This is a genomic window from Acidiphilium sp. (assembly GCF_049977125.1).
Lineage (GTDB): Bacteria > Pseudomonadota > Alphaproteobacteria > Acetobacterales > Acetobacteraceae > Acidiphilium.
The window spans coordinates 1-56,200 of record NZ_JBMFGY010000004.1 but is presented as its reverse complement, the minus strand read 5'-3'; the positions used below and the strand labels follow the sequence as shown (position 1 = coordinate 56,200).

Sequence of the window (56,200 nt, the reverse complement as noted above, 5' to 3'; positions counted from 1 at the left end):
TGATCAGCATCGCCTCGGCATCGAGCGGATAGCCCGCATGCGCAAACGCCTCACACGCATGGATCGCCGGCCGGTCCATGAACTCCAACGCTACCGGGATAATCCCAGAAGCAATGATCGCATCAACGCACGCACCCGCAACCTCATTGCTATCGAACGCCGCCAGCATCGCCCGCGTGCCCTCCGGCGCGCGCAGAATCCGCACCGTGATCTCGGTCGCAATGCCCAACTGACCCTCGCTGCCGACCACGATGCCAAGCCAATCATACCCGGCCGTGTCGAGATGGGTGCCACCCAGCTCCAAAATCTCGCCCTCGATCGTCACCAGTCTGATGCCGAGCACGTTGTTCGCGGTCACACCATATTTCAGGCAATGCGCCCCGCCGGAATTCATCCCGATATTGCCGCCGATCATGCACGCCAACTGGCTGGACGGATCAGGCGCATAGAAAAACCCGTCCGCTTCCACGGCCTTGGTAATCCCCAAATTGGTTACGCCGGCCTGCACCACCGCATACCGATCGCGATAATTCACCTCGACGATTTGGTTCATCCGCATCATGCCGATCACCACGGCATCTTCGAGCGGCAAAGCCCCACCCGCCAGCGACGTCCCGGCCCCACGCGGTACCACCCGCACCCCATTTTCATGGCAGAACCGCAACACCGCAGCCACCTGCTCGGTGCTTTCCGGCAAGACTACCGCCAGAGGCATCTGCCGATACGCCGACAACCCATCGGTCTCATACGGTTTCAGCTTGGTCGGGTCCGTGATCACGCCACGACCCTGCATGATCGCACACAATCCTGCATGCACGGCATCGCGTCGCGCCAACACGTCGGTTTTCGGCTTCGGCAACTCGATCATGGCTCAGTTCCCTTGGACACAAAGGAATTTCTACCACCAGCACACGACATAGCAAAGCGCCGCTGCGGAAAATATCGGGTACGGGTGGGTCGAGCGCGTGAGTTAAGAGTTGGGGTGGGGTGTTTAAGGCGAAGCAAGTGCTTCTTTCGTGAAGAAAGAAGCAAAAAACATTTTACCCGTCTCTGCGGCTATGAGGCTGGCGGCGGATCAGATTAAAGAAACATCTCGGGCTTCCATTTTGAAGAAAGCCCCCGCTCTATCTAACAGAAAGCCGTTAGACCGGCCAACCACCTCAGCCCTGACGAGCTTTCATCCGCGGATTCTTCTTGTTGATCACATAAACGCGACCATGACGGCGCACCACACGACAATTCTTGTCGCGAGCCTTGGCGGAACGAAGTGAATTTCGAATTTTCATGATCTCTATCTCAGTCTTTACGTTCGAGTTGCGAGGCTTATGGAAACCCGACGTTGTTCTGTCAACCCGCACAGGATGCGAGAACGCAAGCCTGAGGCACTTTGTCGCCTTACCCAAGACTTGACGCCAATCATAAGCAGAGCCTTTAACGGCTTCCCGGGCAGTACCTCTGGCATCACTTGTTCTCGCTTCCGCCGGATTGACGTAATGCGCCTCGGGTCGCATGGATCAGGTGGCAGCAAAGAGATAGGTGGTATGGTGGCGCGTGAGCGAATTTCGGGTCAGCGGATCGGCATGATGTTGACGGCTTTTCTCATGATCACGTTGATCGGCGTGTTTGCGACCTATGCGTCACCGATCCCTGGCATGCGGGGTGTGATTGTTGAGGCTGAACTCGCGCAGGCCGCGGCGACCGGCGATACCGGGGCGATGAAGATGGCCCTTGCCCAAGCAAAACCGCTACTCGGCATCAACGGCCAAAAGACCCTTGCCACTCTCACGCCGGACCGGGCGGGCATGGCGCGCGCGGCCGTCGTGTTGAACCATGCGACATTGCGGGCCAGCGATCTGATCTCCTATCGGATCCGTCTTATGGTCATCGTGATCGGTGTCCTAGCTGCCATGTTCGGTGTCGCCCTCCTGGGTATTCGCGATAGTCAGCCGACCGGACCGATCATGATGGTTAAGGAACCATGAGCCGCTTTGCCTATGTAAATGGGCGTTACCGACCCCAACGCGATGCCTGCGTTAACATCGAAGATCGCGGGTACCAGTTCGCTGACGGCATCTACGAAGTTATCCATATTCACGACGGTCGCTTCGTCGACACCGATCTGCATCTCGCCCGCCTAGCCCGATCGCTGCGCGAGATCGCCATCCCCGCGCCCATGGACGACGCATCCCTCCTTGTCGTTCTGCGCGAGGTTGTGCGGCGCAATCGGGTGCATGAGGGAATCGTCTACATGCAGATTACACGCGGCGTCGCACGGCGCGACCATGCCTTTCCGAAATCCGTCCCACCGTCGCTGGTCGTCACCGCGCGCCACGGGCATCCCTTCCCGCGCGACATCGCATCATGGGCCGGCATCGCCATCACCGTGCCGGACATCCGCTGGGGCCGCTGCGACATCAAGACCATCAATCTCCTACCCAACTGCCTCGCCAAGCAAAGGGCACGCGAGGCCGGCGCCTATGAAGCCATCCTGATCGATCGGTCAGGTCACATCACCGAGGGGGCCTCCACCACTGTCTGGGCGGTTGATGCGAACGGCATCCTCCGCACCCGCCACCTTGACGATTACATCCTTCCCGGATGTACCCGCGCCGCGCTGACCGCTCTGCTGCGTGACTCTGCCATCCCTTTCGAGGAACGCGGCCTGACCGAGGCCGAATTCCGCGATGCCCGCGAGGTGTTCCTCACCAGCGCCACGTCATTCGTCAAACCGATCGTCGCGGTCGACGGCGTCCCGATCGCCAATGGTTTGCCCGGTCCGATCACCACCCGACTATTCACCCTTTTCACCCGTCATGCCGATGGGGTGGCCCATAACGCCGCTCCCCGCCTTGCATCCGCCACCGGAATCGGATGAAACCCCCCCATGATCCATCATGACGCCCAAGCCAGGCCGCTCTACCACCGCGTATTGCTGAAAATCTCAGGCGAGGCCCTGATGGGTCGGCGTGACTACGGGCTCGACACCGAAACAGTCGCAGCTATCGCACAGGACGTGGCTGATGTCGTCGCCACCCGCACCGAGGTTTGCCTGGTGATTGGCGGTGGCAATATCTTCCGCGGTATTTCCGGCGCTGCTGGCGGCATGGACCGCGCACAAGCAGATTACATCGGCATGCTCGCCACCGTGATGAACGCGCTCGCCATGCAATCCGCCCTCGAAAAATGCGGCGTACCAACGCGCGTGCAATCCGCTATCCCGATGGCTGCGGTCTGCGAACCCTACATCCGTCGCCGTGCCGAGCGCCACATGGAAAAGGGGCGCGTTGTGATATTCGCCGCCGGCACCGGCAACCCGTTTTTCACCACCGACACGGCCGCCGCGCTCCGCGCCACAGAAATGAAATGCGACGCGCTTCTGAAGGGCACCCAAGTCGACGGCGTCTATTCCGCCGATCCACGCAAAGTTGCGAATGCCGAGCGTTATCACGAACTCTCCTATCTCGATATCCTGTCCCGGGACCTCTCGGTGATGGATGCCGCCGCCATCAGCATCGCCCGCGAAAACGATCTGCCGATCATCGTCTTCAACATTCGCGCTCCGGGCGCCTTCGCCGCCGTCATGCGCGGCGAGGGCAAGTTCACCCGCATCGTCGAACAGCATTAGGATCTCGCCATGCCGACCGATCTCGAAAGTCTCTCCGCCGACCTATCCCGCCGGATGGATGGCGCGATGGACACGCTGAAACGCGAATTCTCCGGCCTACGTACCGGTCGCGCCAATCCCGCCCTGCTCGAACCGGTCAAGGTGGAAGCCTACGGCACCATGATGCCGCTTAACCAGGTTGCGACCATCGCCGTGCCTGAATCGCGCATGCTCACTGTTCAGGTCTGGGATCGCTCAATGGTCAACGCAACCGTCACTGCGATCCGTGACTGTGGCCTCGGCCTCAACCCCCAGCCCGACGGCCAGATGATCCGTGTGCCGCTGCCGATCCTGACCGAGGAACGCCGCAGTGAGCTTGCCAAAGCTGCCGGCAAATACGCCGAGGGTGCCCGCATCGCGGTACGCGGCGTGCGGCGCGACGGCATGGAAACCATCAAGGCGCTCGAAAAGAAGCACGAGATCGGCGAAGATCAGATGCGCGACTGGTCGGATGCCGTGCAAAAACTGACGGATGCGATGATTAGGAAAATCGACGAATTGTTGGTTGAAAAAGATAAGGATATCCGTCAGGTCTGATCCCGGACATGTCAAGCCAGCCTCCACCGCTGATCCCGCGCCACATTGCCATTATCATGGACGGCAATGGCCGATGGGCGGCACGCCGCAACCTTCCCCGCGCCGCCGGCCACCGCGAGGGTGTGCGCGCCGTCCGCCGTACCATCGAAGCGGCGATCGAGCACAACATCCGCTGGCTCACCCTATTCGCCTTCTCCTCGGAAAATTGGCGCCGTCCGGCCGATGAAGTCACTGATCTGACCTTCCTGCTTCGACATTACCTCCGCTCTGAACTCAACGAACTCGCCGAAGCCGGCGTGCGCCTTCACGTCATCGGCGAACGCGACCGGTTCGGCCCCGCACTCGAAGCCGAACTCGCTACCGCCGAAGCCCGCACCCGCACCAACGACCGACTCCACTTGGTCATTGCCCTATCGTATGGCGCCCGCGCTGAAATCGTCGCCGCCGCCCAGCGCATCGCTCGCGAAACCAAGTCCGGAACGCTCAACCCCGACGCGATCGACGAGGCCGGTTTCACCGCCCATCTTGCCACCGCCGCCATGCCCGACCCCGATCTGGTGATCCGCACCAGCGGCGAGCAGCGCCTATCGAATTTCCTGCTCTGGCAGGCCGCCTATGCCGAGCTCATATTCGACGATACTCTCTGGCCCGATTTTGGTGCCTCCAACCTCGCCGACGCCATCGCGGAATACGCCCGGCGCGATCGCCGGTTCGGCGCGCGCCCCAGCCCCGTCCCGGCGCAATGAGCGTTCATCTGGCAACCGCACCAACCAACCGGTCGAAATTTCAGGACCTCGGCATCCGCGCCGCCTCCGCCACCGTCCTGATCCCGGTCACCCTGTTGAGCCTGATCGCCGGCGGCTGGGTCTGGGATGGGCTGATCGCTGTCGTCTTTCTAGGTCTGCTTCACGAATGGCGCACCCTGAGCCATCACGTGGCGCAGCGCACCCGCACTCGCTTCCTGCTCGTCGGCGCGGCCTACGCTGGCTTGCCCGCCCTCGCCCTGCTCTGGCTCCGCAACCGGCCGGTCACCGGGCTTGACGATGTCCTCTTCCTCCTTCTCGTGGTCTGGCTGACCGACATCGGCGCCTATCTCGTCGGTCGCCTACTCGGCGGCCGCAAGCTTGCTCCAGCCATCTCCCCCGGCAAAACCGTTAGCGGTGCCCTCGGCGGCCTGATCATCGGCAGTCTCGCCGGGGCGATCTTCGCCGGCGGCCCACTCGGTCTGCTGCCTGCCGCGGCACTCTCCCTGATCTCCCAGGTGGGCGACCTTGCCGAAAGCGGACTAAAACGACGGCTTGGCGTCAAGGATTCCGGCAACACAATCCCCGGTCACGGCGGGCTGTTCGACCGACTGGACGGCATTCTCGCTGCCGCCCCGCTCGCCGCCCTTCTCGCCTGGCTCGCCCAAGGAGGGCTTCCGCTATGGCGGTGAAAACCATCACCATCCTCGGCTCGACCGGCAGCGTCGGTACCCAGACCGTAGACTTGCTTCTAGCCACCCCCGATGCCTACCACGTCAACGCTCTGATCGCCGGCAGCAACGCGACCCTGCTCGCCGAACAGGCGAAGTCCCTCCGCCCGGATGTGGTGGTCATCGCCGATGAAGCGGCCTACGGTGAATTGCGCAACGCGCTTGCCAGCACCGGCATCCGCATCGAGGTCGGTCGCGCCGCAGTAATCGCCGCTGCCGGCATCCCGACTGACTGGACCATGGCGGCTATCACCGGCACCGCCGGGCTCGAACCCACCCTCGCCGCCACCGCCAACGGCCACGCCATTGCTCTCGCCAATAAAGAGGCCTTGGTCTCCGCCGGCGAGGTGTTCCTCCGCGCCATCGCCAGCGCCGGAGCCACTCTCCTGCCGGTCGATTCCGAGCATAATGCTATCTTCCAGGCCCTTGCCGACGGCAACCGCGCCGCGCTCGAAAAAATCATCCTCACCGCCTCGGGTGGCCCATTCCGCGACTTCAGCCTCGCCGATATGCACGACATCTCACCCGAACGCGCGTTGAAGCATCCGGTCTGGTCGATGGGTGCCAAAATTTCCATCGACTCCGCGACCCTTTTCAACAAGGGCCTCGAAGTGATCGAGGCCGCCCGTCTCTTCACCCTCACCCCAGATGAGATCGAAATCCTGGTCCATCCGCAGTCGATCATCCACGGTATGGTCTGCTACCGTGATGGCTCAGTCCTCGCCCAAATGGGCGCGCCCGACATGCGCATCCCCATCGCCCACACTCTCGCCTGGCCCCACCGTATCGCCACCACCTCACCCCGTCTCGACCTCGCGGGCGCCGCAAGGCTCGAGTTCTTCCCGCCCGATCCCGTCCGCTTCCCCGCGCTACGCCTCGCACGCGAGGCCTTGGTCGCCGGCCACGGCGCCGCTACTGTGCTCAACGCCGCCAACGAGGTCGCGGTCGCCGCTTTCCTTGCCAAGCGTATCGGATTTCTCGACATAGCAGCGCTAGTGGAAGCTACGATGCAACGCTTCGGAGCGCCGCCCATCCCCGACCTCGCGTCTGTCCTCGCGCTTGATTTTGAAACCCGCGCGCTCACCGAGTCTTACATCCGTGCCAAATCAGCCTCCCGCGCGGCCTGAACTTCCTATTTCGCCCACGCGATCCATATAAGGTCATTATGTTCGATCTCCTTCGCGCCATCGCCGCCTTCATCGTTGTCCTCGGAATCCTTGTCACGGTGCATGAACTCGGCCATTATCTTATCGCCCGCTGGCGCGGCGTCGCGATCGAAGCTTTCTCACTCGGCTTTGGCCCCGCGCTCATCTCTCATACCGACAAGCGCGGCACAGTCTGGAAACTCTCAGCCATCCCGCTCGGCGGCTACGTCCGCATGAAGGGCTGGGCTGAACTCGGCGGTGAGACGAACGGCGAGGCTGCACCCGACAGTTTCCGCACCAAATCTCTCGGAACACGTGCGGCTATCGTCGCTGCTGGTCCCGTCGCCAACATGCTGCTCGCCATCGTCATATTCAGCGCCATCTTCGCCACCGCCGGTGCACCGACCGTCATGCCGGTGGTCAGCCAAGTCATGCCCCACACCCCCGCTGCCGCGATCGGCATCGTCAAGGGCGATCGCATCACCAGTATCGATGGTCACAAGGTCTCCAGCTTTAATGAAATCGCCGCCCTGATCGAACCCAGGCCGGACGACCGCATCGCGATTACCTATACCGATAACGGCATCGAGAAAGGCGCCAACCTCACTACCACCGCGCATATGGTCGATGGGCGCATCGTTGGGGAGCTCGGCATTGTCGGCGCCGACGTGAAATTCCGCCGCCTCGCTCCGCCTGCGGCGATCCGCGCCGGGGTACTTGAAACCTACGCCGCCACCGCCGCCACGCTCGACGGTCTCTGGAAACTCGTCGCCTACCAGAAAGGCGTGAAAAACCTCGGCGGCCCGATCCGTATCGCCCAAATCTCCGGCCAGGCCGCTGCCCTCGGCGTGGCCGATTTTGCCTCCTTCATCGCCCTTCTCTCGGTCAACCTCGGCCTGATTAATTTGATCCCGATCCCCATCCTCGACGGTGGCCACCTCTTGTTCTACGCCGCAGAAGCCCTCTACGGCCGCGCCATGCCCCGCAAGGCCCAGGAAATCGGCCTCCAGATCGGCGCCGCCATCCTCGCCTCCCTGATCATCTTCGTTACAGTCCACGACCTCGCCCATGTAGGGCTCTTCCACTTCGTCTACCACCTGCTAGGCTAGAGCATGACCAGGCCTAACAGAATCGGATCGGATTGAACTAACTCGCTGAGACGAAAGTTGCGTCCGAGGCGGCGGTTTTGCTATCAGGTTCGGGAGTTGGTCTGCCGGAATTTGGAGGCTTTCGCCGCAAGTCTGAACGGGCAGCCTCGATGACCGAGTTTCCCCCTCACCACCGCGTGATTAGCGGTATGACGGTCCGCAATGTGTCGTCTGCAACCCAATAATCGCATGAGCATGCAGTCGCCAAAATCGACCATTTTTTCCACCGCTCGCCGGAGAAGCTTAGCCGGGAAGAGATTCGCGCCTTTCAGGTCCACATTACCGCTGTTGGCAGGTCGTGGCCGACCTTGAACCAGACGGTCCGTGCTCTTCGTTTCTCGTATAGCGTCACCCTCGAGCAGGCTGACCTTCGGAGCTGATTCCATATGACTACAGACCACTCAGGTTGCCGGTTATAATGGACGCCGGCAAGTTCGTTCGATTCCTGGAGTCGGCGCGCCGGGCCTGTAGGCTCGAACGACTCTGACCACAGCGCATGAAACGGCATTGTGCGCCTCTCAAGCGGCCACCCATCAAGGTCATCGATATTGAGGACAGCCGCGCGCGGTGATCCGCGTCGAACAGGGCAAAGGCAAGCGTTGTGGGCAATATCGTCTTATCATAAATGTTCGACCAAATGCTGAATCACCATCTGTAGAGAATCGGGTCGTGTTCCCGCTGGTGGTGTAGGTGGCCGCTGAGCGCGCCAGCTGCGCGACATTCCGAAATAACTGTAGATGACCGCGTGGCACGCTGCAATACGAGCGATGCCGCTCAGCCACAGGTAGGCTACCCGGTGTAACGATATGACCCATTGCCCGGCGCGGTCGCGGCGTGATGAAGTGCTCAACGGCCGGAACGGCTGAAGAGCATCCGGTTCGGCAGCGGGCGGAAATCGTTGATGTTGCGAGCGGGTTTGCCGAACAGATAGCCCTGGACGTAGTTGCAGCCGCAGTCACGCACGAATTGCAGCGTTTCCGGCGTGTCGACCATTTCGGCGATGGTCTCGATTCCCATGCGGCGGCACAATTCGGTCAGCGCGGATAGAAAGGCGCGGCCCTTCTGGGCTTTCTGGGCGTTGCGGACCGCTGAACCGTCCAGCTTCACCACATCGACATCGAGCACCGAGAGATACTGGAACGACGCAGCTCCGGCACCGAAATCATCGAGGCTGACCTCGAAGCCACGTTGGCGTAGCGCCTGAATGAAATGATCGGCGCCTTCGAGATTGACGATGCGGGCACTTTCTGTGATCTCGAACATCAACCGTCCGCGCGTCCAATCGTTGTCGGCGAGGAGGTCGAGCAACGCCTCGGTATAGCTCGCTTGGCCGATCGAGTGACCCGAGACGTTGACCGCAATTTTATCACGCGCGCTGTTTAGCGGCCGGGTGAATAGCCAATCGATCACCTTGCGCACCATGGCGAGATCGAATTCGGGGATCAGGCCGAGTTCCTCGGCAACTAAAATAGTCTGGAACGGCGAGGCGTCGCCATGTCCCTCGAAGCGGCAAAGGGCTTCGAAATGATGAATATCGCCAGTGTTGATGTTCACGATCGGCTGGAACACGACGTGAAAGGACGATCCGGTGATTGCCTGGCGAATCCGCGTCACTTCCTGGATCGATTCTCTGAAGACCACACCCAAGTTGCGCACCATGTCACGCAGATCGGTGCCGGATGCGGCACCAAACCGGCGCAGTGTGTGCGTCAGACCGAGCGTGAGATCACCCTCGGCGATGGTGGAGACGTCTATAGCCAGTGTCGCGGTGTCGATTGTCAGCCCCACGCCGGTCGGGTCCGCTGCCCGAGTGACCGCTTCGAGCTGGCGCATCAGATCATCGATGGACACGTCGGGCGTGTGCAGCAAGGAAAACCGGTCTTCGCTGAGGCGGGCTGCTGTATCGCCGCCGAGTGAATGGGCTTTCAGCACGGTGCCGACCGCATCAAGCACGGTCTGCTCACCGCTCCCCAGACGCTCCTGCAGGCCTTGCAGATCGGGCATCGAGATCAGCGTTAGTTCGGCACCGCTGCCTGTGCTGTTCAGCTGTTGTAGCCGTTCGGCCACACGGTCTGCGAAATTGGTGCAATCGGCCAGGCCGGTGGCCGGGTCGGGGACCGCCGCCTGGACGACGTTTGGCCCGGACCGCCGCCGCTGCGCAGCAACATGGATGGTGCCGGCATCGCTGTCGAGACAATTCGCGGCCAGCGTGACCCAAAGCGGCGGTGCCCCGTGGCATCGGAGCCGAACCGTCTCGACCATGGCTCGACCGACCTGGGGCAGTCGCTTCAGCCACGGACCGATCAACGCCAAGTCGGCCGGTGCAACCAAATCGCGGAAATCCTGCCCAATGATTGTATCGCTATCGCAACCGAGCACCGCGAGGCAGGTGCCTGAGACGTAGCGGATCACAAAACTTCGATCCAGCTCGAACAGAACCTCGCCCCAGCAGAACGCCAGCGACACGTAACGATCACGCTGGGCGCGGAGATCGCGCAGAGAAGGCAGGCAATTGGTCATTACGCGTCGTCTTTCAGGACGAGTCCAGACGGGTCGTATTCATGCCACGTCATCGTGTTTATGGCAGTGATCGGTTCCTTAATCCTTGAATATTACGAAACGGTGAATCCCGGCGACCTATTTCCGGCACGACCGACGGTTCCGCTCAACCCGCCGACCGCACCATTGCTACCGCCTGTGCCAGAACCGCTGCCAGGGCCGCGCGCTGGGCGGCTACCAGATCAGGTGCCGTCGGGCCAGTCAGCGGGACATGCGCGTTCAGCCGCCGCTGGGCGAGCGGTCGTTCACCGACACCGACCGGTTTGGCAACCACGAGGGTCAGTGTGGCACGTGCCTCGTGATGGATAGGATCGGCGAGCAAGGTGTCGAGTGTGCCTTCGATAATCAGATTCGGCGTGAGCGTGCTGCCTTCACCGACCACGGCGGTGAACCCGCCGTCGGCTTGCAGCCATGAGATCAGCGCGGCGGTGGTGGCCTGGGCCGGTGGCGTTGCCCAGCGGTTGTAATAGCCCTGATGGATGCTGCCATCTGCCAGCAATGTGATCAGACCACGTTCGCTCAGGCTCGGGCCGGCGGTGATGCCCTGCACTTGAACGACGCCGCGCCGCACCTCCACCATGCGCGCCGCCGGCGGCGGCGGTGCCAGCGGCCAATCACTCCGGGGGACATAAGGTTGCTTGGCTAGGATGCCAGCGCAACCAGCCAAGACGAGCGGGGCGGCGAGCGGGATGGTGCGCAGCAGAACGCGGCGTTTGAGGGCCATTGTTGTTGTCACCGGGGGGTTTCGGGTGGGGGCGGGCCACCGCGCAGTACGATGGCTGGATTATGCTTGAGCGTTTCGGATAATTCATCGAGGTTCGCAGTGGCCTGATCGAGATTATGCAGAATCGGGATGATCTGGCGTGTCACTGTTGCTGTCGACCGATTGGCCTCGGCGATGGTCGCCTGGGTTTGCGCCAGAAGCTGCGGCATCGCGGCGGTCGCCAGGGCAAGGGCGCGGCTGGTGCGATCGAGCCGATCGAGGATTGCCCGTGTCTGCGTGCCGTCCGCAAGGGTGCGGATCGAGGCGGTGGTGGCCGGTAGATCGGCCTGGCGCATCTGGGTGTTCAGCGTCCCAAGCAGTGCGTTGGCATTGGCGATCGCCTGGTGCGCATCGCCGGTGGTTATTTCCTGATTGAACGTGTCGACCAGCGAAGTCAGTACTTTTACAGTCTGATCGAATTTCACGCCGCTCATGTTAGAGAGAAAAGTCTGTACCGCGTCCTGCACCTGCGTCAGTGTACTTGGCACAGAGGGAATCACTGTATTGTGCGGGTGCCATGGCACGGGCGGGATCGGATGGGTGGTTGGATTGACAAAGCTGAGTTCAAGATATGCAAGGCCCGTGATGCCCTGCGGCGCCACCTGCACCCGTAGCCCGTGCAGGATTGCCTGCGTGAGGCTGTTGACGCGGCCGAGCTTGTTGGGATCAACCCGGAACCGCACCACGACCTCGTGATACACCGGTTTGACCAGATCGGCGACGTTCTGCGGTGGATATTCGGCTGAGACCAGCCCGATGTCGGTCACTTTGCCGATGGTGACGCCGCGAAACTTCACCGACGAGCCGACATCGAGTCCCTGTACCGACTCGCGGAAATAGGATTCGTAGGTGACGCCCGCCCGGAACGCATTACCTGACAGGATAAAGATCATCGCGATCAGCGCGATTATTCCTCCCAGCACGAATAGGCCGGTGCGTAAGGCTGCCCCGCTTTGCTCCATCAATCGGCTCTCCCTGGCAAACTCATGATCCGGCATCCCGATTGAAGAACGCGCGCACCGTCGGGTTGTCACTCGTTCGTTGCAAATCCTGCGGCACACCGAGCGCAATCATGCCCCGCGCCGCGGCATCAAGCATGACACAGCGATCCGAGATCGCGAAAATTGACTGTAGTTCATGGGTCACCACGACGAAGGTACAACCCAGCGCCGCCCGCAACTCAAGGATCAACCGATCAAGCCCTGCGCCGGTGATCGGGTCCAGCCCGGCCGAGGGTTCATCGAGAAACAGGATCGGCGGATCGAGCGCGAGCGCGCGCGCAATGGCCGCCCGTTTGGCCATACCGCCGGAAATCTCGGACGGCAGCAGATTGATCGCGCCATCCAGACCGACCAGCGCGAGCTTGAGCCGCGCGACCTCCATCCGCGCGCGAACGGGAAGATCGGTGAACATCAGCAGGGGCAGCATCACGTTGTCGAGCAGCGTCATAGAGCCGAACAGCGCTCCCGATTGGAACATCACCCCAATCTCATGGCGCACAGCGTCAACATCGCTGACCACGTCATGCCCGCCGACGGTGATTCGCCCCCTTGTCGGCGGTAGCAGGCCGATCATCTGTTTCAAGAGAGTAGATTTGCCGCAACCCGAGCCGCCGAGCACGACGAAAATCTCCCCGGTCGCGACGGTGAAGGTGACATCCTCAAAGATCACCCGGTCGCCGAAACTCTGTCCGGCGTGATTGACATCGATCGCAGGAGGCGCGGCACCGTTCACAGGCCGAGCCGATAGAAGATCACCGCGAACAGCCCGTCGAGCAGAATCGTCACGACGATGCCCCCGACCACCGCCGAGGTTGCCGCCTCGCCCACCGCGCGCGGGCCGCCGCCCGCGGTCAGCCCGGCGCGGCAGCCGATCAACCCGATCGCCGCCCCGAACGCTACCGCTTTGAACAGGCCGAGTAGAAGATCCCCCGGCCCGGTCGCCGCCTGGATTTGCTGTAGGATCGCCGAAGGGGGGAAGCCGAGAATCATCATCACGAACCCCATGCCGATCACCCCGGCAACATCAACGCCGAGCGCCAGCGCTGGCATGACCACCATGGCGGCGGCGACGCGAGGGATCACCAGCATGGTCTCGGCATCAATCCCCATCGTCGTCAGCGCGGCAACCTCCTCGTTGACCACCATCGTTCCCAGCTCGGCGGCAAAAGCCGAACCGGTGCGCCCGGCAAGAATGACCGCCGCCAGCAACGGGCCTAATTCACGAAACAACGATAGCGACACCAGGGCCGCGACGTAGATATCCGCCCCGAACTGCCGCATCGGGATCGCGGACTGGAACGCCAGGATCATTCCGATCAGGAAACCCATCATGATCACCAGCGGCATCGCCTGCGTGCCCGCGCGCTCGGTCAGACGGAAAAAATCGCTGCCGCGCAGAAACCGCAGCTTCGAAGGCAGGCCGAGCACTGCCAGAATCGTGTGGCCGAAGAACGTCACCCGGATCAGGAAATGCTGACCGATGCCAACCCGCGTCACCGTGCGGGCCGCGACCGGCGCAGACTTTCCATCGGCCATCGCCTCGCGCAGGCGCCCCACCAGGGCGGCCGACTTGGGACCGAGGCCACGCCATTCGGCGACGCCCTCATGCGCGTGTTCCAGCGCAAGCAGGAGAGCCGCACCCGACGTATCGACGAGATCCGCCCCGGTCAGATCGATCACGAGTGCCGCGCCGGCCGTTTGGGCCGCCTCGATCGAACGCGTCCAAACCGGTGCCAGCGACGTCGCGGTCAGACGACCGGCAAGTGCGATCACCGTCGCAGTGCCATCGCGCACGACCGTGAGAGTGGCGCCACTCACTTGAGCCACGTCGGCGATTGATACCCCATATGGTGCGCGACCTGTAGGCCCCCTGAATGGATCATCATCACTGCTACATATAGAACGATGGCAAGCCCCACCCAAACCAGCCAGCGATGCCGAGTCAGCAACCGCGCCACGAGGTTAGCCGCCAATCCCATCAGCGCCACTGAAACCACGAGCCCACCGGCCAGCAACAGCGGATGATCGCGCGCGGCCCCGGCGACGGCGAGCACATTGTCGAGGCTCATCGACAGATCGGCAATGATGATCCGAATCGCCGCATTCCGGAGCTTCGACGGCGCCGTTGATGCCTCGGCTAGCGGCTTTCGGCGAAACTCGCGCCAGGATTTCCACGCGACATAAAGCAGCAGAACGCCGCCCGCGAGGGTTAGCCCGATCACCGCCAGTAGCCGTAACGCCACCAACGCCAGCCCGATCCGAATGATCGTTGCCGCTGCCACCCCGATTAGGATCGCCTGGCGTTGCTGCTCCCGTGGTAACTTCGCGACCGCCAACCCGATCACGATGGCATTGTCACCCGCCAGGACCAAGTCGATCAGCAGAACCTGGGCAAGCACGACGAGATCGGCGAAAGCCAAATTCATACCGTTGTGGTTCGCGGTTGCACACAAAATTGTCAACCAGGGGACAGATCGGGGCGTGGATCAGGCACGGACTGCAGGATTCGACGGCCACCGGTCGGACGGCGTTATCGTGGCCTTTGCGGGGTGCGAGCCTGCATCAGCTGCCACCCTCGACAAGCAAAGGTGCTGTCATGAGTGACGCGATGCGGTCCCGCGTGATGCCGGGCGCGCACGCACGCAAGACGAAGCCGTTCGGCGCCACATCGATGACGGCGAGATTGGTGTAAACCCGGCTGACCGATCCGTATGCGGTCAGTGGATAGGAGCAGCGCCGCACCAGCCGCGCCGTGCCATCGCGCGCGACATGTTCCATCAGCACCCAAACCCGCTTAGCCCCGGCGCCGAGGTCCATCGCGCCGCCGACCGCAGGTGCCTCGTCGGGCCGGCCGGTCGACCAGTTAGCGAGGTCGCCGTTGGCCGCTACCTGATAGCCCCCCAGAACACAGAGATCGAGATGGCCGCCGCGAATGATCGCGAAACTGTCGGACTGGCCCACAATCGAGGCACCTTGTCGCAGGGTGATCGGCTGTTTGCCGGCATTGATCAGCCAAGGGTCCTCATCGCCAGGTTCAGGCGCGGGGCCAACGCCGATGACGCCGTTTTCCGAGTGGAACATCACTTCGCGCTGGACTGGCACGAAATTGGCGATCAGAGTCGGTAGGCCGATGCCAAGGTTGACCACCCAGCCCTCGGGAATATCGGCGGCGACACGAGCGGCCATTTCATCGCGTGACCATCCATCGGGCGCAGTCATGCAGGCTCTCCAGGGACATAGATGCGGTTCACGAACAGGCCGGGCGTCACAATCGCTTCGGGAGTGAGGGAGCCGAGCGCGCATCGTCGGTGAGCGAGCGCAATTGTCATCGTGGCGGCGCTCGCCATGATCGGGTTGAAATTGCGTCCGGTCGCGCGATAGGTCAGGTTACCCCAGCGATCGGCCTCCCACGCCTCGATCAGCGCGACATCAGCCCCGAGGGCATATTCGAGAACGCAGGCGCGGCCACCGACGATACGGGTTTCCTTGCCCTCGGCGAGTAAGGTGCCAGCGCCGGTGGGGGTGAAGAACGCTGGCACACCGGCACCGGCAGCGCGAATGCGTTCAGCCAGTGTGCCCTGCGGCACGAGTTCGAGCTTAATCCGGCCGGCAGCGTAGAGATCGTCGAACGCGGTTCGCGTGCTGGCTCGTGGATAGGAGCAGATGACCTTTGCGATGGCGCCCCGGTCGATCAGCCTCGGCAGACCACCGAAATCGCCGCCCGCGTTGTTTGCGATGATTACTAGATCGCGCAACCCGCGCTCGCCCAGGGCATCGACCAGGAGATGCGGTTGACCGACCGCGCCGAACCCGCCGATCATAATGGTTGCGCCATCTCCGATGCCAGACAGAGCCGACTCGATACTGGGGACGAATTTGTCGATCATCGTGATCAGATCCGCTCGATCAGCATTGCGATTCCCTGACCGACGCCGATGCACATGGTGGCGATCGCCCAGCGGCCGCCACCGACTTCGAGGGCGCGCAGAGCGGTGCCAGCCAGACGTGCGCCCGAGGCGCCGAGCGGATGACCGAGCGCGATGGCACCACCATGCGTGTTCACCCGCGCGTCGTCATCGGCGAGGCCCAGCCGACGCGTCACTGCGAGAGCCTGGCTGGCAAAGGCTTCGTTCAGCTCGATCACGTCGATCTCGTGAAGCGACCGGCCAGTGCGCGCCAGTAGCTTCTCGGTCGCCGGTGCCGGACCGATACCCATGATACGCGGTGCAACACCGACGGTTGTCATGGCGACGATGCGTCCGCGTGGGGTAAGGCCGTGCGCTGCCGCCGCCTCGGCGCTGGCGATGATCAGAGCCGCCGCGCCGTCGTTCACACCGGAGGCGTTCCCGGCAGTCACGCTGCCCGGGGTCCGGAATGGGGTTTTGAGCTGACTGAGGCCTGCGAGTGTCGTGTCGGGTCGTGGGTGTTCATCGGTGTCGACGCGCATATCGCCCTTGCGCGAGGCAAGCGTGACCGGCGTGATCTCGCCCGCGAGAAACGCCGCCGCCGCCTTGCATTTCTGTTGGCTGTAATAAGCGAACAGATCCTGGTCGGCCCGGCTGATCGAAAATGTGCTCGCCACAGTCTCGGCGGTTTCCGGCATCGAATCCACGCCATAGCTTACGCGCATGGCCGGATTGGGAAAGCGCCAGCCGATCGTAGTGTCGTAGAGTTCGGCGCTACGGCTAAAGGCTTCGCTGCTTTTCGCGACGACGAAGGGCGCACGGGTCATGCTTTCCACACCGCCGGCTATAAGTAATTCTGCCTCACCTGCCCGGATGGCCCGCGCCGCAGTGCCGACTGCGTCGAGTCCTGAGCCGCAGAGACGGTTGACAGTGGCACCTGGGACGATTTCGGGCAGTCCGGCGAGTAGACTGGCCATACGGGCGATGTTGCGGTTATCCTCGCCCGCCTGATTGGCGCAGCCGAGCAGGACGTCGTCGATCAGGCCTGGATCGAGTGTCGGGTTGCGCGCAAGCAGGGCACGCAGCGGGATCGCCGCGAGATCATCGGTCCGCACCTGAGCCAGAACGCCGCCGTAGCGGCCGAACGGGGTGCGGATGTAATCACAGATGAAGGCTTCGGGCACCGATCAAAACTCCAGGGACGCCATTTTTTGCCGTCCTTGCGGCGTGATGTCCAGCCGGAAGCGTGAGTGAGCCTGGCGCCTAACGACTTATGGCAGGCGGAAGTGGGGGATGCCGAGTGGTTCAGAAATCTGTACAGCGGCCGTTTTGCTCCCAATCGCCATAACGGGTCGGTTCTGGTCCTTTCGGCCCACCGATTTCCTTTGGCATCGCTTTTGGGGGCGTCGATTCGGATGAAACGGGTACGGAGGATGGCGTTTCGGGGGTTTCGGTCATGGTTTCGGTTCCGGGGGGGCGGGTAGGGTTACGGCAGCTTCGCGGAGGCGTTGTTCGGCGAGCGGGCGCCAGGGCGCGTTGGCGGGAGCTTTGTCGAGGGCCTGATGGAACAGATTGGCCGCGTTGGGGGTGACGTGGCCGGCGGCTTCGGTTTCGGCTTCGGCGGTTTCGGCGGCGAGGGTCGCGTTGAACTTCATGTTCAGGGCAACGGTCCATGCCTTAGCCGCGGCGGCGAGTTTGTGTTGCGATACCAGGGCTTGGCCGAGCAGAAGGTAGCCTTGCCGCGCCTGTTCAGTATTGGGCGGGATTTCGGCGAGTTTTTGTTCCAGCTTGGCGATTAGCGCATCGTCCTTTGCACGTGCTTCGGAGACGGCGCGCATCACGACAGAATGGGGTTCGGAGGGGATGAAGGGCATGCCGAAGGGCACGAACAAGGCAAGAGCCGCGATTGGAATAATTACGAGGGTAGCGATCAGCAGGCCACGTGCGCTGCGGTTGGCTTCGGGTTCGGGGATGGTGTCGGCCACAAGAAGGCGACGCTGTACTTCGAGCCGCGCCCCCTGGAATTCGGATTCAGGCAGACGGCCATCGGCGCGGTCGCGCTCAATTTCCTCGAGTTGGGCGCGATGTAGAGCCACCGCGGTATCGCGGCGGTAACGGATCGAACCACGCCGGAACCATACAACGACCACGGGCGAAATCGCCAAAAGTGATAGTAACGCCATCCACAGCCAGATCACGAAAGCAGTTCCTTCAAACGATCGCGCTCGTCGGGCGATAGCGGGGGAGGTCCGGTCTGTTTGCGCCGGCGTGCGATGAGCAGCACCAGTAGGCCGAGCACCAATGCAATACCGGGGGAGAACCAGAGTAGCCAGGTCAGCGGGATCAGAGGTGGTTTGAGCAGAACGAAAATGCCATAGCGATGGACCATGAAATCGATGATCTGCCGGTTCGTATCACCCGCGACCACCCGACGGCGGATGATGCCGCGGAACTGCTTGGCGAGGCCGGCGGCAGAATTTTCAACGGTCTCGTTCTGGCAGACAAGACAGCGGAGCTTGTCGCCGATGACCTCAGCACGTTTTTCCTGAGGAATGGTCAGCACGACGCCGTCGCGCTTGATCGTGGTCGGCGTATCGGCGGTGGCGATGCCGAAGGCTAAACCAAGGCCGATCAGGCCGAGGATGAGAAGTCGTTTCATCGATGGCGCCTCATGAGATGCGTTGCAGCGCGGGCTTGAGTTGATCCTCGATGACTTCGGGGAACAGCGGGCCGGCGGTGTGCCAGCGCACCTCGCCACCCGGCGCGATCAGGAAACTTTCCGGCACACCATAGACGCCCCAGTTGATCGCGACGCGGCCGGTCGTGTCGGTCGCGAGGCGGCGGTAAGGGTTGCCGTATTTGGCAAGATATAGCGCTAGGGCGGTAGCTTTGTCTTGGTAGGCGATACCCCAGATGTCGAGGCCGGATTTGGCGATGGCGTCGAGATAGGGGGCTTCGCCAGCGCAGGGCACGCACCATGAAGCGAAAAAATTGATCAGCAGCGGGCGCGGCTGCGTCATGACCGCCGCCTGATCGAAACCTTTGTGACCATCGACGCCGGGAAGGGTAAAATCGGGCACCTTGCGACCGACCAGCGGGTTGTTGAATGCCTGCGGGTTATAGGTGCCTTTGCCCATGCGTTCGAGCAGGGCATAGAACCCGACGCCGCCCACCACGACGGTGGCGAGCGGAATGCCAAACAGCAGGCGGCGGGAGAGGCGCGCGTCCATGCAATGCTCAGACCGTAGCCGAACCGGCGGGCTTGCGGGCCTTCGCCCGGGCCGGGGCACCGACGCGGAAGCGTCGGTCGCTCAGGGACAGCACACCGCCGAGCGCCATGATGAACCCGCCGATCCAGATTTCAGGGGCAAACGGGTGGATATTGAAGCGGAATTCCCCGCCGCCGGAATTATCCTCGCCGGCGAAGGTGGCGAACATGTTGCGCACGCCGTTGGTCTGGATCGCGGCGGCGACGGTCTTGACCTTTTCGGCGGTGAAGAAGCGGCGCTCGGGATGCATCATCATCACCAGCTTGCCGTGGCGGGAGACTTTGATGGTGGCGAGGCGCGCGGTGTAGTTCGGGCCTGAAGCGGGCACAATGGATTCGAGTTTCCAGTTGAATCCCCCAAGATCGACCGACTGTCCGGGATGAAGCACGGTGACAGTATGAACCCGCAGGGTCATTCCTGCGATGCCGAGGACCACAATACCGAAGCCAAGATGGCCGAAGGCGGCACCGATCGAGGCGCGGGGGATGGTGGCTAGGCGGGCCAGGGACTGACCCAGCGGCACCCGAAACAGGCGAACGCGTTCGGCAAGGTCGATGAAGGCGCCGATGATAACCCAGGTGGCGCCGGCCAAGCCGAGAGCAGCGATGAAGTGGCCCTTGAACATGAGGTAGCCAAACACGATCAGTGCGGCGACCGCGCCATACCAGAGCTTGACCAACGCCGGGCCAAGGGTGGCCCGTTTCCAGGGTAGCAGCGGGCCAACCGCCATGGCAAGGATAAGCGGAGCGGTCAGCGGCAGTACCGCTTGGTCATAAAACGGTGCACCGACCGAGAGTTGCAGGCCGAAAGCGAGATCGACGAAGGGAGGATACATCGTGCCGGTGAAAACGACGGCGGCGATGATACAGAGAAAAACATTGTTAAGGATCAACGCACCTTCACGTGAGACCGGGGCAAACATGCCGGTGGCGGTCAGGACAGGGGCGCGGATGGCGAACAGGAGCAAGGAGCCGCCGATGGTGATGGCGAGCAGAACGAGAATGAATAGACCCTGGTTTGGCGATGCGGCGAACGCGTGGACAGAGTTCAATAATCCCGAACGGACCAGAAAGGTGCCACACAGGCTGAGCGAGAAAGTGGCGATGGCGAGCAGGACGCTCCAGGTTTTGAGAGCCTCGCGTTTTTCCACCACGATGGCGGAATGGATCAGTGCTGTGCCGGTCAACCAGGGCAACAATGCCACGTTCTCCACCGGGTCCCAGAACCAGAAGCCGCCCCAGCCGAGGGTATAATAAGACCACAGTGAGCCGAAACAGATACCGCAGGTGAGAAACACCCAGGACACCAGAGTCCACGGCCTTACCCAGCGACCCCAGGCGGCGTCAACTCTTCCTTCAATCAGCGCCGCAACGGCGAAGGCGAAGGCGATCGAGAAGCCAACATAGCCGGTGTAAAGGATCGGCGGATGCACCGCGAGGCCCGGGTCCTGCAGAATCGGGTTGACACCGGCACCATGCAGCGGCGGCGGCCAGATCCGGCGGAATGGATCGGACACCGCGATGGTGAACAACAAGAAACCTCCCGAGACCAGGCCGAGCACGCCGAGCACGCGGGAGCGCAGGCTGGAGGGGATGTTATTGCCGAATACGCCTACGGTCGCTCCGCACAGCGCGAGGATCAGGCACCAGAGGAGCATCGAACCGTCGTGATTGCCCCAGGTTCCGGTGATCCGATAGAAAAGGGGCGTGGTGCTGGAGGAGAATTCGGCGACATTGCGGACAGTGAAATCCGATACCACGCCTGCCCAGACCAGAGCGGCGAAGGCACTGGCGAGCATCAGGAATTGACCGATCGCCAGTGCCGGCGCGGCGCGCAGCACCAAACGGTCGCGCAGCATCGGGCCGAATAAACCCACAACGGCCTGGGCGAGCGCAATCGCCAGTGCGAGAGCAAGAGCGAAATGACCGAGGGCGGGGATCATGCGGGCAGCCTCGTGGCCATTTCACTCATTTGCGTCAGCCTCAATGGTGCGGGGGGATTTATCATCCCAGGTGGCGGCGTTGGGTGGCGGCCCGAATTTCGGGTTCCACTTGCCGGCCTTGCGCAGGGCCTGCTCGACATCCGCCGGCATGTAACTGGCACCGTGTTTGGCAAGCACCGTGCTGGCATCGAACACCGTATCGCCCCTTGTCATGGCACCGATGGTGACGACGCCCTGCCCCTGGCGGAACAGGCCGGGCAGGACGCCAGTATAGACCACCGGTATCGAAGCCTGCCCGTCGGTGATGCGGAAGGTGGTGTAGGGTTTGTTGTTGCGCGTGCCCATCACCACCGTGTTGGCCTGCACAACGCCGCCAAGGCGGAACACCATGCCGGGAGCGGGATGCTTGGCGACGACCTCGTTCGGCGACAGGAAAAACGACAGGCTGGAGCGGAACGCCACGAGCATCAGGGCGGTGGCGCTGCAGACGCCGATGCCGCAGGCGGCCACGAGATAAAGGCGGCGTTTTTTACGACTCATCATGATATGGCTCTCCGCCGTAATCGTGGTTCGATCGCCGCAAGCCGGCGCCGGGCGCCACGGTAGCGCAGTAGCGAGGCAAGGGCGAGGCTGCCCAGAATGAGGACCGCCGCGCCGTAGCTGCCGGCGACGAACGGCATGACATGATGTAGCATGTTCGACTTATCGACCAGCGGCACAAAATTAGCCGGAACAGAACCCGATGCGGTCATCGCGCCGACCCTCGTTCAGCCTGGGCCAACAAGAGGCTGCGCGCACGGTTTTCCATGATGAAGCTCGAGATCTGGCCCAGACTCATTGCGAGGAACGCGAGGTAAAAACCAATGGTGCTGATGACCAGCGGATAGAGCATCGTAACGTAGATTTTCGACGGGCCGGTGATCGAGATGGAATTGCCCTGATGCAACGTGTTCCACCAGTACACACTAAAGACGATAATCGGTAGGTTTACCGCGCCGACCAAGCCGAGAATGGCGGCGGCGCGATAACCATGCTGCGGATTATCGAATGCACGGATCAGGGCCATGTGGCCAAGATAAAGGAACAGCAGGATGAGTACCGAGGTCAGCCGCGCATCCCACACCCAGTAGGTACCCCATTCCGGACGCCCCCAGAGCGAACCGGAAATCAGGCAAAGCGCGGTGAAGCCGGCACCGATCGGGCCGATTTCGCGGGCGGCGATGTCGGCCAGGGGATGGCGCCATACGACCGAGAGGAGCGAACAGATCGCAAGGGCGGCGTAGCCGTTCATCGCGACCCACGCGGCAGGAATATGCACGTACATGATGCGAGAGGCGATGCCCTGTTGCCAATCAGCGGGAGCATAGAAGAAACCCCAAACCAGACCGACCACGGTTGTGATGGCCGCGATAATGGTCAACCAGGGTAATATCGGTTGCACCAAGCGCTGGAACCGGCCGGGATTGGCGAAGCGGTGCAGCCAAGCACCCGCTTTTGACTGCGGCACGCCGATCGGAGTTGCTGAGACTTGTCCGGTATAATCCGGCATGACTGACCGTTCCATAAACAAAGGTTTAATACGAAATCGATGGTTTGCCACCCCCCACGCCGACTTCGCTTGGATGATGCCGATCACATCTTGGCGTTGTTATATATCACGCAATCGTGGCAGAGAGCGATTTTCATCGCGAAAGGATGCGGTCGTGCAGTTTATTCTGATAGCCCATGACAATGATGATGGTCTGGCTCTGCGCAAACGGGTGCGCCCGGATCATATCGCCTATCTGACCGAAATCGCCGGCAGCATAAGTTTCGGTGGTCCGTTGCTCGATGACGACGGTAACCCCTGCGGTTCGATGATCGTGTACGACACACCCGATCGCGAAACCGCCGTGGAACTGATCGCCAATGACCCCTACAGTCGCGCCGGGTTGTTCGCCCGCACCGAATTGATGGCGTTCCGCACCGTGGTGCGTGACGGAGCGATCACACCTTGATGACGGTTGCGCGACAGTTCTGGTTGGTCAAATCCGAACCCGACGCGTTTTCCTGGGCGCAGCAAGTCGCCAATGGGGTCGAACCCTGGACCGGTGTGCGCAACCACATGGCGCGCAACAATCTGCGTGCGATGCAACTTGGAGATCACGCATTTTTTTATCACTCCAACGTGGGGCGTGAGATTGTCGGCGTGGTCGAGGTTGTGCGTGAAGCCTACCCTGACCCCAGTGCCGTAGCCGGCGACTGGGTCGCTGTGGACATGAGGGCGGTCGCCGCAATGCCCCACCCGGTCACGCTCGCCGCAATTAAGGCCGATCCGGCGCTGACGGAGATCGCATTGATCAAGTTTTCGCGCCTCTCGGTTTGCCCGATCAGTGCGACGCATTGGGCACATATCTGCTTACTTGGCGGCTATCCCGGGTGACGCTGCCTCATGCCAAAAACGCAATCAACGCCGCGACCACCGCAGCGGGCTGTTCGGCATGCAGCCAATGGCCGGCGCCCTCGATCGTGATAATTGTCGCTGCGGAGAAGTACTGGTGGATCGCTTCATCGGCCGATAGCGGCACATAGGACGAGGTGGCACCGCGCAGGAACAGCGCCGGACCCCGGTATTGCGGGGAGGCTGGATCGGGCCAGCCGACCAGATCATCCATGGCGGCGCTAATTCCGGCGAGGCCTAGGCGCCAGTGCGGCATCGCACCCCGCCTTGTATCTGTCGGTGTTCCTGGCCCCGTCACGAGATTGTTCAGCAGAAAGCCGCGCAACGCGGCGTCGGGGATCGCGGCGGATAGTGCCGCATCGGCTGCTTGGCGAGTCAATCCCGGTGACAGGGCGAGGTCGCGCAGCGCGGCGATGATGCCATCATGCTCGTGGTGATAGGCAATCGGCGCGATATCGAGCACGGCGAGGCGCGCGACCAGTGCCGGATGCAGCAGTGCCGTCATCATCGCGGTCTTGCCGCCCATCGAATGCCCGATTACTGCGGCGCGCGAAACGCCGAGCGATTCCAGGGTCTCGACCACATCCGCGGCCATAGTGGGGTAGCGCATGTCCGCCGCGTGGCTGCTGGCACCATGATTGCGCAGATCGAGCGCGATCACCCTGAACCGTCCGGCGAGGCCGCGCGCAATCACGCCGAGGTTGCGCCCAGACCCGAAGAGGCCATGCAGCAGCACGATGTCCAGTGCACTGCCCGGCTCGCGGCCAGTTATCGTGGCATGAAGGCGCACTTAAGGTTGAAAAAACTTGAATATCGGTGGCATCGCGCTAGAGTCGTCCGATGAGTGCTGAAATGCAAGTTATCGACCCCACGTCCCGCCTCGGCCGGCTGATCGCACGCCAAGCGCAGAAACGTCATCTCGCTGCCGTCTGGGCCGAACTCGCCGGCATCATGCCTGGAATGACGGTACTCGACGTCGGTGCCGGCTCGGGGGCGCTGTCGTTTGAATATGCGGCCATGGTGGGCCCGGGCGGGCTGATCATAGCGCTCAACCCAGATGCGATGTGCCGCGACTATGTTGCCGCCGAAGCCGTGCAACGGGGCGTGAACCTACGAAGCCTGCTAGGGACGGTCGAGGCACTGCCGCTGCTGCCCGCGCAGCCCGATCGTGTAATGCTAACCGATGCGCTGCACCACATGGAAAATCCGGTCGCCGCGCTGCGCGCGCTGCGCGCCGTAATACACCCGCAGGGGCTATTGTTCATCGCGGAATACGATCCCGCCGGCGAAGGGGCGGTCGGGGTGAAACTGGCGCGGCGGACCTATCCCAACGATCTGCTGGCGATGCTCGCTGCGGCTAAATTTTCGATCAGCGCGACCGCTGACGCACCGGACGAACATTACACGATCATCGCCCGGCCATGATCGCGGCGGTGCGACGAGATCCGATCGCGCTTCTCGCCGTGACCGGGCTGATCGGATTCGGCGCACTAGCCTGGCTGATGCCGTCGCTCATCGTGCCGCTGCTGGTATTGACCGGCCTCGGCCTCGGTGCGGCGATCGCCTACGCCAGACCGGTCGCAACCATGGCGGTGTGGCTCCTTCTGGTGGAGACAACACCGGAGATGTGGCTCTCGGACCTGATCGGCAAGCATGAACTGATCATTGCACTGCTAAAAACCGCTGGTCTGATTATCGTGGGTCTGGCCGCACTGCGAGACGGTGCTCGGATCGACAAATTCAACCCCTCCTATGCGTTTCTGGTGATGTTCGGGGACGGCATCGCTCATGGATTGTGGCCCGGCCTGACGCTGATGGCGTCGCTGCGCTCGTTGATCGGCTCGACCGCGCCATTTGCCACCGGATATCTCCGAATGAGCGATGCGATGCGCACAAGCATCATCCGCTGCACGATCATCGGGCCCAGCGTTACAGTCAGCTATGGTGCCCTTCTTGCGGCGCTCGGCGCGCGGCCGCTTTACGGCACCCAACTTGGCGCGGTGCGGCTTGCGGCATCGAGCGCGCCGGCGTTTCTGGGGGGATTCGCTATGATGGCGATCTTTGCCGGGCTGATCGCGTTCCTCGGCACCGGGCGGCTCCGTGAATGGGGCTGGATCGCGGTCAATTTCGCCATTCTAGTCGCAACCGGTGCACGCTCGCCACTGGCAATGGCGACTCTCATCACGCTGGCAACCCTGCTTGCCACACCATCGGGCTTTCTCGGTTCGGGGCGGAGGATCGGCCTGCTCGCCCTCGGCGGTGCGCTGTTGGGCGTAATCCTGATGGCGGCCTCAGCACTGCATTTCATCCGGGTGGTCGATCTGATCCATCTCGGCGATGCCGGGAGTCTGTCGAACCGGCAGTTGATTTGGCCGTTCTTCGAGGCCGCAGCCTGGAAATCGCCGATCGTCGGCTGGGGTGTTGGCGCCGGCAAGGTTGTGGTGCCATTGAAATCCTATATCGGTCGGTTTCTCGGCACCAACGCGGCGCATAACGAATATCTGCGCATCACCGTCGAGGGCGGCGTGATCGGCGCGGTGCTGCTGTTCGGCATGATGACCCTTTGGTTATTTCGGGGCAGCGCTGCGCTGCCGGTAGGGCAGCGACGGATCATCCGGCTTGTATTCCTCGCCTTCGCGGTGCAATCTTTCACCGACAATACTTTGATCGCAACGACTAGTCTGGTGTTCTTCACTTGGGCACGCGCGGTCTTTGTCAACCCGGATGAAAGATCGCCCCGATCATGACCACCGCCGCCTGCCTTTCGCGCCGCACATTGCTCGCCACGCCCGCACTGCTTTCATTGCCGGCGATCGCGCATGCTACCCCCGCGACGCCGCCGGCCATTGCCATCGTGCTGGACTCCGGGGGAGCCAATCTCTCGATTATCGACATGATGTCACGCAGGGTGCTACGCGAGGAACCGACCTTTCGCGAACCCAGCCACTGGGCGCTCACGCCTGATCACAAGACACTCTTGGTCTGCGACGCTTCGGGCAACGCAATTTTTTTTCTTGATCCGGTCACCGGTCGCGAACGCGGCCATAAACTGATCCCCGACCCTTATCAGCTTTGGTTCAGCCCGGATGGCCGGTATCTCACCGTCAACTGCCTGCGGCTCAACCATGTCGATGTCTATCATGCCGCCACCCTCACCCTTGCGCATCGATTTAAGGTCGGCTCGATGCCAAGCCATCTGAGCTACACGCCGGATTCGAAAACCGTGTTCAGTTCGATGCAGGATTCCGGCACACTGGTCTCGCTCGACCTTGTTAGCATGAAACCGCGTTGGACCACCGCTGTCGGCAAGACCCCGGCGGGCGTGATGTGGCACAACGGTGTGGTTCTGGTCGCGATCATGGGCAGCGACCATGTCGTGGTGGTCGATCCGACCACAGGGCAGCGGGTTCGCACTGTGGTGACCGACAAGGGTGCCCATAACTTGTTTCTGAGTCCGGATCGCCAGCGGATCTACGTGACTAACCGCGTCGCCGGTTCGCTCACCGTGCTCGATGCGAAAACCCTGGGTGCGGTCAAGCGAATCGCGATGCCGGGTGGCCCCGACGATCTGTGCTTCGCGCCGGATGGCAAGCTCTGGATCGCATTGCGGTTCGATTCGCGAGTTGCGGTCTATGATCCGAAGGCCGACGCAACCGATTATATCCCAGTCGGGCGTTCGCCGCACGGCATTTTTCTGTCCACCCTGCTGAACGACAAACCCGCCCTGACGGCGATGCGGCTCGCGTGATGAACTTGGTTGTACAAATCCTGTCGCATTTCCCGGTCCATCCATTCAACGACCTCGCCGGGTGGATCGAGCAAGTCGCGGTGCTGCCGGTCCTGTACCGGCTCGACCTGATGCAGTGGAGCGAACTCTCGTTCGGCTGGACCCTCGTTGCGGTCTATGGTGTTACTCAGATGATTCTCGCCTATGCCGTCTGCGTGCCGCTTGAACGGCGTTATCCGATCGAACGTTGGGAGGAGCGAAAGCACGTTCTGGTCGATGTGCTATACACATTCCTCGCCCGCGTTGGTGTGCTGCCGATCATGACCTTTGTTGTTTTTTACGCGGCACAGGTCCAGCTCAATGGTTTCCTCGCCGATCGAGGCTACGTGCCGCCGATGCTTGAAACCATGATTCCACCGCTTTTCGGTCACCCGCTCATCACCTTCACGTTCTATGCGCTGATCCTCGATTTCACCGATTACTGGCGCCATAGGCTGTCGCATCGGTTCTCACTCTGGTATGCGCTACATGCGGTGCACCACGCCCAGCGGCAGATGACGTTCTGGTCTGATGATCGCAACCATATCATCGATGAAATCATCAGCTTCCTGTGGTTCATGGCGGTTGGCCTGTTGATCGGCATCCCGCCGCTGCAATTTCCGCTACTGCTCCTGATGCTGCGATTCGTCGAAAGCTTTAGCCATGCCAATGCACGCATCTCGTTCGGCTGGCTCGGTGAACGACTTCTGGTCTCACCGCGATTCCACCGCGCCCACCATGGCATCCGTGCGGCCGGTGAACGGTCGTTCAACTATGGCGCTGTCTTTCCGTTTTGGGACATGATGTTCCGTACCGCCGATTTCTCGACTGAGTTTCCGCGCACCGGCGATCATACCGCCCCCGAAGCCATGGCCACCGGCAACTATTTCGCGCAACAATGGTCTGCCATTCCCCTTCTCGCCCGCGCCCTGCGCTCCCAGCGCCCCTCGGTTTGAGGCGTCAGTGGGAGGGGGGTCGGCAGTCCGCTGACAAGGCGTGGCGGCGTTTCACACTGATGGGCGTTTGAAGAAACCAGGTTCGATCGGCGGGTCGGCGAAATCTTCGGTGATGGTTAGGACTTCGGCCCCCGGCGGACCAAGGCGGCACGCTCGCAGCAATTCCTCGACGGCGGGGGCGTTGCCGGCGATCAAAGCCTCGAGTGTGCCATCACGCCGGTTACGGACCCAGCCGGCTAGGCCGAGACGTCGGGCACGCACCGTCATCCAGTCGCGAAAGCCAATACCCTGCACCCGGCCGGTCAGCACCAGCGATTTTGCAATCATGATCTCGTCAGAGTAACGAACATGGCCGCAGATGCAATGTCCCGGGCGATGCCATTGCGGCGGGCCTGGGCTTCGGCGTCGGCACCCCAGGTTGCCTCCTGCCAGATTTCATCAAGCCGAGCGAGATCGTGTGCGGTTTCCGGCGTCATGGCGCCGGCGATAGTGGCCAGACCGAGTACCAGACTGCCGAGGGCGGGTACCGCAACGCCGAGGCCGGCAAGTGCCCACTCATCTTGGCTGGCGAGAGCGCCGGCGAGGCATCGCAGCGCAGCATCGGATTGGGTGACAGCGATGATCCCGCGAGTCGTCACCAAGCGAGCGCCGAGGCGATTGTTGGCCCAGTCGAGCCAAGGTTGCCATTTTTCATGTTGCAGCGCTGCGAGGGCTGCGGGGGTTTCGGCGCGGTAGCACAGCAGGTCTGTGCTGCCGTAGGCAAGTAGATTGCGGCGTAGCGCGTCTGGATCGGGGGCGATCTGCTCGATCGCGGCACCGGCGAGTTGGGTTAGTGGCAGATCGTCGGGGATGATTGTGGCGTTCGCCGCGCGCCACTCGCCGGCAATTGCACTGGCGAGGGCTTGATGCGGCACGGCAAGCGGCGCGCCGCCGGGAAGGCGCACCGGCTTGCCGTCGAGCCGGATGGCGAAGCCCGCTTCGACGGCGTCGATCGTCACGTCTGTCCAGAAACGGCGCATCACGTCAGCGGAATAGCGACTGCAGCAGATTCTGGGGTCCGCTCTGGGGTGCGCCTGGCGGTGCGGCGGGAGCCGTGGGGGATGAGGCCGCGATGGGCATTGGGCCGGGATGGTTCATGCGGGCCAGCGCGAGTGCACCGGTGCAGCTTTGTGGATCGGCCGGCGACGGCGCGATACCGAGGCTTTGCGCAAGGTGTCCCAGCACGGTGCCACCGTTGTCGCCGAGCTGACGTGAGAGGGCAGAAAGGGTTGCACCGTAATCGCCGGGGGGGGCCAGGGCTTCACGCGGATCAGCAAAGGTACCGGTTACCGCGATCGGGATCGGCGCGCTGCCGGCACCCACCCGCACCTGGGGCCGCAGGATCAGATTGAGCCGTTCCGCACCAAGATCGAGCGTGCCGGTGCCGGTTAGAGCCATCCGGCTTGAATCGAGGGTGAGCGCACGCACACTCGCGAGGCCATTGGTGGCATCGAGTCGGCTGGCGAAGCAGCGCACCATCACCGGCCCCTGCGCACCGACCATCGCGGCAGGCAGACCCACCGCGCTCAACGATGATCCGAAGAGGCGGTTCAGCAACGCGCCATCGATTTCACCGTTTACGGTGGAAACCCCAAGCGTGCCGTTGAGTGTCGCCGCAATGCCGCGCGGCGTGTTGCCCTGGCCGGAAAGGTCGGCATAGAGCTGAACCGTAGCAGCAGCAGTATTGGGCAGACCCAACAGGGCTAGCAAGGGCGCGAGGCGAAACGCGGGTGCCGCCTCGGTGACATGAATGCGGGGCGGATTCGTCATCGCATCGACCGATAGCGTACCACTGACCGAGCCACCCGGTAATTCGGCGGTGATCGGGCGCACCGTCAATACACCGTCATGCAGCAGTCCATGCGCAGTGATCGCGTCATAGATCGCACCCGCGTATTTTAGCTGGCCGATGGTGAGTTCGACATTGCCGTTGCCATCACGCAGCACACCGAACGGCAACGGAAGAGCCGGGATCAAGTCGCCCGACTCGGAAGGTGGAGCCGAAGCGGGGGCGGGCGCACGCGCCACCGCCACGCCGGCGACGGGTTTTGGCATTGCCTGCAGCAGCGCAGTCAGATCGACCCGCGGTGCATTGATCACCGCCTGCAAATCAGGTGTCTTTCCACGCAACAGGCTGAACGCACCACCGAATTGGCCCTGATCGGCGGTGACGGCGAGGCTGTCCAACCCGATGGCATGGATCAGCCCCCGACCTCCGGGATCGGTCAGCAGGCCGGAGAGGCCTATATTGGTCCAGGCAGGCAGATCTTGACCCGCCAGATCGGACAGATGGGCGAGGTTGGGGATGCGGGCGGTGAGCTTCAGCGCCACCCCGGCCAATCGCGTCGGGTTGGCAATACCGCCGGCGACACCGAATCGGGCGCTGCCGACCTTGGCAGCAAGATTGACCGCGAAGCGCGCGACCGGAGCCTGACGGTCCGCCGGTATGCCGGCTTCTGGCACGACCGCTGGTCCCCCGAATGCTGCGGTCAGGATCGGCCCGATCGGTCCGGCTGCACCCTCCAGCCCGACCGGCTTGCCCTGATACTCCCCGGCCAGCGCGATGTTCAGCGGTTGATCGAGGGCGGCCATGGTCGCATTGAGTGAGGCGATCGACAGACCCTTGCGCCAGGTGCCGAGGTCGGACTGACCGGCAGTGAGCGTGGCGTTGGTGATCACCGGCAGGACATCGCCGGCCCGGTCTCGTACCTGACCAGCGGTGGTAGCCGCCTGACTAATCTGGGCGGCGAAACTTACCGATTTCAGCGGAGGCAGATCGATCCCGCCGATATAGGAATCGAGCGTCGCTAAGTCGGGGATATCGGCATGGACATCGAGCGTGTAGCCGCTCATCCGACGGGGATGCGCGATGCTGCCCTTGAGCGTGAGGGTCGCGTTCTGTGCGCCAAACGTAAGATCGATCGGCCAAGCACCACCACCGCTGGTCAAGCGCGAGACCGGGCCTGTTGTGCCGCCGACGGTAAAGGGTGCGGAGTCGTAGCGCGCCTGCATCGACAGATGCAGCGGCGCGCCTAGTGAGGCGGCGCTGGCGGTGAAATGGGCGATGGTTAGGATTGTCGGCGCCACGGGCGGCACGGGGGTACGGTCGGCGCGTAATGGTTCAAGGGCGGTCGGCGGCTTGTAGGTGATGGTACCGTCTTCGATCGAGACCGATTGCAACGCGATGCTGTGCCGCGTCGCCACCGGCGCACTACGGTCCGGGGTGGATGCCGAGATGCCGGCAGATGTGGCGTTGAACAGCCAGTTGGGTGCGCCGGTCGGGCCGTATTCCAGGGTGATGACCGGATCGATCAGCATGAGCTTGATGATGTCGATCCGATGACTCAGAAGCGGCAGCAGCGCCACCTGGGCCTCGACGCGCTTGAGGGTCGCCATGTCGGGATCGGCGAAACCGGGTGGGTTGGCCAGGGTGATGCCGGTGGCGGAAATTGTTGGCACCAGCGACAGGCTCATCCGCAACGGGCCGGTGATGCTGGCCTGTCGGCCGGAGGCGCGCTCGACTGCGGCGATAATGTCGGGTTTGTAGCGATCGGGATTGAAGGTCGCGACGAAAATCGCCACGACCACCACCGGCAGCACAACGACGACCGCGATCACGATCAGCGCTATCCGTCGATATGGCTTGGGTTTTTTCATGCTATTCCGCTTAAGGGGTTTCGGCGCGCTCCGCGAGCGGCGCGAGGCAGGATTGCGATTAATTCAGAAGCCGAACATGTGATCGAAAGCCAGCGCCGGGCCACAGCGCTTGCCATGATAGCCGAACAACCGGCATGTGGCGTCGCGAATGATCACATAACCGCCGGCGGCGCGGGCAAGGTCGGCTGGGTCGAACATAAGCCACGGCTTGACCGTTGCCGAGCCTGAACACGCGATCGCGAGGGAGAGTTCCGCGACCATGTCGCCCGACGAGTCATGCAAGAGTATCATGGTCTGTGACATTTGGTGCCAGGGCGCCGAGGCAGGATAGACCAGCACGCAGAAACTCGGTACCGTCGCGGTGCCGAGATCAAGGAACAGCCGCGTCGAGAGTCCAGGCGGCGGTCCGGCGTAGGATTGCGGTTCGCCCTTCCAAGTCATGATCGTGTTGAAGATATGAGCACCGAAACTGGTTTCGGCGGCATGGGCACCATCGCGGCGTTCGTAACGAAACAGACCATGAAGCCAGCCATCGGCCTCGCCGCCGGCACTGAAATCATAGACCAATTCGCCATGGCCGCCATCCGGCAGGGCATCGGGCGACAGTAGGTCATCAAGGTCGATCGCGAGTGCATGGTTACGCGGCAGCGCACCGTAGGTACGTTGCGCGATTGGTGAGCCATCAGGCGCGAAGACATCGAGCCGGATCGGCATCGTCGTCTGGGTCTGTGCCATTGGTGTGGGCAGGGCGATGGTGGTGAATTCGGCACGGTTCAGGATCGGGAACGGCAACAGGAACCCCCGGCCGAGTAATGGCGACAGGGTTTTCAGGCCCGGGTCAGGGCGGAGATCGGCGCGCTCGACGTTGACATGGGCAATCCGGGTCCGACCATGTCGCGTGACCTCATAGCGCGGTCGCACCACGTGGCGACCGGCGCGGAGCTCGATTTGATCGGGCCAATGCGTGTCGGGCAGCAGGGTCGCGACGTCGATTGCGAGTGTCGCAAAGGGGGGGATCATGGCATTGAGCATCACCGGCGCTTCCGCGCCCATCCGGTCGAGGCTGATCGCGCCGGCGGGTATTGGCACCGCGTGACTGTTCTGCAGCCACAAGACGACCCGTTCATCTGCGCGCGGCGCCGGTAGGCCAGCGTATCGTTCGGCCGGCCAGGCGTTGGCGTCATGTGTACAGGACAGGCTGCCGCCGCCATCGGTCGCGTAGGTATCGAGGGCGTATTTCACCACATCGTGCCCGGCCACGCCGATCGCATGGATGAACAACTGGCCGGTGAATGGCCCTAGATTATGCGCGCGCCGCACATCGCCACTAGCGATGGAGATGCTGCCCGGCTGGTCCGGGACTGCGTGGTTGAACGTCGCCAACACTTCGCCGGTGTCGTCAAACAATCGGCACCACAGCCGTACCGCGCGCGCGCCGTATCCATGCCAGTAGTTCGCTGTAGTCAGGCGTGTTGCCATCGCATCGTCGTCACGGAAGAATACAAAATTGGTGGCAAAATTAAGTGGATCGAGGTAGCGGCGCGGGTTGGTCAGAAGCGTTTCCGGCAGTCGAACGGAATCGAGGGTCTGGATTGTCATGCCTGGTGCGACGAGCCCGCCGATCCGCGCGGCGAGGCGATCGGCGTCGAACACGGCGATCAGCAGGGTTTTCGCGGTGCTGGCGGGCAGATCGCTCAACGGCCGCGCGATGAAACCGGCGCGCGTCTCTCCCAGCGCGAGGGTGTCATGTACATAGATCGCAGCGACCGGAAAATCCGGCGCCAGCGCCCGCAATGGGACGAAAATCCGCTCCGGATCATACACCGCGACGGGCCCGGCGGCGCGCAGATCGGCCACCAAATCGTTTAATCGCGCCGCCGCGAGCGGGTGTGAAAGCGCCTTGTAGACCGTATTGCCACCACGGACATTGTCGAACGTATCGATCTCGAGCATCGGCTCAGTATCCCAGCAGCCGGCGCAGCGCGGCGGCGGCCATCGGCGTGTCGTTGAGCGGCGTGGTCGGCCAGAGATCGAGCCGTCCGGTGAAATCCCTCGCGCGACCGATGCTGACCATATCATTCATGAATTCGCCGATCCGGCTCGATTTCCCGGGGAGCCGGGCCAGCATCACCGGGGCGTCGGTCGCCACCGCCTCGGACACCATCGAGACCGAATCCGCCGTCACCACGATGGCGTCGGCCAGGGCAAGCATGCCGAAATACGGGTTCTCGCCGGTCATGTCCCACACATGGGCTCCGCGCGGGGCCAGCGCATCATGCAGGGCGGCGCGGGCGGCGGTGTCGGTCCGGCGGGAAGGGGTAAGCATCAGCCCGACCTTATCGGTATCCATCATCACGGCCAACTGGGTTGCAAGGTGGCGGGCGGCGGCAGTATCGAGACGATAGCGACCGTTCGAACCGCCGATTAGCACAGCGACAAGCGGGCGCGGCAGATGTGCAAACACCGGCGTCCAGATCGCTCTTGCCTCGGCGAGACGGTCAGTGCAGACTCGATGCATCGCGGTGCGCGCGACGATCACGTTCGGCCCGGTTATGGCGTCATGTTTCGCCGCCACAATGGCATCGAACCGGCCGGGGTCCATGCGTGGATGCTGAATGATGACCGCCGGCAAATCGGGGCGGCGCAGAGCCGCGACTAGCCGCGCCGCGGCACCACCGGCTCCGATCAGCACGTCCCCGTCGGGCGGAGCCAGCGCCGCGGGTTCGATCGCGCAGACCACGTTCGGCCATAGCATCGGCGATAACCGGTTCCAAGGCGATTTCGGTATAATCACCCGGCTGTCGGCGGCAAAGCCGGCGGCTTCGGCGAGGCCTAGGGCCTGGTTGCGCAACCCGGCAAGATCGGTGCACAAAATTCGTGCGGTGACCGTTTCCGTGGAGTCGGGTCGCGAGATGTCGGGAGTGATGGAGGCGCGATCGGCGCTGAAACTTATCGGTGCGGCCATGGCGGCGTTTTGGGTCCGCCTCCCGGTTTCGTCAACTGATGCCAAGTGCTGCGAGCGCCGCCGCCAGCGGTGCTGCGCCGAGCGCGGCCCGCGCGAACGTTTGCCCGGCAGCGGCGAGGGCGTGGCGTCGCGCCGGATTTTCGGCCAGATCGTGTAAAAGCGCGGCAGCATGATCGATATTCGGCTCGGCCCAGACCGTGACGCCTCGATTGTAGATGCCGCGCGGATCGGCCACCGGAGTCAGCCGATAATCGACCAGGGCAGCGCTCGTGCTATCCATGAACTCCAGATTGCCCGACCAACCGGTGGCGATGGTGGCGATGCCGCGCAGCATCGCTTCGGCCGGCACTAGGCCGAACCCCTCCGCACGGTGTAGACTGACTAAGATGTCGCTGCTGGCGAGCAAAGCGCGTAACATTTCACCACTCCAAGTCTCATCGATCACACGGATGTTGCCGACTCCGCCGACTGCTCCACGCAGCAGCGCCATGTCGGTTGGAAACGCCGCCCCGCCCGTCAGTTTGATCACCAGGATTCGGTCCGCCCGGTTGCCGAAGGCGGCGCGGTGGGCGGCGATCGCGCCCAGCGGGTTCTTGCGCGCGAAACTCGCTCCGAGATTGGCGATCACGACACTCACCACCGCTTCCGCAGGCAGATCGAACCGTTCGCGCCGCGGCAACGCCGGCGGCAGATCGAGCGCGGCCAGCGGATAGGGCACCAGCCTAACCATGCCAGGGTAGATTGCTTCGATCGCGGTTTTGGTGAAGGCCGAGGGAACCCAAATGTCATGAACATAACGCTTGCCGCCGTGCCAGGACGCCGGTAACCGCTCCAACTCCCAGTTCCACATCCCGATGACCCGTCGGCCGCGCAGAAAATCGCGTGGTGCCCGTGCCAGCATTAGCGGGATCGACGGCGCGTTGACATGCAGGATCATGGCGCCATGGCCTGCGAGTCGTGCGGGATCGGGGCGTCGCAGCACGCCGAGTTCGACCGAATCGAGAGTGCGGACCAGGGGTTTCAGCCCATCATGCAGAAGTCGCACCGCCTCGCCTAGGCCGGAGATGCGTGCCATTTCACCTGCTATCACAACGCCTTGGCTGCTCGATGGCGGGTTTGGGTCGACGTGCGGTGCCACGGCAGTGGCGAGGGCGTGCAGTGCGGCACGGCGTGGGCCGGCAGGAACCTTACGCCACACCCGATGGGCGAGTCCAAGTCGCTCAGCCATCGTTGAGCACAGCCTCGATGGCCAAGTCGCACAATGCGGGTAGTTGCAGCATTTCCATCTCGGGTTAGAGTACTACCATGGTGCGGGAAAAACCTTTGTCCGATCGTTCGAGCCGGCGCGATGGCGACACGTCATGATGGACGCGATGGCGCCCGCACCGCAAATGTCCGATGTCAACGATCTGCCTCATTTTGACGTTGCACTGCAACCACCGGATCTGACGCCTTGGTTGGACGGCAACACCGGCGTACCCGGTTTCACGAGTTTCGCCGCGACACGGTCGGGTCCGCATGTGCTGATCATCGGGCTGATCCACGGTAACGAGATCGCTGGTGCCATCGCGATCGATGCGCTGCTGCGCGCCGGTATCCGACCTGCTCGCGGCAGGTTGACACTCGGTTTCGCCAATCTTGAGGCCTATGCGAAATTCGACCCTGAAAACCCGATCGCCTCGCGTTTCCTCGATGAAGACATGAACCGGGTATGGGACGTCGCCACACTCGAGGGTCCGCGCGATTCCCGCGAGCTGGCGCGGGCGCGGGCGTTGCGTGCCGTAATCGACAGCGCCGATTGGGTGCTTGATCTGCATTCGATGCTGTGGCCGTCCGATCCGTTGGTGTTGTGCGGTCAGGGCGCACGAGGCAAGGCGCTGGCACTTCGCCTCGGCACACCAGGGCTAGTGGTGGCCGATAGCGGCCATGTCGGCGGACGGCGGTTAATCGATTATCCGCGGTTCACCGCCGAACAGGGCGACGCCGCTTCGATCCTGGTCGAGGCGGGGCAGCACTGGGAGGCACCGACCGTGACCCAGATGAGTGCGACGATCGAGGCGCTGCTGGTCCATGCCGGCATGATTGCGCCGACAACAGCGCGGCTCCCACCACCCCGTTTCGCGGAAGTGACGCGGGTGGTCACCGCCACCACAGGACGCTTCGCCTTCGTGCGGCCGTTTCGTGGCGGTGAGGTGATCCCGTCACGCCACACCTTGCTGGCGCATGATGGCTCCGCCGAGATCCGCACCCCGCATGATGATTGCCTACTGGTGATGCCCAGCCATCGCACCGGCCGGGGTCATACCGCTGTGCGCCTCGCCCGATTCTGCTGACGTGTTGACAATGCGAGGGGAAGCGCGGGGCGATCGGTCATATCGCAGCAGCAAGAGCAGCGACTTCCTCATTGAAGCGGCCAGGGTGCTCCTGATGTGGTGCATGGCCACAATTCGCGTAACCCGAAGCGCGTCCGTGCGGAACATGAGCGATGATGTGATCGGCCATCGACGGCAGTACGATGCCATCATCATGCCCCTGCGTGACCAGGCAAGGTCGGTCGAGTTTTTTCAGCGTCTCGGTAAAATCCAGCGTCCGCATCAACAGGAATGCCCGCACCGCCGGTGGCGTCAGTCCGAGCACCACCATCGCGCGTTCGATGTCAGCCGCCGGCAGCGGTTTGTGGGTGGTCGCGTGCACCACATGACGCACACCTTCAATCATGATCGCCGGGTCGTCGCTGGCCGCCATTAAGGCGCCATCTATAAATTGCGTGCCGATGTGGCGGGGTGGATTGGATGAAATCACCGCCGCCCCGACGAAATTGACGGCACCGACATTCTTGGTGCCGTGTCGCACCAGATAGTCCGAAATCACGAATCCACCATAACTCCAGCCCACCAGAAGCGGCTTCCTCAGACTGAGCGCGATCATCACCGCTGCAATGTCGTCGGCCCAGTGCGCACCGGTCTGGTACATCTCGGGGTCGATCGGCTTGTCAGAAAAACCATGGCCGCGCAGGTCTAAACACACGATGCGGAACCGCTCGCGCAACGCGCTATCAAACTGATTATGCCACGACAAATAGCACGCCGACCAGCCATGGATGAACAGGATCGGTTGCGCATGCTCCGGTCCCCATTCGCGCACGTGCAGACCGACGCCGCCCGACCCCATCACCCGATGAACCTTGCCAGGCCGATGTTCTATCATAGTTGATATCATGCAGCACCTCTGGTTGAACGATTGACCGAACGCCCGACGATGCGTCCGGGATGGTGCGTCGCCGATCAGTCCGGTGGGATCACCAACTACTGCTGGAAACCGGCTAACGCACAGGTTGGATATCGGCTTTCCCGCCAGCAGGGAAGCGGCTACGTGCGTTGGCTGGTATCATTATGTCACCGTGGCAGTCGACTGATCGACGCGCTCATGGGGGCGGCGAAGCGCGATGATCGCGCCGAGGGTCGACAGCGTGTTTGCCTCGGGCTGTGCCAGCGCCGATCGCGTGGTGTCATTTGGGGCAACCGTTCGCAACGGGCGCCACAAATCATGGGTGAATCGGGGGTGTGCGCTAAACGTGCCTGTCCGCGCTTGCGCGGTGCCCAGCGGCAAGTCCAACTTTGTGCCGTTGCCGCCGAGCAATGCCCTTGCGGTTCGTGGCGGTAGCGGCTAGGCCGCATCTCGGTGCGACGTGGGGGTTACCCCCGCGTTCGGGTTCCATGATCTGGGTTCGTTTAGGAGAGTATCCTTGCGGCGACTGCGGTTGGCTTTGATGACGTCGGCGTGTCTGGTGCCAAGTTTTCTGGCGCCCGCCACACAATCCGCCGTTGCGGCGACACCCCCGGCTGCGGCGCGGGTACAAGCTGGTACCCGGATTGCCGCGGTCGAGGTATCGGGCAATCAGCGGATCGATGCGAGCACGATCCGCTCCTATATCCTGTTGCGGCCTGGCGATGAGTTCAGCGCACGGCGGATGGGTCTAAGCCTGAAAACGCTCTACGCGACTGGACTGTTCAAGACAGTGTCGATAACCCGTCAGGGCGATGATCTGATGGTCAAGGTCAAGGAAAACCCGATCGTCAATCAGGTATTTTTTCAGGGCAATTCCGTGGTCAAGGACAAGGACATGCGGGCCGCGATCGCGCTGAAGCCCGGATCGGTATTCACGCCGGGCGAGGCCGCAAGTGCGACCAAGGCGATTCTTGCTCTCTACGCCAAGCGCGGCCACTACAGCGCGACCGTAGTGCCCGAAATTGTTAAACTGCCAGAAAACCGGGTCAATGTGGTGTTCAACTGCCACGACGGTTCGGAAACCCTGATCAGTCGGATCAATTTCATCGGCAACCACCATTATAGCCAATCCAAGTTGCGCGAAGTTATCTCGTCGCGCCAGGATGCATGGTATCGGTTTCTCTCCGACTCCGATCAGTATGATTCGGAGAGGGTCAAGTACGATGAGTCGTTGCTCAGCCGGTTTTATTATCACCACGGCTACGCCGATTTTAAAATCACCAGTGCGACCGCCCAGTTGGCGCCGGATCGCAAGTCGTTCTATCTGACCTTCGTGATCGACGAGGGTCCACGCTATCGGATCGGCTCAGTCGCAGTAGTATCAGCGTTGCACAATCTGCCGGGCAAGGATTTGCGCTCGCTGGTTCCGATCGAAAAAGGCGATATTTTCGACGGTGACGCGCTGCAGACTACAGATAAGGCGATTTCAGATTACGTGCAGAATAAGGGCTATGCGTTCGCGCAAGTCGAGCCGGATGTGAAGGAGAATAAAAAGACACACACCATTGCGCTGACTTTCCGGGTGATTGAAGGGCCGCGGGTCTACGTTAAAAACGTTTCGATCAGTGGTAATACCTACACCGAAGACAGTGTGATTCGGCGCGAAATCGAGTTGGCGCCTGGTGATGCCTACAACGAAGAAGCGGTCAAGGAATCCAAGGATAACCTTGAAAATCTTGGGTTTTTCAAGAAAAAGGATATTTCCATTAAGCCGGTCCCGACCGATCAGCCCGATGAGGTTAATCTCGATGTGGCGCTTGCCGAACAGGCGAACGGCCAATTCTCGCTCGGTGGCGGGTACTCGACCGATCTGGGGGCGCTGGTCAACGTCGGCGTCAGCGAGAACAACTTCGTAGGCACCGGGATCAATGCGTCGATCAGCGCGCTGCTCGCGCAAAAGGGTACGCAGTTCAACCTCGGCGTCACCAACCCATATTTCCTTGGGCGCAACCTAATTGCCGGGTTTGACCTGTTCCGAACGGACACGGCTAACACGACTTCCTACGTGTTCAGTGAACGCTCGATCGGCGGCGATATCAGACTCGGGTTTCGCTACAATCAGCACGTTAGCCAAGCCTTCACCTACACGATCAGTACCCGCGACATCTATAATATCGCGACCGGTGCAAGCCTCTACATTCTCAACGAAGCTGGTTCTTCGAGTTTGTCGCAACTCGGCACCAGCCTGACCTTCGATTATCGCAACGATCGACTAGACCCTACATCGGGTGGCCTGCTGAGCCTTTCCACAGATTTGGCCGGCCTCGGCGGCACGGCCAAATATATCCGCTTGCAGGCGCGCGGCGCGTATTACATCCCACTTGAGCGGTATTTTGGCAGCAAGGCCTGGGTGTTGGAATTTGATGGCCATGTCGGCGACCTCGTCGATATCGAAGGGTATCACTCGCTGATCGCCGATCGCTTCTTCCTGGGTGGCGATAGCCTGCTCGGCTTTCAGACTGGTGGTGCTGGGCCGCATGATACGCTGTATGGTGACAGCCTGGGCGGCAAGTTCATCTGGACTCAGGATACCGTGCTGCATTTCCCGCTGCCCGTTTCACCTGACCTCGGTGTGTCGGGGTTTGCGTTCACTGACATTGGCAGTCTGTCCGGGGTCAGCGCAATCACGGTGAACGGCACCAAACTGGGATTGTATGACAATCCCGCACCCCGGATTTCCGCCGGCGTCGGCGTCGCCTGGAATACTCCGTTCGGCCTAATCGATCTGTCGTTCGCACAGCCGATCAAAAAGTATAAATACGATCAGATCGAGCAATTCCGCGTTTCATTCGGTACGAGGTTCTAATCACGTGACACGAGTTTCTTCGCTTCGCTTTGGTTTGGTCCTGCCTGCGATCGTTCTGGGGCTTGGCATTGGCCATGCCCAGAGTGGCAGCGGGCCAGGGTATTTCATCCCGCACCCGAAAGCATCGGCAACTAGCCATCCGGCACCGCCACGTGCGACCGAAGTACCGATCCAGCAGCAGCAAGGTATGCCGCAAGGTGGCGGTCAACCCGGTACCGAAGCCATACCGCCGCAAAAACTCCCGCCAATCCCGCAACTTCCGGCTCTTCCTAAGGAAAATGCACCGCCTGCCGCCGTGATGGGTGTGCTCTCAGTGCCAGAAGTGATGCAGCAATCCACCGCAGCCCAGGGTGTCGAGAAAATTATCGAAGCTCGCCGCCAGAAACTCGCCGCCGCAGCCCAGGCCGACCAGCAGAAATGGGAAGCTGAGCAGAAAGTGATCACTAGCGAAAAGGCAAAGCTCCCCAAAGCCGCTCTAGCGACTAAGGAACAAGCGTTGCAGCGGGAAATCGAAGAGGCCCAGGTTGATTTCCATAATCGCAACCTCGCCATTGAAGTGTCCGCCCGCGCGGCGCTCGGTAAAATTGAAGCCACCCTGATTGCCGTCATCCGCCAAGTCGCTCAGGCTCACGGCATGAACCTTGTGCTCCATCGCTCGCAGGTGGCGCTGAATGTCAATGGATTTGATATTTCCAAGGAAGTGGCGGAGCACCTGAATAAAATTCTGCCCTCCGTTGCCGTGCCGCCTGCCGTCGTGCCGAAGATGGCTGGCGCACCGACCCAAAAATAAGGCTGGACCATGACTGAGACGGCCGGCGCCGGCCTGCCGGGCGACCCGCGGTTTTTCCGACGCGCCGGCCCGTTCACCTTGGCGGATATCGCTGCCACGATCGACGCCCCGGTGCCGGCAATCAGCCCCGGCCGTCGGTTTCGTGGCATCGCGCCACTGCAAAGTGCTGGGCCGGATGAAGTCAGCTTTCTCGACAATCGCAAGTATCTCGGCATGCTGGCCGAAACCCGGGCCGGCGCCGTCATTTTGCTTCCCGATCTCGCGGATCGACTCAATCCGCACAGCATCGCTCTACCGGTCGCCCAACCCTATCTTGCCTGGGCCAAGGTCGGCGGGTTGTTTCACCCGCTGCCACCAGCCGACCCTGGTACCCACCCCACCGCCATCATCGATGCGACGGCCAACATCGACCCGACGGCTGAAATCGGCCCTTACACTGTCATCGGGCCGTGTGCCAAAATCGGTCCACGCAGCGTGGTCGGTCCGCACAGTATCATCGGCGCCGGCGTTATCATAGGCGCCGATTGCCGCATCGCCGGCCATGTTTCGGTGGGTTATGCCATCATCGGCGCTCGGGTTACCTTGCATCCCGGTGTGCGGATCGGCCAGGATGGTTTTGGCTTTGCGCCATCGTCCACCGGCTTCGTCAGCGTGACACAACTTGGGCGTGTTCTAATCCATGACGACGTCGATATCGGTGCCAACACCACGGTCGACCGCGGCTCCGCGCAGGACACCATCATCGGCGCCGGCACAAGGATCGATAATCAGGTGCAGATTGCCCACAACGTTAAAATCGGTCGCTCTTGCATCCTCGTCGCTCAGGTCGGCATTTCCGGTTCGACGATCCTTGAGGATTTCGTCGTAGTCGCTGGCCAAGCCGGATTCTCCGGCCATCTGATCATCGGCAAAGGGGCACGCATTGGGCCACAAGCCGGCGTCATGGCCGATATCCCGGCCGGTGCCGAGATGCTCGGCAGTCCTGCACAACCAGCAAAATCGTTCTTCCGTGAAGTCGCCGCGATTCGCCGCTTTGCGCGGCGCGACAGAATGCGGCATTCTGAGCCGAAGTCGGATCAGAACCCCGGCGACTAAGCCAATCACAGGAACCCCGATGGACGGCACCAAATCAGACAGCAGCGCGTCGGCCGCGACCGGTCGCACCATCGAGATCGCGGGGATCATGCACGCGATCCCGCATCGCTACCCGTTCCTCCTGATCGACCGCGTGGTCGAGCTGATCGAGAACGTCTCCGCCGTCGGTGTCAAGAATGTCTCGGTCAACGAAAACTTCTTCGCCGGCCACTTCCCCGGCCATCCGGTGATGCCTGGCGTGTTGATCATCGAGAGCATGGCCCAGACCGCCGCTGTCCTCGTGGTCGAAACCCTCGGCCCCGAAGAAGCCGGAAAAGTCGTCTATTTCATGTCGGTCGAAGGCGCGAAATTCCGCCGCCCCGTGGTGCCCGGCGACTGCTTGCGCATCCATGTCGTTAAGGAACGTAACCGCGGCAATGTTTGGAAATTCCATGCGATCGCCCGGGTCGACGGCGTCGCCGTCGCCGAGGCCACCTACGCCGCCATGATCATGGACCAAAAAGCGGGCGAACGATGATCCACCCCACAGCGGTCGTCGACCCAAGCGCGCAACTCGGCGCTCGGGTCCATATCGGCCCGTTCTGCTCGGTCGGCCCCAGCGCCGTCCTTGACGACGGGGTCGATCTCGTCTCCCACGTCATCATTGACGGTCACACCACGATCGGCGCCGGCACAAAAGTGTTCCCCTTCGCCACCATCGGCATGGCACCCCAGGACCTGAAATACCGGGGCGAAGATACCGAAACCATCATCGGCGCGCGCTGCACCATCCGCGAACACGCCACGATCAACCGCGGCACCAAACCCGGCGGCGGCATCACCCGCGTCGGCGACGACTGCCTAATTATGACCGCCGGTCACGTCGCTCACGACTGCCAGATCGGCAACGGCGTCATCATCGTCAATAACGTCGTCATGGGCGGCCACGTCGAAATCGGCGACGGGGCCATCATCGGAGGCGCTGCCGCCGTCCACCAGTTCGTCCGCATCGGCCGGGGTGCCATGATCGGCGGCATGTCCGGCGTGGAAGCGGACGTGATCCCCTTCGGCATGATCATCGGCAACCGCGCCCGCCTCGCTGGGCTCAACATCATCGGCCTGCGCCGCCGCAATATCGATCACGCCACCATCCACCACATGCGCGCCACCTTCAACGCCCTGTTCCGCGACTGCACCCACCCGTTCCACGACCGCCTCACCACCCTGCAGGCCCAAACCCACGACCCCTACACCACCGAAATCCTCGCCTTCGCCGCCCACCCCGGCAAACGCGGCCTGATCCGCACCACAACCACCGCCGCCGACGATACCGAGGGGTGACGGGGGTGCGGCGGGTGAGACAGAAAGGCCAAGGGGCGCTGCCCCCTGGACCCCCGCTAAGGGCTCAGCCCTTAGAACCCTTTAGTTTCAGGCGGGAGGAGGGCGCTGCCTCGGTGGTTCCATCGATCTGGCCTGGACAGCCCTCCTCCCGCCTGAAACTAGTGGATTCCAAAGGCTCCGCCTTTGGCGGGGTCGAGGGGCAGAGCCCCTCGCCTTCTTCCTCGTCCACCGCACTCCCATGACCCTCGGCATCATTGCCGGCGGTGGTCCGTTGCCGGGTCAGGTCGCGCTTGCCGCGCGGGCGGCGGGGCGTGGGGTGTTTGTGGTGGCGTTGGAGGGGTATGCGGATGCGGGAGTGATTGGTGCGTTTCCGCATGAGGTAGTGCGGTTGGGCGCGGTGGGGGCGGCGGTGGCGGCGTTGCGGCGGGCGGGGTGTGTGGATCTGGTGTTGGCGGGACCGGTGAAGCGGCCGTCGTTGCTGGATTTGCGACCGGATGCGGTGGGGGCGCGGATGCTCGCCAGGGTCGGGCGGGCGGCGTTTGCGGGGGATGACGGGTTTCTGGCCGCGATCGTGCGGGTTCTGGGCGAGGAGGGGTTTCAGGTGCTCGGCGCCCATGAGGTGATGGCGGAGGTTCTGGCGCCGAGGGGGTTGCTCACGCGGGTTGGACCGGATGCGGCGGCGCTGTCTGATATTACGCGCGGTGCTGAGGTATTGCGGGCGTTGGGGGTGGCGGATGTCGGTCAGGCCTGCGTGGTGCAGCAGGGCATTGTTCTGGCCGTCGAGGCGGTCGAAGGTACAGATGCGATGATGCGCCGTGCGGCGAGCTTAGCGCGGCCGGGGCCGGGCGGAGTACTGGTCAAGTTGGTGAAGCCGGGGCAGGATCGAAGGGCGGATCTACCCACCCTGGGGCCGGATACGGTCGAGCACGCGCGCGAGGCTGGGTTACGCGGTGTCGCATTCGAAGCGCTGGGAGCCATCTTGATCGAGCGTGCGGCGATGGTTGCGTCAGCCGATATGGCGGGTTTATTCCTGCTCGGAATTGACCCCGCATAGATCTGAAAGTTTGGCCTTAATCGTTGGAAAAGGAAACCAGAATGAGCGGCGAATTTCAATATCTGCACACCATGATCCGGGTGAACGATCTGGAGGAGAGCATCAACTTCTACACCAAATTGCTGGGCATGAGGGAGTTGCGCCGGACCGACGTGCCAGATGGCAAATACACGCTGGCCTTCGTGGGGTATGGGGGCGAGCGTGATCACACAGTGCTCGAACTGACCTACAATTACGGTATTGATCATTATGATCAGGGCGCCGCCTTTGGGCACTTGGCGCTCGGCGTGTCCGACATCAAGGCGACGGTTGAAAAGCTGCGCGCCGCAGGAGCCAAAATTGTGCGCGAACCCGGTCCGGTGAAATTCGGCACCACGGTGATCGCCTTTGTCGAGGATCCGAACGGTTACAAGATCGAGTTGATCGAGCGACACTGACATGACCGCATTGCCGCCGGTGCCGCCGATTCCCGAACCGGGACGGCGGAAGAGCTTGTCGTTCCGGGCGTTGTCCGTCGGTTTTGGCGCCGTCGAAGCAGTCGTGCCGCGCCGCTGGCCGGCCGTGGATGCGGCGGCGATCGAGCGCTCGGCCGGTGTCACGCTTACTGGTTCAGCCCGGGAAGGTTTGGCGCGACTGACCAGTTCAATGGCGTGCGAAACTCGTCTGTCATTATTTGGTCGGGTGTCGGTGCGCTACGATCTGACGCGTCTTGCCCGCAACGCCGCGATGATTGAGCGGATGCACGAGCAGACACCCGCTATCGGCGTGGCGCCGGTCACGGCACCGCTCTTCATCATGGGGCTTCCCCGTTCGGGCACTAGTTTCCTGCACAGTCTGCTCGGCTACGATCCAGATGTGCTGGTGCCGCGCGTATGGCAAACCCTATATCCGGCTGTCCGTCCGCGTGATTTTGACAAGACGCGCAGCCTCGCCGCCCGCAAGACCGATCGGCAACTGGCCATTTTTGCCGGAATGGCACCGGATTTTCCCGCGATCCACCCGATCGATGCTGATAGTCCGCAGGAATGTAGTGAAATCACGGCGCATGTTTTTCAATCACTGCGATTCGATACGACGTTCCGCGTACCGTCCTATACGAAATGGCTCGACGATTTCGGCCACGCCGCGGCGTTTGCCTTCCACAAACGCTATCTTCAGGCTTTGCAGCATGGAGTCGGTGCCAAATTCTGGGCGCTGAAATGTCCAGATCACACTTTTTCGATCCCAGGCATTCTAGCGACCTATCCTGATGCTCGTTTCGTCGTGGTGCACCGTGATCCCGTCCATGTCTTCGCCTCTGTCGCTCATATGACCGAGGTGCTGCGAAAACCGTTCCTGCGCGATATCGACGCGGCGGAAATCGGTCGGCAAGTGACCGAACGCTGGATCGAGGGCGCGCGACTTCTGGTTGAATTCGATCGCAGCGGCACCGTGCCGCCTCACCGGTTACTCAACATGCAATATGAGGAACTCACCGGCGATCCGATCACTGCGGTGCACCGCATCTATCATCATTTCGGTGAAACCCTCTCATCGGTTGCCGAGGCGGGCATGCGGACTCATCTCGCCGCCGCGCCCCAGGGCGGCTATGGACGCAATCGGTACCAATTGTCCGACTTCGGTATCAACCCCGAACGTCTACGCCCGGATTTCGCGCCTTACATGGATTATTTCGGGATCAAGCCGCGTTCACCTAACAGCGGTCTCCCCGCTTAGGATCTGAGACGAAATCCTTGAATCAGGGATTAGCCTCCATTTAGAGCCGCATCCGCGCTCGGTCAGATAAGCGAAATCCTCGCCGATCAGGTCGACGCGTGTTCTTTGTCGAAGCAGAGCGACTGTTTTGTGATCACGATTCAGTCATGATCACTGTCTTTTCGGATGTGATCGGGTACGCGCGGTTGAAAATCACGCGGACCCGCTTTTGTAGGATCATGAGGTGATCCATGTCCGAATTAAATGACAAGAAATTAATGAAAATACTGCTTATTTCAATAGCAGTGTTGATCGCGGGTGGTCTCGGCGCACTCGGAATCGGCCTAGCTGATGGTGCCGATGCCGCCCATCCCGCGTCTTTGGGTGGAGTGACGCGCTGGCCTGCGGTCGATACCACGATCGCCGCCACCCCGCGTCCCGGATCAGCCGGCTGGACCATCGCCGCGCCGGCGCACCTACCCTCCAATCCGAAACAGGCGGCGCTGGTGCGGCGAGGGATGTTTCTTACTGTCGCCGGCGATTGCATGCCCTGCCACAGCGTCGCGGGCGAGCCTGAATTCGCGGGTGGCCGCGCCGTCGGCACACCGTTCGGAACGGTGTTCTCGACCAATATCACGCCGAGTCGACGCGACGGCATCGGCACGTGGACCGACCGGCAGTTCTACGACGCCGTGCATGACGGCATCGATCCCGGCCGCTCGCTGGTGGTGTTCCCGAAATACGAATATCCGGTGATGCCCTACACTGCCTACTCAAAGCTATCCTACTCCGATGTGATGGCGATCAAGGCCTATCTTGACAGTCTGGCTCCGGTAAGGATCGAAAATCGGCCCGACACGATGTTTTTCCCAACCGACCTGCGGGCGGGAATGCTGGCGTGGCGCATGCTGTTTTTCCACCCGCATCCGATGCGTTACCACAAAGGATGGGATCAGAACGTCCGTCACGGTGCCTATCTGGTGCAGGCGCTAGAGCATTGCGATGCATGCCATACGCCTCGCAACATCGCGATGGCCACGATCCATGCCCGCTATCTGGCGGGCGGGCATATCACCGATCAGTCATGGTACGCGCCGAACATCACCGACTCCCGGGCTGACGGGCTAGGTGCCTGGAGCGATAAGGCAATTCTCACCTATTTGCATGACGATGGAGACATGAAACAAGGCGCGCCGTTCGGCAAGATGAAGACTGTTGTTGATGACAGTCTGAGTCGGATGCCGCGGCGGGACGTGCAGGACATCGTCGATTATCTGCGCACGGTCAGGCCGTTGCGAAGTCATATACCCCCGGCGGTTGGATCCGGTTCGATCGTGGCGGGCAAGACGCTCTACAATGATGAATGCGCCCGCTGCCATCTCAAATCCGGCGCGGGCGTCCCCGGCAATATTCCTAATCTCGCGCTCAATCAGGCGGTCTGGAACGGCCCGCCCGACGATGCGATTGCGATGATGCTCAATGGTTTCGAGCCCTGGCACAAAAACCAGACTGCGATGCCGATGTTCGGCGCCACGCTAAGTGATTCCCAGATCGCCGCAATTGCAAACTATATCCGCACCGCCTGGGGCAATCGCGGTACTGCGGATGCAACAGCGAACATAGTGGCCGCGTTGCGCCCAGTTGCGACGATGGAGGTCGATCTCAACACTGGCAGCACGACCGCCAGCATGACCGACGACGGCAAGACCCGCGTGTTCAACGACATCGCTGGAAGGGTCTGGGTCAACGGCAACCGGACTGACTGCCGGATGACCGCCGATTTCTCCTCCGAATACGGCATCAATCCGGTGCTGCTCGGCGGTGCCTGCGCCGACCAGGGCAACGCATTCATCGGTCGCGCCACGATCAATGGCAAGGTGACGCCCGTTTCGTTACACGTAAATCAGGTGATCCGAAGCAACCGCGTGATCGGACTCGACCTCACCGGCAGTCTCGGCGGTGGCCATGTGCTCGACGAACACATCGCTCTCACAACCGCAAATTACTGAGGAGACCGGCATGACCCATCCAATCCGGCGGCGAACCCTCATCAGTGGCGGCGGACACGTCGCGGTCGCGGCCTTTGCCGCCACTACAGAGGCGGCCGCCCGCTCCACATCCCTTAGTGGGATGGTTCCGTCCCTGTCAAAAGCCGCGGTCGGCTATCGCGACATTCCGTGGAATGGTCAAGTGTGTGGTGCTTGCGTTTGGTTCAAGCTACCTGGTCCGGGCAGCACAGTGAGCCATTGCCACCTGGTCGCGGGGCCGATCAGTGCCGCGGGCTGGTGCCAAGCCTGGATGAGGCGCGGCTGATCACCCTGCGTGAAAGGCGGCGAGCGCGCTCTTGATCACCCCATCGGGGTCGGCGATTGCGTGGTGGCGTAGCAGAAAATCGATCAGAACCAAATTGACGTTGAATTTCACCGCCCCCTTCCGGGCGACTAGCGCGGGAACCGCGGCCAGTGGCACGAGCTGAAAACTCTCCACCTCGCCATCCACCGGCTGAGGCTCGAAATCATCGGGAACCTCGAGATCGTAGCACACTAAAACATCCCGACGCAGACCCTCTGATCGCTCCATCGAATAGGCGATGCGCGAAACCTCCCGTGCCTCAGCGATGATCGTCGCCGGCATCGCGGCCTCCTCGGCGGCTTCCTTGACCAGGGTTTCAAACGGCGTCATGCCGGCCGAGATACCGCCGCCCACCAGATTGTCATAGGTGCCCGGGTCAAGCTTCTTGCTTGCGCTACGCCGTGCGATCCAGAGGTAAATCCCGTCCCGGCGGCGGCAATAGCCGTTCATGTGAACCCCGAGGCCGATCACGCCGAACGCCGGCAGGGCACCACGATCGAGGATGGCGAGCACCGGTCCCTCAACGCGGCTGCGCACGTCGAAATCCTCACCCCGAATACGATAGCCGAACTGGGGTGCCAGCGCATGAGCGACCTCGTTAAAATGCACGGCGTCGCGCGGATCGATCACCAACCCGTTTTCGGTCCGTGTTGCGAACCCCCCCAGCGCCGCCCCGAGGGCGGGTCTGACATAGCCGACCGGGGCGCCGCCGATCGCGAGCGTTAGTCGATCGCCCGGCAGCACCGCATTGCGGCAGCCCGCGATGATGTCGAGACATGCCGCAACAGATAGCTGATCGTTATGTTCACCCATTTGCAATCCCGCCGTGCCATGCCATGTCAACGTGATGGCCCGAACAGTCGAAATTGCCAAGAGCGATAGCTCCTGGACCACAGTGAAATCCCTGATGCCCTATCTATGGCCCAAAGGCGAGTGGAGTCTGCGGGTGCGCGTCGTTCTCGCGGCGGCGGCATTGATCCTCGCCAAGGTCGCCACCGTGATCGTACCGATCATCTACTCCCACGCGGTTAACGCGCTTTCACCGAAAAATGGCCCACTAGTCGTCCCGGCGGCGCTGATCGTGGCGTATGGCCTGGTACGGATGGGCGCCGCTGGCTTCAACGAATTACGTGACGCTTTATTCGCCGCGGTGCAGCAGCGCGCCGCACGCTCGGTCGGGCGGGAGACATTCGAGCATCTTCACTCGCTTTCGATGCGTTATCACCTCGACCGCCAGACCGGAGGCCTGTCGCGGGTGATCCTGCGAGGCACTACTGGCATCCAGAACGTCCTCCGCCTCACCACGTTCAACGTAATCCCCACCCTGTTTGAGCTGTTCCTCACCATGGGGATTCTCTGGACTCTGTTCGATTGGCGCTACGCCGCGGTGACTCTGGCGGCCGTCGGCGGCTATATGGCGTTCACCTTTTCCTTTACCGCGTGGCGGATCAAGTTCCGCCGCCAAATGAACGAGACCGACAACGCCGCCCAGACCAAGGCGATCGATAGTCTGCTAAATTTCGAGACGGTGAAGTATTTCGGCAACGAGCAGCACGAGGCCCGCCGGTTCGACGAGAGCCTCGCAGCCTATGAAGCGGCCGCCGTTAAATCCCAAGTCTCGCTCAACGCCCTGAACCTCGGTCAGGCGATCATTATCGCCACCGGCCTCGCCGTAATGATGCTGATGGCCGCGAGGGGTATCGTCGCCGGCAAGCTCAACATCGGTCAGTTCGTTCTGGTCAACACCTATCTGATCCAGCTGTACCAGCCGCTGAATTTTCTTGGCGTCGTGTATCGCGAGGTCAAGCAGGGGCTGATCGACATGGAACAGATGTTCTCCCTACTCCGCACCCCGCAGGAAATTACCGACCGGGCCGACGCGAAGACCATTGCCCCCCAGGGTGAGGCGATCGCGGTCGAGTTCCGTGACGTTCGCTTCGGCTACAACCAGGACCGCGAAATCCTCCACGGCGTCTCTTTCCGGGCCGAGCCAGGACAGAAGATCGCGCTGGTTGGCCCGACCGGGTCGGGCAAATCGACCATCTCGCGCCTGCTTTTCCGCTTCTACGATGTCAGCGAGGGTGAAGTGCTGGTCGATGGCATCGATGTTCGCGATCTCGCTCAGCAATCACTGCGAGCCGCGATCGGTGTGGTACCGCAGGATACCGTTCTGTTCAACGATTCCATTCGCTACAACATCGCCTATGGTCGGCCCGGCGCCACCCAAGCCGAGGTGGAGCAGGCCGCGAAATTCGCCCAGATCCATGATTTCGTGATGTCGCTGCCGCAGGGCTATGAAACGCGCGTCGGCGAACGCGGGCTGAAGCTATCGGGCGGCGAGAAACAGCGCGTCGCCATCGCACGGACAATGCTGAAAAACCCGCGCATCTTGATCCTCGACGAAGCGACCAGCGCGCTCGATACCGCGACCGAACAAGAAATCGGCGCCGCGCTGCGTCAGGTTGCACGCGACCGCACTACGTTAGTGATCGCGCACCGGCTGTCTACCGTGATCGATGCCGATGAAATCCTGGTCCTGCGTGACGGTGTGATCGTGGAGCGCGGCACCCATCCCGCCCTGCTCATGGCCGATGGCGTCTATGCTGCAATGTGGGCCGCACAGTCCGAGATGTCCGAAGCCGAACAGGTTGAGGTATCGCTGGCAACAAGCCTTCCCGCACGCGAATTCTCTCCCCACGGCGCACATTGAGACCTCCCACACTACGACATGTAGCAACAAACGACCGCGGCGTGACGCCGCACAAAACCACCCTTGCAGCGTGAGATCGCTCGAAGCAACTATGCGGCTTGAAGCCGTACCCATCGATCCTCAGGTCATTCCCCACCACCCTGACAACAGGAGAAACCGCCGTGACGCAGATGGATGAATTCGCGACCGAGGAGCAAATCATGCAAGCCGGATCGATGATCGACCGTCTGGTCAAGCACATGATCGAGCAGAAGCTCCCGCCGATAGCTGTCGCGTCCGCCCTGCTCGGCGGCGCGCTCAATGTGCTGAGCGCCTCGCTGCCGGACGAGGCGATCCTCCGCATCCTGCGCCAAGCCATCACGAGCGTGGAATCGGGCGAACTGCACGAAGTAGACGAAACACGCCAGTAACCGTGCTCCCTGGTTACCCTACCTTATCGCTTGACAACCAATCCGGATTGACGATAACGACCGATTTACTACAAGGGTCAAATTAATTTGGTGCATCGCGGAAGCGGCGCACGCCTCGATGTCAACCAAGGGGAAACACCATGAAAATCGCGTTCCGAACCATTCTAGCTGTGTCCGCGCTTGCCACTGCCGCGTTTGGCGTCCAAGCAGCTCACGCGCAGGCGATCAGTCAGCCCAAACCGATCAAGATCAGCACGAAAAAAACCACGATCGCATTCCTCCTGCCGGAGAATTCATCGCCACGCTACGAGCAGGTCGATCGTCCATGGTTCATCAAAATGGCCAAGGCGGCCGATCCCAATGCCAAGCTGATCGTCAGCAACGCAAACTCGAGCCCCGACACTCAGCTCAACCAGGCTGAATCAGCCATTTCCAACGGCGCAGACGTTTTGGTGGTGGATCCGGTCGATGGCAAGGCGGGTGCCGCGATCGTCAACTACGCCGGGCGTAACCACGTCAAAGTGATCTCCTACGACCGGCTGATCCAAGATTCGAAGCCCGATTACTACGTGTCGTTCGACAATGTGAAGGTCGGCCAGCTTCAGGGTCATTATATCGCCGCCCACACCAAGCCCGGTGGCCAGGTGATGATGATCAACGGCGCACCGACCGACCCGAACGCCTTCGATTTCCGCAGGGGCGCGATGGAGGTGCTCGGCCCACTGTTCAAATCAGGCAAACTGCACCTCGCCTACACCGTTATGACACCGGATTGGAGCCCGCAGAACGCATTCGAGGAAAGCCAGCAAGCACTGACCCGGCTGCACAACAAGGTCAATGCCGTCCTCGCCGCTAACGACGGCACTGCCTCCGGCGCAATCCGCGCATTGCAGGCGGTCGGTCTGGCCGGCAAAGTCCCGGTGACCGGGCAGGACGCGACTAACGGCGGCCTTACCTTCATCCTCGAAGGCCTTCAGTCGATGACCGTGTTCAAATACGTACCTGACGAAGCCGGCGCGGCAGCACAACTCGCAGTCGCCGTGGCCACCCACAGCAAGGTGCCCGCCGGATTGATCAATGGCAAGACCAACAACAAAATGATCAACGTCCCCTCGGTGCTTCTGACACCCGTGGTCGTGACCAAAGCGAATCTTGCTGGCACCGTGATCAAATCAGGTTATACTACTTGGAAGGCGATCTGCGTCGGCCCCGCGGCTGACGGCAAGATCTGCAAAGCCAACGGCCAGTAAATCGGCCACAAGCGACGTGGCGGACGTCATAACGCGTCCGCCACGTTCGTTCGGGAGGGATCGATATGAGTGCGGCATCTGCCACCAATGGCTCGAACGCGCCCCTGCTTGCGGTGCGCGGCTTGCAGAAGCGCTACGGCGCTGTCGTTGCGCTGCGTGACGTTAATTTCACCGTCAAGCGTGGCGAAGTTACCGCCCTTCTCGGCGACAACGGCGCCGGTAAATCGACCACCATCAAGGCAATCGCAGGCGTCGCTCCGATCGACGAAGGCGAGATCTTACTCGATGGAAAGGCCGTGACTATCCACCACCCCTCCGAAGCCAACGCACTCGGCATTCAGACCGTGTATCAAGACCTCGCTCTGTGTGACAATCTTGGCATCTGCGCCAATCTCTACCTCGGCCGCGAACTCGTCACCTCGCCAACGCCGTTTGGCCCGCATGTGCTGCGCGACGTCGACATGGAAGATGAAGCTCGCAAAGTACTGAAAACCCTGCGAATCAACCTTCCAGCACTTGACACCCCGGTCGCCTCCCTATCAGGCGGTCAACGCCAAGCCGTCGCCATCGCGCGTGCCGTGCTGTGGAATTCCAAACTGGTCATCATGGATGAACCGACCGCCGCACTCGGCGTCGCGCAAACCGCCGAAGTGCTCCGCCTGGTGCGCGATCTCGCCGGCCAAGGCTATGGCGTTATCCTTATTACCCACAACATGCAGAATGTCTTCCAAGTCGCTGATAACATCGCCGTGCTTCGCCTCGGCGCCACAGTAATGGAGGCACGACGCTCGGATCTGACGCCCGAACAGGTGGTTGGCGCCATCACCGGCACGTTGTCGATCCACGCCGAGACTGCCGCAGGAGCCGTCGCATGAGCACAGTAACGCAGACGGCCCCCGAATCACCCTTCAAACGCTGGCTTTCCGGTGTGACAAACGCGGCTGACCTCGGCATGCTGCCGGTGATCGCGGCACTTATCTTGATATGGATCGTGTTCGAAGTGCTCAACGCGAACTTCCTCACCCCTCGCAATCTGTCCAACCTCGCCGCACAGATCGTCGTCACCGGAACATTGGCACTGGCCGAAATCTACATCATTCTGCTCGGCATGATCGATCTGTCGATCGGCTGGAATTCAGTCCTCGCAGCCGCGATCTTCTCGCTTAGTACGGTCTTCTTCCACCTGCCGGTGGCGGCAGGGCTGGCACTCGGCGTCGCATGCGCAACCGGCATCGGGTTTCTCCAGGGTATGCTGGTGTCGCGCATCGGCGTGCCAAGTTTCGTAGTTACGCTCGGCGGCGCCATGGTGGCCGAAGGTATCACACTTGGAATCCTTACCCCCCATGGCGGCTCAGTACCGCTAGCTGATAATCTGACCACGGCAATCGGCACACTTAACCTTGACCCTCTCTGGAGTTGGGTCGCCAGCATCGCACTGTTTGGCATTTACGCAGCACTCACACTCAACAGCATTCGCAAGCGTGCCGCCGGCGGACATGAAGGCGGCTACGCCGCCGTGATGCGATTGATCGGCATCGGACTCATACTGTTCGGTGCTGTGTTCATGCTGAACGCCTATCGCGGCGTGCCGTTCCTGCTGATGATCTTTCTAATCGCTCTGTTCGCCTCCGCTTTCGCGACCAAATCAACGCGCTTCGGCCGCCACCTCTACGCCGTTGGCGGAAACGCCGAAGCCGCCCGACGCGCCGGCATCTCCGTTAAAGGTATCCAACTCGCTGTCTTCGTGATCGCCGGCTTTCTTGTCGGACTAGCTGGCTACCTCGACGCCGCTCGCCTCGGCGTGGCATCGGCATCAGTTGGCAACGGCGACATCATGCTGAACGCCGTAGCTGCGGCAGTCATCGGCGGCACATCTCTGTTCGGTGGCCGCGGCAGCGTCTACGGCGCGTTGTTCGGTGCGCTTGTGATCGAAAGCGTCAGTAACGGCATGAACCTGCTCGGAGCCGCCTCCTCCATTCGCTTCATCGTTGAAGGCGCAATACTGCTCGCCGCAATCACAATCGATACAATGCTACGCATGAAACGGATGCGCTCCGGTCGCGCCTGACCCGGTAAAATCGGAAATCGTAAATCCGCGCACAGACTGCGATGGTGCCGGTAGGTTGGACAGGTTCCGGGGGAGAATAAGCTAAGGGTCTGAGCTTTGATAAGCGCGTCATTATTTCAGGCGTCTGGGTTT

General features: G+C 61.9%; 58 protein-coding genes and 1 pseudogene (1 of these 59 cut by a window edge). 31 read left to right on the top strand and 28 right to left on the bottom strand.

Translation table 11 applies throughout. The features are described from left to right. Positions 1–868, bottom strand: partial view of an FAD-linked oxidase C-terminal domain-containing protein gene (locus ACP5E6_RS01535; RefSeq protein WP_427950735.1) — the 5' portion only. It extends 596 nt beyond the left edge of the window; only the first 868 of its 1,464 coding nucleotides appear in the window; its start codon is at positions 866–868; the stop codon falls past the left edge of the window. 292 nt (positions 869–1,160) lie between these two features. Further along, positions 1,161–1,286 (bottom strand): type B 50S ribosomal protein L36, encoded by a 126-nt coding sequence (gene ykgO / locus ACP5E6_RS01530; RefSeq protein ID WP_076454557.1) that lies wholly within the window; start codon positions 1,284–1,286, stop codon positions 1,161–1,163. Positions 1,287–1,325: 39 nt separating this feature from the next. On the opposite strand from ykgO, the gene ACP5E6_RS01525 reads away from it, so the two are divergent. From ACP5E6_RS01525 to ACP5E6_RS01485, 9 genes and pseudogenes are all read left to right on the top strand, one after another. Further along, positions 1,326–1,982, top strand: coding sequence for a hypothetical protein (locus ACP5E6_RS01525; RefSeq protein WP_427950731.1), 657 nt, complete (start codon positions 1,326–1,328; stop codon positions 1,980–1,982). Continuing rightward, positions 1,979–2,875 (top strand): D-amino-acid transaminase, encoded by an 897-nt coding sequence (locus ACP5E6_RS01520; RefSeq protein ID WP_427950728.1) that lies wholly within the window; start codon positions 1,979–1,981, stop codon positions 2,873–2,875. Before ACP5E6_RS01525 ends, ACP5E6_RS01520 begins: the two co-directional genes overlap by 4 nt. A 9-nt stretch (positions 2,876–2,884) precedes the next feature. Next, positions 2,885–3,625, top strand: a complete 741-nt coding sequence (pyrH, locus tag ACP5E6_RS01515; RefSeq protein WP_427950725.1) for a UMP kinase — start codon at positions 2,885–2,887, stop codon at positions 3,623–3,625. A gap of 9 nt (positions 3,626–3,634) precedes the next feature. Continuing rightward, positions 3,635–4,201: a ribosome recycling factor gene (frr, locus tag ACP5E6_RS01510; protein WP_427950722.1), complete on the top strand. Its 567-nt coding sequence runs from the start codon at positions 3,635–3,637 to the stop codon at positions 4,199–4,201. A gap of 8 nt (positions 4,202–4,209) precedes the next feature. Further along, a complete protein-coding gene (locus ACP5E6_RS01505; RefSeq protein WP_427950720.1) occupies positions 4,210–4,947 on the top strand; it encodes an isoprenyl transferase in 738 nt (245 codons plus the stop codon). Next, a complete protein-coding gene (locus tag ACP5E6_RS01500) occupies positions 4,944–5,636 on the top strand; it encodes a phosphatidate cytidylyltransferase (RefSeq protein WP_427950717.1) in 693 nt (230 codons plus the stop codon). The genes ACP5E6_RS01505 and ACP5E6_RS01500 overlap by 4 nt, the downstream gene beginning before the upstream one ends. Continuing rightward, entirely contained in the window at positions 5,627–6,802 is a 1,176-nt protein-coding gene (gene dxr / locus ACP5E6_RS01495) for a 1-deoxy-D-xylulose-5-phosphate reductoisomerase (RefSeq protein WP_427950715.1), read from the top strand. Before ACP5E6_RS01500 ends, dxr begins: the two co-directional genes overlap by 10 nt. 38 nt (positions 6,803–6,840) lie before the next feature. Further along, entirely contained in the window at positions 6,841–7,929 is a 1,089-nt protein-coding gene (rseP, locus tag ACP5E6_RS01490) for an RIP metalloprotease RseP (protein ID WP_427950712.1), read from the top strand. Between the two features lie 245 nt (positions 7,930–8,174). Continuing rightward, positions 8,175–8,348, top strand: a pseudogene (locus ACP5E6_RS01485) (hypothetical protein); the annotation flags it as partial. A 466-nt stretch (positions 8,349–8,814) separates the two neighbouring features. Here ACP5E6_RS01485 and ACP5E6_RS01480 read toward each other — a convergent pair. From ACP5E6_RS01480 to ACP5E6_RS01400, 17 genes are all read right to left on the bottom strand, one after another. After that, positions 8,815–10,488: an EAL domain-containing protein gene (locus ACP5E6_RS01480; RefSeq protein ID WP_427950709.1), complete on the bottom strand. Its 1,674-nt coding sequence runs from the start codon at positions 10,486–10,488 to the stop codon at positions 8,815–8,817. A 145-nt stretch (positions 10,489–10,633) separates the two neighbouring features. Beyond that, complete coding sequence (locus tag ACP5E6_RS01475; protein ID WP_427950707.1) at positions 10,634–11,251, bottom strand: ABC-type transport auxiliary lipoprotein family protein; 618 nt, start codon at positions 11,249–11,251, stop codon at positions 10,634–10,636. Between the two features lie 8 nt (positions 11,252–11,259). Continuing rightward, entirely contained in the window at positions 11,260–12,252 is a 993-nt protein-coding gene (locus ACP5E6_RS01470; RefSeq protein WP_427950704.1) for an MlaD family protein, read from the bottom strand. A 22-nt stretch (positions 12,253–12,274) separates the two neighbouring features. After that, positions 12,275–13,024: an ABC transporter ATP-binding protein gene (locus ACP5E6_RS01465; RefSeq protein ID WP_427950701.1), complete on the bottom strand. Its 750-nt coding sequence runs from the start codon at positions 13,022–13,024 to the stop codon at positions 12,275–12,277. Beyond that, entirely contained in the window at positions 13,021–14,109 is a 1,089-nt protein-coding gene (locus ACP5E6_RS01460; RefSeq protein WP_427950699.1) for an ABC transporter permease, read from the bottom strand. The genes ACP5E6_RS01465 and ACP5E6_RS01460 overlap by 4 nt, the downstream gene beginning before the upstream one ends. Further along, a complete protein-coding gene (locus tag ACP5E6_RS01455) occupies positions 14,106–14,717 on the bottom strand; it encodes a YjbE family putative metal transport protein (RefSeq protein ID WP_427950696.1) in 612 nt (203 codons plus the stop codon). Before ACP5E6_RS01455 ends, ACP5E6_RS01460 begins: the two co-directional genes overlap by 4 nt. 136 nt (positions 14,718–14,853) lie before the next feature. After that, positions 14,854–15,510 carry a 3-oxoacid CoA-transferase subunit B gene (locus ACP5E6_RS01450; RefSeq protein WP_427950695.1) on the bottom strand — a complete coding sequence of 219 codons (657 nt, stop codon included), beginning with the start codon at positions 15,508–15,510 and terminating at the stop codon, positions 14,854–14,856. After that, on the bottom strand, positions 15,507–16,178 hold the full coding sequence (locus ACP5E6_RS01445; protein ID WP_427950692.1) for a 3-oxoacid CoA-transferase subunit A: 672 nt from the start codon (positions 16,176–16,178) through the stop codon (positions 15,507–15,509). Before ACP5E6_RS01445 ends, ACP5E6_RS01450 begins: the two co-directional genes overlap by 4 nt. A gap of 5 nt (positions 16,179–16,183) precedes the next feature. Beyond that, a complete protein-coding gene (pcaF, locus tag ACP5E6_RS01440; protein WP_427950690.1) occupies positions 16,184–17,380 on the bottom strand; it encodes a 3-oxoadipyl-CoA thiolase in 1,197 nt (398 codons plus the stop codon). A gap of 121 nt (positions 17,381–17,501) precedes the next feature. Then, a complete protein-coding gene (locus ACP5E6_RS01435) occupies positions 17,502–17,654 on the bottom strand; it encodes a DUF1674 domain-containing protein (RefSeq protein WP_427950687.1) in 153 nt (50 codons plus the stop codon). Continuing rightward, entirely contained in the window at positions 17,651–18,394 is a 744-nt protein-coding gene (gene ccmI / locus ACP5E6_RS01430; RefSeq protein ID WP_427950685.1) for a c-type cytochrome biogenesis protein CcmI, read from the bottom strand. The genes ACP5E6_RS01435 and ccmI overlap by 4 nt, the downstream gene beginning before the upstream one ends. Then, a complete protein-coding gene (locus ACP5E6_RS01425; protein WP_427950682.1) occupies positions 18,391–18,855 on the bottom strand; it encodes a cytochrome c-type biogenesis protein in 465 nt (154 codons plus the stop codon). Before ACP5E6_RS01425 ends, ccmI begins: the two co-directional genes overlap by 4 nt. Positions 18,856–18,865: 10 nt before the next feature. Continuing rightward, on the bottom strand, positions 18,866–19,426 hold the full coding sequence (locus ACP5E6_RS01420) for a DsbE family thiol:disulfide interchange protein (RefSeq protein ID WP_427950680.1): 561 nt from the start codon (positions 19,424–19,426) through the stop codon (positions 18,866–18,868). A 7-nt stretch (positions 19,427–19,433) separates the two neighbouring features. Continuing rightward, entirely contained in the window at positions 19,434–21,407 is a 1,974-nt protein-coding gene (locus ACP5E6_RS01415) for a heme lyase CcmF/NrfE family subunit (RefSeq protein ID WP_427950678.1), read from the bottom strand. Between the two features lie 21 nt (positions 21,408–21,428). Further along, entirely contained in the window at positions 21,429–21,950 is a 522-nt protein-coding gene (gene ccmE, locus ACP5E6_RS01410; RefSeq protein ID WP_427950675.1) for a cytochrome c maturation protein CcmE, read from the bottom strand. Further along, positions 21,947–22,159 (bottom strand): heme exporter protein CcmD, encoded by a 213-nt coding sequence (gene ccmD / locus ACP5E6_RS01405; protein ID WP_427950672.1) that lies wholly within the window; start codon positions 22,157–22,159, stop codon positions 21,947–21,949. Before ccmD ends, ccmE begins: the two co-directional genes overlap by 4 nt. Further along, on the bottom strand, positions 22,156–22,956 hold the full coding sequence (locus ACP5E6_RS01400; protein WP_427950797.1) for a heme ABC transporter permease: 801 nt from the start codon (positions 22,954–22,956) through the stop codon (positions 22,156–22,158). Before ACP5E6_RS01400 ends, ccmD begins: the two co-directional genes overlap by 4 nt. A 154-nt stretch (positions 22,957–23,110) precedes the next feature. On the opposite strand from ACP5E6_RS01400, the gene ACP5E6_RS01395 reads away from it, so the two are divergent. Both ACP5E6_RS01395 and ACP5E6_RS01390 read left to right on the top strand, forming a co-directional pair. Next, entirely contained in the window at positions 23,111–23,404 is a 294-nt protein-coding gene (locus ACP5E6_RS01395; RefSeq protein WP_427950669.1) for a YciI family protein, read from the top strand. Next, positions 23,404–23,829, top strand: coding sequence for an EVE domain-containing protein (locus tag ACP5E6_RS01390; RefSeq protein ID WP_427950666.1), 426 nt, complete (start codon positions 23,404–23,406; stop codon positions 23,827–23,829). Before ACP5E6_RS01395 ends, ACP5E6_RS01390 begins: the two co-directional genes overlap by 1 nt. Positions 23,830–23,836: 7 nt before the next feature. Here ACP5E6_RS01390 and ACP5E6_RS01385 read toward each other — a convergent pair whose 3' ends face one another. Continuing rightward, positions 23,837–24,637 (bottom strand): alpha/beta fold hydrolase, encoded by an 801-nt coding sequence (locus tag ACP5E6_RS01385; protein ID WP_427950664.1) that lies wholly within the window; start codon positions 24,635–24,637, stop codon positions 23,837–23,839. A 62-nt stretch (positions 24,638–24,699) separates the two neighbouring features. Here ACP5E6_RS01385 and ACP5E6_RS01380 point away from each other — a divergent pair, with 62 nt between their 5' ends. Genes ACP5E6_RS01380 through ACP5E6_RS01365 form a run of 4 tightly spaced genes read left to right on the top strand, consistent with a single transcriptional unit; the run spans position 24,700 to position 28,569 of the window. Beyond that, complete coding sequence (locus tag ACP5E6_RS01380) at positions 24,700–25,272, top strand: class I SAM-dependent methyltransferase (RefSeq protein ID WP_427950661.1); 573 nt, start codon at positions 24,700–24,702, stop codon at positions 25,270–25,272. Continuing rightward, positions 25,269–26,594 carry an O-antigen ligase family protein gene (locus ACP5E6_RS01375; RefSeq protein WP_427950658.1) on the top strand — a complete coding sequence of 442 codons (1,326 nt, stop codon included), beginning with the start codon at positions 25,269–25,271 and terminating at the stop codon, positions 26,592–26,594. The genes ACP5E6_RS01380 and ACP5E6_RS01375 overlap by 4 nt, the downstream gene beginning before the upstream one ends. Further along, on the top strand, positions 26,591–27,595 hold the full coding sequence (locus ACP5E6_RS01370) for a YncE family protein (protein ID WP_427950655.1): 1,005 nt from the start codon (positions 26,591–26,593) through the stop codon (positions 27,593–27,595). The genes ACP5E6_RS01375 and ACP5E6_RS01370 overlap by 4 nt, the downstream gene beginning before the upstream one ends. Then, entirely contained in the window at positions 27,595–28,569 is a 975-nt protein-coding gene (locus tag ACP5E6_RS01365) for a sterol desaturase family protein (RefSeq protein WP_427950652.1), read from the top strand. The genes ACP5E6_RS01370 and ACP5E6_RS01365 overlap by 1 nt, the downstream gene beginning before the upstream one ends. Before the next feature lie 51 nt (positions 28,570–28,620). Here ACP5E6_RS01365 and ACP5E6_RS01360 read toward each other — a convergent pair whose 3' ends face one another. The 6 genes from ACP5E6_RS01360 to ACP5E6_RS01335 all read right to left on the bottom strand — a co-directional run bounded on the left by ACP5E6_RS01360 (position 28,621) and on the right by ACP5E6_RS01335 (position 36,458). Beyond that, positions 28,621–28,896, bottom strand: a complete 276-nt coding sequence (locus ACP5E6_RS01360) for an acylphosphatase (protein ID WP_427950650.1) — start codon at positions 28,894–28,896, stop codon at positions 28,621–28,623. Further along, on the bottom strand, positions 28,893–29,588 hold the full coding sequence (locus ACP5E6_RS01355) for an ATP12 family chaperone protein (RefSeq protein ID WP_427950647.1): 696 nt from the start codon (positions 29,586–29,588) through the stop codon (positions 28,893–28,895). Before ACP5E6_RS01355 ends, ACP5E6_RS01360 begins: the two co-directional genes overlap by 4 nt. A gap of 4 nt (positions 29,589–29,592) precedes the next feature. Beyond that, entirely contained in the window at positions 29,593–32,265 is a 2,673-nt protein-coding gene (locus ACP5E6_RS01350) for an AsmA family protein (RefSeq protein ID WP_427950644.1), read from the bottom strand. Between the two features lie 63 nt (positions 32,266–32,328). After that, positions 32,329–34,218 (bottom strand): hypothetical protein, encoded by a 1,890-nt coding sequence (locus tag ACP5E6_RS01345; protein ID WP_427950641.1) that lies wholly within the window; start codon positions 34,216–34,218, stop codon positions 32,329–32,331. A 4-nt stretch (positions 34,219–34,222) separates the two neighbouring features. Beyond that, complete coding sequence (locus tag ACP5E6_RS01340; RefSeq protein ID WP_427950638.1) at positions 34,223–35,230, bottom strand: mitochondrial fission ELM1 family protein; 1,008 nt, start codon at positions 35,228–35,230, stop codon at positions 34,223–34,225. Between the two features lie 31 nt (positions 35,231–35,261). Further along, the gene (locus tag ACP5E6_RS01335) at positions 35,262–36,458 is read right to left on the bottom strand and encodes a glycosyltransferase (protein WP_427950636.1); all 1,197 of its coding nucleotides are present in this window, start codon (positions 36,456–36,458) and stop codon (positions 35,262–35,264) included. A gap of 133 nt (positions 36,459–36,591) precedes the next feature. Between ACP5E6_RS01335 and ACP5E6_RS01330 the strand changes: the two genes are divergently transcribed. Beyond that, positions 36,592–37,563, top strand: coding sequence for a peptidase M14 (locus ACP5E6_RS01330; protein ID WP_427950633.1), 972 nt, complete (start codon positions 36,592–36,594; stop codon positions 37,561–37,563). 37 nt (positions 37,564–37,600) lie between these two features. Here ACP5E6_RS01330 and ACP5E6_RS01325 read toward each other — a convergent pair whose 3' ends face one another. Beyond that, positions 37,601–38,401 carry an alpha/beta fold hydrolase gene (locus ACP5E6_RS01325; protein ID WP_427950630.1) on the bottom strand — a complete coding sequence of 267 codons (801 nt, stop codon included), beginning with the start codon at positions 38,399–38,401 and terminating at the stop codon, positions 37,601–37,603. 598 nt (positions 38,402–38,999) lie between these two features. Here ACP5E6_RS01325 and bamA point away from each other — a divergent pair. From bamA to ACP5E6_RS01275, 10 genes are all read left to right on the top strand, one after another. After that, positions 39,000–41,324, top strand: coding sequence for an outer membrane protein assembly factor BamA (gene bamA, locus ACP5E6_RS01320; RefSeq protein ID WP_427950795.1), 2,325 nt, complete (start codon positions 39,000–39,002; stop codon positions 41,322–41,324). A gap of 4 nt (positions 41,325–41,328) precedes the next feature. Continuing rightward, positions 41,329–42,114 (top strand): OmpH family outer membrane protein, encoded by a 786-nt coding sequence (locus tag ACP5E6_RS01315; protein ID WP_427950628.1) that lies wholly within the window; start codon positions 41,329–41,331, stop codon positions 42,112–42,114. A 9-nt stretch (positions 42,115–42,123) separates the two neighbouring features. After that, positions 42,124–43,209, top strand: coding sequence for a UDP-3-O-(3-hydroxymyristoyl)glucosamine N-acyltransferase (gene lpxD, locus ACP5E6_RS01310; protein WP_427950625.1), 1,086 nt, complete (start codon positions 42,124–42,126; stop codon positions 43,207–43,209). Positions 43,210–43,228: 19 nt separating this feature from the next. Further along, positions 43,229–43,726, top strand: coding sequence for a 3-hydroxyacyl-ACP dehydratase FabZ (fabZ, locus tag ACP5E6_RS01305; protein WP_427950623.1), 498 nt, complete (start codon positions 43,229–43,231; stop codon positions 43,724–43,726). Continuing rightward, the gene (gene lpxA / locus ACP5E6_RS01300; RefSeq protein ID WP_427950620.1) at positions 43,723–44,529 is read left to right on the top strand and encodes an acyl-ACP--UDP-N-acetylglucosamine O-acyltransferase; all 807 of its coding nucleotides are present in this window, start codon (positions 43,723–43,725) and stop codon (positions 44,527–44,529) included. The genes fabZ and lpxA overlap by 4 nt, the downstream gene beginning before the upstream one ends. 238 nt (positions 44,530–44,767) lie before the next feature. Next, positions 44,768–45,583 carry an LpxI family protein gene (locus ACP5E6_RS01295; protein ID WP_427950617.1) on the top strand — a complete coding sequence of 272 codons (816 nt, stop codon included), beginning with the start codon at positions 44,768–44,770 and terminating at the stop codon, positions 45,581–45,583. 41 nt (positions 45,584–45,624) lie between these two features. Continuing rightward, positions 45,625–46,020, top strand: a complete 396-nt coding sequence (gloA, locus tag ACP5E6_RS01290) for a lactoylglutathione lyase (RefSeq protein WP_427950614.1) — start codon at positions 45,625–45,627, stop codon at positions 46,018–46,020. Between the two features lies 1 nt (position 46,021). Further along, positions 46,022–47,299 carry a sulfotransferase family protein gene (locus ACP5E6_RS01285; RefSeq protein WP_427950611.1) on the top strand — a complete coding sequence of 426 codons (1,278 nt, stop codon included), beginning with the start codon at positions 46,022–46,024 and terminating at the stop codon, positions 47,297–47,299. A gap of 230 nt (positions 47,300–47,529) precedes the next feature. Further along, a complete protein-coding gene (locus ACP5E6_RS01280) occupies positions 47,530–49,287 on the top strand; it encodes a c-type cytochrome (RefSeq protein WP_427950608.1) in 1,758 nt (585 codons plus the stop codon). Continuing rightward, a complete protein-coding gene (locus ACP5E6_RS01275) occupies positions 49,244–49,591 on the top strand; it encodes a high-potential iron-sulfur protein (RefSeq protein ID WP_427950605.1) in 348 nt (115 codons plus the stop codon). The genes ACP5E6_RS01280 and ACP5E6_RS01275 overlap by 44 nt, the downstream gene beginning before the upstream one ends. Here the strand turns inward: ACP5E6_RS01275 and ACP5E6_RS01270 are convergent, their stop codons facing one another. Continuing rightward, on the bottom strand, positions 49,592–50,443 hold the full coding sequence (locus ACP5E6_RS01270; protein WP_427950603.1) for an NUDIX domain-containing protein: 852 nt from the start codon (positions 50,441–50,443) through the stop codon (positions 49,592–49,594). A gap of 34 nt (positions 50,444–50,477) precedes the next feature. On the opposite strand from ACP5E6_RS01270, the gene ACP5E6_RS01265 reads away from it, so the two are divergent. From ACP5E6_RS01265 to ACP5E6_RS01245, 5 genes are all read left to right on the top strand, one after another. After that, complete coding sequence (locus ACP5E6_RS01265; protein ID WP_427950600.1) at positions 50,478–52,340, top strand: ABCB family ABC transporter ATP-binding protein/permease; 1,863 nt, start codon at positions 50,478–50,480, stop codon at positions 52,338–52,340. A 170-nt stretch (positions 52,341–52,510) separates the two neighbouring features. Then, positions 52,511–52,750: a hypothetical protein gene (locus tag ACP5E6_RS01260; protein WP_427950597.1), complete on the top strand. Its 240-nt coding sequence runs from the start codon at positions 52,511–52,513 to the stop codon at positions 52,748–52,750. A 140-nt stretch (positions 52,751–52,890) separates the two neighbouring features. Continuing rightward, complete coding sequence (locus tag ACP5E6_RS01255) at positions 52,891–54,000, top strand: sugar ABC transporter substrate-binding protein (protein ID WP_427950594.1); 1,110 nt, start codon at positions 52,891–52,893, stop codon at positions 53,998–54,000. A 65-nt stretch (positions 54,001–54,065) separates the two neighbouring features. Beyond that, complete coding sequence (locus ACP5E6_RS01250) at positions 54,066–54,875, top strand: ATP-binding cassette domain-containing protein (RefSeq protein ID WP_427950591.1); 810 nt, start codon at positions 54,066–54,068, stop codon at positions 54,873–54,875. Then, positions 54,872–56,068 carry a sugar ABC transporter permease gene (locus ACP5E6_RS01245; protein WP_427950588.1) on the top strand — a complete coding sequence of 399 codons (1,197 nt, stop codon included), beginning with the start codon at positions 54,872–54,874 and terminating at the stop codon, positions 56,066–56,068. Before ACP5E6_RS01250 ends, ACP5E6_RS01245 begins: the two co-directional genes overlap by 4 nt. Positions 56,069–56,200 lie beyond the last annotated feature (132 nt).

Coding starts and splice junctions, on each gene's coding strand:
- ACP5E6_RS01265 (WP_427950600.1), top strand. CDS start 50,478: ATGGCCCGAACAGTCGAAATTGCCAAGAGCGATAGCTCCTGGACCACA.
- ACP5E6_RS01380 (WP_427950661.1), top strand. CDS start 24,700: ATGCAAGTTATCGACCCCACGTCCCGCCTCGGCCGGCTGATCGCACGC.
- ACP5E6_RS01505 (WP_427950720.1), top strand. CDS start 4,210: ATGTCAAGCCAGCCTCCACCGCTGATCCCGCGCCACATTGCCATTATC.
- ACP5E6_RS01425 (WP_427950682.1), bottom strand. CDS start 18,855: ATGAAACGACTTCTCATCCTCGGCCTGATCGGCCTTGGTTTAGCCTTC.
- gloA (WP_427950614.1), top strand. CDS start 45,625: ATGAGCGGCGAATTTCAATATCTGCACACCATGATCCGGGTGAACGAT.
- fabZ (WP_427950623.1), top strand. CDS start 43,229: ATGGACGGCACCAAATCAGACAGCAGCGCGTCGGCCGCGACCGGTCGC.
- ACP5E6_RS01345 (WP_427950641.1), bottom strand. CDS start 34,218: ATGCTCGAGATCGATACGTTCGACAATGTCCGTGGTGGCAATACGGTC.
- ACP5E6_RS01365 (WP_427950652.1), top strand. CDS start 27,595: ATGAACTTGGTTGTACAAATCCTGTCGCATTTCCCGGTCCATCCATTC.
- ccmE (WP_427950675.1), bottom strand. CDS start 21,950: ATGATGAGTCGTAAAAAACGCCGCCTTTATCTCGTGGCCGCCTGCGGC.
- ACP5E6_RS01420 (WP_427950680.1), bottom strand. CDS start 19,426: ATGGACGCGCGCCTCTCCCGCCGCCTGCTGTTTGGCATTCCGCTCGCC.
- ACP5E6_RS01330 (WP_427950633.1), top strand. CDS start 36,592: ATGATGGACGCGATGGCGCCCGCACCGCAAATGTCCGATGTCAACGAT.
- ACP5E6_RS01390 (WP_427950666.1), top strand. CDS start 23,404: ATGACGGTTGCGCGACAGTTCTGGTTGGTCAAATCCGAACCCGACGCG.
- ACP5E6_RS01520 (WP_427950728.1), top strand. CDS start 1,979: ATGAGCCGCTTTGCCTATGTAAATGGGCGTTACCGACCCCAACGCGAT.
- ACP5E6_RS01325 (WP_427950630.1), bottom strand. CDS start 38,401: ATGGGGTCGGGCGGCGTCGGTCTGCACGTGCGCGAATGGGGACCGGAG.
- ACP5E6_RS01475 (WP_427950707.1), bottom strand. CDS start 11,251: ATGGCCCTCAAACGCCGCGTTCTGCTGCGCACCATCCCGCTCGCCGCC.
- bamA (WP_427950795.1), top strand. CDS start 39,000: ATGACGTCGGCGTGTCTGGTGCCAAGTTTTCTGGCGCCCGCCACACAA.
- ACP5E6_RS01360 (WP_427950650.1), bottom strand. CDS start 28,896: ATGATTGCAAAATCGCTGGTGCTGACCGGCCGGGTGCAGGGTATTGGC.
- ccmD (WP_427950672.1), bottom strand. CDS start 22,159: ATGACCGCATCGGGTTCTGTTCCGGCTAATTTTGTGCCGCTGGTCGAT.
- lpxA (WP_427950620.1), top strand. CDS start 43,723: ATGATCCACCCCACAGCGGTCGTCGACCCAAGCGCGCAACTCGGCGCT.
- ACP5E6_RS01400 (WP_427950797.1), bottom strand. CDS start 22,956: ATGCCGGATTATACCGGACAAGTCTCAGCAACTCCGATCGGCGTGCCG.
- ACP5E6_RS01435 (WP_427950687.1), bottom strand. CDS start 17,654: ATGACCGAAACCCCCGAAACGCCATCCTCCGTACCCGTTTCATCCGAA.
- dxr (WP_427950715.1), top strand. CDS start 5,627: ATGGCGGTGAAAACCATCACCATCCTCGGCTCGACCGGCAGCGTCGGT.
- ACP5E6_RS01375 (WP_427950658.1), top strand. CDS start 25,269: ATGATCGCGGCGGTGCGACGAGATCCGATCGCGCTTCTCGCCGTGACC.
- ACP5E6_RS01370 (WP_427950655.1), top strand. CDS start 26,591: ATGACCACCGCCGCCTGCCTTTCGCGCCGCACATTGCTCGCCACGCCC.
- ACP5E6_RS01445 (WP_427950692.1), bottom strand. CDS start 16,178: ATGATCGACAAATTCGTCCCCAGTATCGAGTCGGCTCTGTCTGGCATC.
- ACP5E6_RS01255 (WP_427950594.1), top strand. CDS start 52,891: ATGAAAATCGCGTTCCGAACCATTCTAGCTGTGTCCGCGCTTGCCACT.
- ykgO (WP_076454557.1), bottom strand. CDS start 1,286: ATGAAAATTCGAAATTCACTTCGTTCCGCCAAGGCTCGCGACAAGAAT.
- ACP5E6_RS01275 (WP_427950605.1), top strand. CDS start 49,244: ATGTGCTCGACGAACACATCGCTCTCACAACCGCAAATTACTGAGGAG.
- ACP5E6_RS01480 (WP_427950709.1), bottom strand. CDS start 10,488: ATGACCAATTGCCTGCCTTCTCTGCGCGATCTCCGCGCCCAGCGTGAT.
- ACP5E6_RS01250 (WP_427950591.1), top strand. CDS start 54,066: ATGAGTGCGGCATCTGCCACCAATGGCTCGAACGCGCCCCTGCTTGCG.
- ACP5E6_RS01355 (WP_427950647.1), bottom strand. CDS start 29,588: ATGCGCCGTTTCTGGACAGACGTGACGATCGACGCCGTCGAAGCGGGC.
- ACP5E6_RS01335 (WP_427950636.1), bottom strand. CDS start 36,458: ATGGCTGAGCGACTTGGACTCGCCCATCGGGTGTGGCGTAAGGTTCCT.
- frr (WP_427950722.1), top strand. CDS start 3,635: ATGCCGACCGATCTCGAAAGTCTCTCCGCCGACCTATCCCGCCGGATG.
- ACP5E6_RS01260 (WP_427950597.1), top strand. CDS start 52,511: ATGGATGAATTCGCGACCGAGGAGCAAATCATGCAAGCCGGATCGATG.
- ACP5E6_RS01285 (WP_427950611.1), top strand. CDS start 46,022: ATGACCGCATTGCCGCCGGTGCCGCCGATTCCCGAACCGGGACGGCGG.
- ACP5E6_RS01415 (WP_427950678.1), bottom strand. CDS start 21,407: ATGATCCCCGCCCTCGGTCATTTCGCTCTTGCTCTCGCACTGGCGATT.
- ACP5E6_RS01525 (WP_427950731.1), top strand. CDS start 1,326: ATGGAAACCCGACGTTGTTCTGTCAACCCGCACAGGATGCGAGAACGC.
- ACP5E6_RS01340 (WP_427950638.1), bottom strand. CDS start 35,230: ATGGCCGCACCGATAAGTTTCAGCGCCGATCGCGCCTCCATCACTCCC.
- ACP5E6_RS01455 (WP_427950696.1), bottom strand. CDS start 14,717: ATGAATTTGGCTTTCGCCGATCTCGTCGTGCTTGCCCAGGTTCTGCTG.
- lpxD (WP_427950625.1), top strand. CDS start 42,124: ATGACTGAGACGGCCGGCGCCGGCCTGCCGGGCGACCCGCGGTTTTTC.
- ACP5E6_RS01470 (WP_427950704.1), bottom strand. CDS start 12,252: ATGGAGCAAAGCGGGGCAGCCTTACGCACCGGCCTATTCGTGCTGGGA.
- ACP5E6_RS01295 (WP_427950617.1), top strand. CDS start 44,768: ATGACCCTCGGCATCATTGCCGGCGGTGGTCCGTTGCCGGGTCAGGTC.
- ACP5E6_RS01245 (WP_427950588.1), top strand. CDS start 54,872: ATGAGCACAGTAACGCAGACGGCCCCCGAATCACCCTTCAAACGCTGG.
- ACP5E6_RS01500 (WP_427950717.1), top strand. CDS start 4,944: ATGAGCGTTCATCTGGCAACCGCACCAACCAACCGGTCGAAATTTCAG.
- pyrH (WP_427950725.1), top strand. CDS start 2,885: ATGATCCATCATGACGCCCAAGCCAGGCCGCTCTACCACCGCGTATTG.
- ACP5E6_RS01450 (WP_427950695.1), bottom strand. CDS start 15,510: ATGACTGCGCCCGATGGATGGTCACGCGATGAAATGGCCGCTCGTGTC.
- ACP5E6_RS01280 (WP_427950608.1), top strand. CDS start 47,530: ATGTCCGAATTAAATGACAAGAAATTAATGAAAATACTGCTTATTTCA.
- rseP (WP_427950712.1), top strand. CDS start 6,841: ATGTTCGATCTCCTTCGCGCCATCGCCGCCTTCATCGTTGTCCTCGGA.
- ACP5E6_RS01270 (WP_427950603.1), bottom strand. CDS start 50,443: ATGGGTGAACATAACGATCAGCTATCTGTTGCGGCATGTCTCGACATC.
- ACP5E6_RS01350 (WP_427950644.1), bottom strand. CDS start 32,265: ATGAAAAAACCCAAGCCATATCGACGGATAGCGCTGATCGTGATCGCG.